Genomic DNA, 57279 nt, shown 5'->3' with positions numbered 1-57279 from the left:
CAGCGCGTCCCGCTCGCCGGTGGTGCCGAGCACGGTGACCGCGTAGACGAAGCCCTGTGCGCTCGCCGTGATCTCGCGCCGCCGGTCCGCGGTGGTGGACGGCGCGGCCAGCGGGATCAGGTCCAGCCCGGCCGCGTTGGCGGCGTCGCGGATCGGGCCGACCTCGTCGAGCGGCGCGTCCGGCACGATCAGGCCGCGGATCCCGGCCTCGGCGAGCCGGTCGCAGAAGCCGGCGCGGACCGCCAGGTTCGCGTAGGTCATCACGATGAGCGGGACTTCCACCGAAATTTTAGATAAATCACGCAAAATGCCGTCGAGCGTGGTGCCGTTCGCCAGCGCGCGGTCCGAGGCCTCCTGGATGGTCGGGCCGTCCAGCATCGGGTCGGAGAACGGCAGCCCGATCTCGATCGCGTCCGCGCCGTTGTCCGCGAACGCGCACACGTAGTCGGCCCAGCCGTCCACGATGCCGCCGGTCACGTACGGCACCAGCTTCTTCGTGCTCTTGTCGGTGAAGATCATTCGAACATCTCCATGTCCTTGTCGCCGCGGCCGGACAGCGTCATCAGCACGGTCTGCCCGGCCAGCTCACCGGCCTCGCGGATGATCCAGGCGAGCGCGTGCGCGGACTCCAGCGCCGGGATGATCCCCTCGGTCCGGGCCAGCCGGTGCACGGCCTCGACCACCTCCGCGTCCCCGACCGTCGCGTAGCCCACGCGGCCGATCGCGCCCAGGTGCGCGTGCTCCGGCCCGATGCCCGGGTAGTCCAGCCCGGCCGCGATCGACTCCGCCTCGGTGATCTGCCCGTTCTCGTCCTGCAGCACCATCGAGTGATAGCCGTGCAGCACGCCCGGCGTCCCGTTCGTCATCGCGGCGCCGCCGGCCGCCTCCACGCCCACCAGGCGCGCGGTCGTGTCCGCGAACCCGGTGAACGTGCCGGCCGCGTTCGACCCGCCGCCCACGCACGCCACCACCAGGTCCGGCACGGTCTCGACCTGCGCGCGGGCCTCCGTGCCGATGACGCTCTGGAACTCCCGGACCATCCACGGGTACGGGTGCGGGCCCATCACCGAGCCGATGCAGTAGTAGGCCTCGGCCGTGTCCGCCACCCAGCCGCGCAGCGCCTCGTTCGTGGCGTCCTTCAGCGTCCGGCTGCCGGTGCCCACCGGGACGATCCGGGCGCCGAGCATCCGCATGCGGCGCACGTTGGGCGCCTGGCGTGCGACGTCGCGCTCGCCCATGTAGACCACGCACTCCAGCCCGAGCAGCGCGGACGCGGTCGCGGCCGCCACGCCGTGCTGGCCGGCGCCGGTCTCGGCCAGCAGCCGTCGCTTGCCCATCCGCCGGGCGAGCAGCGCCTGACCGAGCACATTGTTGATCTTGTGGCTGCCGGTGTGCGCCAGATCCTCGCGCTTGAGCAGCAGCGTCAGCCCGAGCTCCGCGGAGAGCCGCCGGGCCGGCGTGATCGGCGTGGGCCGGCCCGCGTAGACCGTGAGCAGCTCGTGCAGCTCCGCCCGGAAGCCGGCATCCACCCAGGCCTCACGGAACGCGGCCTCGACCTGCTCGCACGCCGGCACCAGGCTCTCCGGGACGAACCGCCCGCCGTACTCGCCGAACCTCCCGAGCCCGGCCGGCTCGCTCATGATGGTCACGGTTGCCTCCAACAGTTCTAGAACTCTTTTGCTAGTGTCGCATATCGCCGCCGAGAGTTCTAGAACAATTCGGGGGCGACTAGAGTAAGGCCATGACCGCACCGTCACTGCGCCGGCGCGTGCGCGCCGAGATGATCGGCGAGATCAAGTCCGTCGCCCGCCGCCACCTCGCCGCCGACGGGGCGAACCTCTCGCTGCGCGCGGTCGCCCGCGACCTGGGCATGGTGTCGTCCGCGCTCTACCGCTACTTCTCCAGCCGCGACGACCTGCTCACCGCGCTGATCATCGACGCCTACGACGCGGTCGGCGAGGCCGTGGAGACCGCCGACGCGGCCGTGCCCCGCGACAACTACCGGGGCCGCCTGCTCGCGATCGCCCGCGCGGCCCGCGAGTGGGCCGTGGCCAGTCCCGCCGAGTACGCGCTGATCTTCGGCAGTCCGGTCCCCGGCTACGTCGCGCCGCAGGCCACGATCGTCCCGGCCAGCCGTCAGCCGCTCGCGCTGGTCGCGGTCATCCGCGACGCGTCCGAGGCCGGCCGCCTCACCCCGCGCATGCCGCTCCGCGAGGTCCCGCCGCCGGTCGACGCCGAGATGGCCGCGCTGGCCACGCTCATGAACGCGGACCTGCCCCCGGCCGTCGTCACGGTCACCATGCTCGGCTGGGTCCAGATCTACGGCCTGATCAGCTTCGACCTCTTCGGCCACCTGCTGAACAGCGTCATCGACCGCCCGGCCTTCTTCGACCACCAGGTGGCCACGGTCGCCGACCTGATCGGCCTGCCCTAGCGCTCGATTCCGGCGGCCGAGATCAAAATCAAGATCCAGTTCATGTTCCCGCTTCCGGCGTGGTCCGGCAGCGTTGCTCCCGCGGGCACCGGTCGTCGCTGGCGCTCCTCCCTGCCGGTGCCGCCGCTGGTCACCGAAAACCTGCCCGGCCGTTCACGGCCTGCGGCAGGTGCTGCGGGTCGCGCTCAGTCGAGGTCGTAGGTGACCGGGGCCGGGGTACGGCGGCGGAAGAGGATCGCGGCAACCGCGCCACCGATCAGGCCGAAGAGGTGACCCTGCCAGGAGATGGAGCTGGTGGTGGGCAGGATGCCGAGCAGGGACCAGCCGTAGAGCAGGCCGATCAGCAGCACCACGCCGAGGTTCCACCAGCTGCGCTCCACGATGCCGCGGGTGAACAGCAGGCCCAGGTAGCCGAAGATCACGCCGCTCGCGCCGACCACCACCGTGTTCGGGCTGCCGGTGAACCACACGCCGACGCCGGAGACCGCCATGATGAACGCGGTCGACCAGATGAACCGCTTACCGCCCGCGGCCAGCACGAACGTGCCGAGCAGGATCAGCGGGATGCTGTTGCCGTAGAGGTGGTCCCAGTCCGCGTGCAGGAAGTGGGCGAAGATGATCCCGTCCAGGCCCTCGACGTGGTACGGCAGGATGCCGAGCGAGTAGTCGAGGCCCAGGTTGAGGAAGACGTCGAGCGCCTCGATGACGAAGAGCAGCGGCACGACCGCGCACATCGCGACGAAGGCACGGCCGATCGAGGCGTAGAACGCGTCGGTGCCGAATCGGCCGGCGGCTTGCTGGTCCGCGTAGTCGCTCACACCTCAACTAGCTACCAGGCGCCCGCCAACTCCGCCACCCGGGCGGCCCAGGTCACAGTCCGCGCAGGTCAGCCGCGGCGGACATGTCACCACATCGGCACCCTCATCGCCCGCGATCAGCGCAGACGGTCCAGCGCGTCGCCCAGGTCGTGCGCGTACGTGGAGAGCTGCGTGTAGACGCCGGGCAGGCCGGGCCGCGCGCACCCGATCCCCCAGCTGACCACGCCGATCTGCCGCCACGCGCCGTAGGTGTCACGCCGGATCAACGGCCCGCCCGAGTCGCCGTAGCAGGCGTCCCGGAGGTCGCCGCTGACGTAGCCGGCGCACAGCATCCGGTCCGGCCGGTACGTGTAGCCCTCCGCGCGGTACGCGGACACGCAGGTGTGGTCCGGGACCAGCGGGACGTCCACGAACCGGAGTTTGCGCTGCTGCGGCTCGTTCTCCGCGGTGGCGCCCCAGCCGACGACGGTGAAGCGGCCGGTGTCGTACCCCGGCGCCTGGTTGACCGGGAGCACCGGCAGGTCGAGTTTCCGGTCCAGCTGGAGCAGCGCCCAGTCGCTGCCGTCCACGACCTGGGTGAAGGCCGGCGCGACGATCGCGCGGGTCACCCGGGTCTCACGCGCGGACCTGGTGTCGTCCAGGTCCACGGTGCCGTAGGTCACGGCCAGGCCGGCGACCGGGATGTTGGCGGTGCAGTGCGCGGCCGTCAGCACCACCCGCGGCGCGACCAGCGTCCCGGCACAACCGGTGGAGATCCGCACGATCCACGGGAACTGGCCGCTCGCCGCCAGGTCGCCGCCGACCACCTCCGGGTCGTGGCGCGTGGCCCGCGCCGGCGCCCCGGCGGACATCAGCAGGACCGTGGCCGCGATCAGCACGGGCACGAGCCGGCGGCCGTACCGTCGCGTGCTGTTTTCCGGGTTTTTCGACATCAGTATCAGCATAAGTCCGCTTATGCGGAGTATGGCGCATTTCGGGAGACGCGGACGAGCGCCCGCTGCGGGATCCGGGCGAGCGCGCGACGTGCGGGAACGCGAAGGGGCGCGCGGGCGAACCGCCCGCGCGCCCCTGTCGGCGTGCTTCTAGTACCAGCCGACGCTCTGCGAGTGCGCCCAGGCCTCACAGGGCGTGCCGTAGCGGCCCTTTATGTAGCCCAGACCCCACTCGATCTGCGTGGCGGGGTTGGTCTCCCAGTCGCTGCCCGCGGAGGCCATCTTGCCGCCGGGGAGTGCCTGCGGGATGCCGAACGCACCGGAGCTGGAGTTCAGCGCCGTGTGCGACCAGTTGGACTCCTTGGTCCACAGCTTGTTCAGGCACGGGAACTGGTCGATCCCGAAGCCCGAGTCCAGCAGGATCGCGCAGCCGGTGGCCCGGTTGCCGCTGAACTCGCTGCACGACGCCGGGATCGGGCCGTCGAACGCCACGGTGCCCGAGTTGGCGGGCTTCTCGGCGGCCGCCTCTTCCGCGGCCTTCTTCGCCTCCGCCTCCGCCTTCGCCCGCTCGGCCTTGCGGCTGGCGGACTCCTCGGCGGCGGCCGCGCGCTTGGCGGCGGCCTGGGCGGCCTCGGTGGCCTTCTCTGCGGCGACCCGCTCGGACTCGGCCTCGCGGGCGTGTGCCTTGGTGTACTCGGCATGCCGGCTCTTGATGTACTGCTCTTCCGCGAGCGTGGCATCGAACTCGGCCTGTGCGGAGACGCTTTGCTGTTGAATCTCACGGTCTTGGCTCAGGTACACGCCGCCGGCGACTCCGGAGAGCAGGAGGGCGACTGACGCCGAGCGGACACCGTAACGGCTCCACAGCGGACTCACGAAGGGGTCCCTTCGTCGGGGGCAAGGACGCGGCCCGGAGATCAGGCGACCGGCGTCCGGCCTAACGAAGGCCGGCGACGGAGCGTGACGAATCCAGACCGCGAGCGCCCCCGACCCCAGGGAGTCAGCCTCGCCGCCACCCGGAACGACGTGGTCCGGGTGGGCCGGAAGACGATCTCCGGCAGCGAGGGTCGCGACGGACGCTCGTCGACCACCCTCACCCAGCGCAAGGCTTAAGCGAAATCCTCGGGGAGATTTGTGAGATGTACCACAGGTTGAAAGCCTTCAGACCTGGACATATCTCAGTTGATCTAGGTACCCCTACCGTGGGATGTCCTCCAGCAGGTCGGTGACCACCTCAGCAATGGGTGACCGCTCGGAACGGGTCAGCGTCACGTGCGCGAAGATCGGGTGACCCTTCAGGGCCTCGATCACCGCGGTGACGCCATCGTGACGCCCGACACGCAGATTGTCACGCTGCGCAACGTCGTGGGTGAGCACCACGCGCGAGTTCTGACCGATGCGGGAGAGCACGGTCAGCAGCACGTTCCGCTCCAGGGACTGCGCCTCGTCGACGATCACGAACGCGTCGTGCAGGCTCCGGCCGCGGATGTGGGTCAGCGGCAGCACCTCGAGCAGGCCGCGCGCCATCACCTCTTCCATGACGTTCTCGTGGACCACCGCGCCCAGCGTGTCGAAGACGGCCTGTGCCCAGGGCGACATCTTCTCCGCCTCGGAGCCGGGCAGGTAGCCCAGCTCCTGTCCGCCGACCGCGTACAGCGGGCGGAAGACCACCACCTTCTTGTGCCTGCCCCGCTCCATCGTGGCCTCCAGGCCGGCGCAGAGCGCCAGCGCGGACTTGCCGGTGCCGGCCCGGCCGCCCATCGACACGATGCCGATCGACTCGTCCAGCAGCAGGTCCAGCGCGATCCGCTGCTCCGCGGACCGGCCGCGCAGGCCGAACGCCTCGCGGTCGCCACGCACCAGCCGCACGGTCTTGTCGTGCATCACCCGCGCCAGCGCGGAGCCGCGCGGCGAGTGCACGACGAGACCGGTGTGCACCGGATGGCCCGACGCCTCGTCCAGATCCAGCGCCTCGCCCGAATAGAGCTGCTGCACCTGCTCCTCGGCCAGCTCCAGCTCGGCCATGCCGGTCCACGTCGCGTCCATCGCCTGGCCGTGGCGGTACTCGTCCGCCACCAGACCCACCGATGCGGCCTTGACCCGCAGCGGCATGTCCTTGCTGACCAGCGTCACCGTGCGGCCCTCGGCCGCGAGGTTGAGCGCGACGGAGAGGATCCGGGCATCGTTCGACTCGTTCCGGAAGCCCTGGGGCAGGATCGTGTCGTCCGAGTGGTTGAGCTCGACCCGCAGCGTGCCGCCGCCGTCACTGGCGGGGATGGGCTGGTCCAGCCGGCCGTGCTTGATCCGCAGGTCGTCCAGGAGGCGCAGGGACTGCCGCGCGAACCAGCCCAGCTCGGGGTGGCTGCGCTTGCCCTCCAGCTCCGTGATCACGACGAGTGGCAGGACCACCTCGTGACCGGCGAAGCGGTGGAACGCCGCGGGATCGGACAGCAGCACCGAGGTGTCCAGGACGAAGACCTGGGAAGGCACTCGGGCTTGAGGAGGCTCCCCGTCCGTGGTGCCCGCCGCTGCCTCGACAGTCTCGGAGGCATCGGCGGCGGACTCGGACACGGGGAGGGCGGTCGGGTCGTGATCGGCCCGAGAAGTGGTTGGACGAATCGTCACAGGCCTGCTCCGAACGGGCGTGCACCCGAACCCCACCCGCAATCCGCCTCCTCCGGCGGCCCTTAAGGCACGGGGTCGGATGCGGGCCCCGTGGCGCACTCCGTCGCAGGTCCGGGCCTACCGGCCGGCTCGGGAAAACCCCGTGCCGTGAGTAAGACGCTAACTGCACAATGCGACTACGGCCAGATGCCGAAGGTTACGTTTTCCCGCCCTGTAGGTGCTGGCCAGCGATGAGTGAAGACATTCACGTACTGTCAAGACTGATTTTCGACGCAGTGAATGAGCCCCCCGTTCACTCGGTCGGGGCGTTCCGGGGCGGGTACGCTGACCGGCGTGTCGTCGAACCGGATAACCCCCCACGAGGCCTGGCAGGCCACCGCGGATCGCGCGGCCGACTGCGCCCTCTTCTTCGACTTCGACGGCGTGCTGTCGCCGATCACGGACGATCCGGGCGCCTCGCAGCCGGTCCCGGAGGTGCTGGACGCGCTGGACGCGCTCTCCCGCCTGGTCCGCCGCGTCGCCATCGTCTCGGCCCGCCCGGTCGACTTCCTGCGCGACCGCTTCGGCACGCTCTCCGAGGTGGACCTCTTCGGGCTGTACGGCCTGGAGCGCAGCCACGGCAAGGGCGAGACCGTCACCGAGCCGGCCGCGCTGCCCTGGGTACCGGTCGTGGAGGAGGTCGCGGCCGCGGCCGGCGAGGCGCTCGGCGACAAGACGTTCGTCGAGTTCAAGCGGCTCTCGGTCGCGCTGCACTGGCGCAAGACGCCGGAGCACGCCGCCGAGATCGAGGCCTGGGCGCACGCCGAGGCCGAGCGCCGCGGGCTGAAGGTCCAGCTCGGCCGCAAGGTCATCGAGCTCAAGCCGCCGGTCGACCGCGACAAGGGCTTCGTGATCAGCGAGGCCGTGCTCTCCGTCGGCTGCGCGTGGTATTTCGGGGACGACGTCTCCGACATCAAGGCGTTCGACGCGCTGCGCGCGCGGACCGCGGTCGAGCCCGGCTTCCTGGGCGTGTGCGTGGCCGTGGCCAGCTCCGACGAGACCGGTCAGGAGGTCTCGGACGCGGCCGACTTCACCATCGACTCGCCGGTGGCGGTGGGTGCGTTCCTGGCGGACGCGGTGAAGATCCTCCAGGCCAGCGCCTGAGCTTTCCCACGGATCCCCGGGCGGCTCAGCCGCTCGGGGTTTTCGCTCTTTGCCGACCATGACGGCACCGGCAGGGAGGAGCGCCAGCGACGACCGGTGCCCGCGGGAGCAACGCTGCCGGACCACGCCGGAAGCGGGAAAATGGGCATTGATCTTCGGCGCTGAGCCAGTTTCAAGGCTTTTGTCAGGCGCCGAAACGGCGTTGGCGGTCGCCGTAGGCCCGCAGCGCGCGCAGGAAGTCGGTCCGGCGGAAATCCGGCCAGTTCGCGTCGCAGAAGTAGAACTCGGACTGCGCGGACTGCCAGAGCAGGAAGCCGGAGAGGCGCTGCTCACCGCTGGTCCGGATGATCAGGTCGGGGTCCGGCTGGCCGCGGGTGTAGAGGTGCTCCGCGATGTGGTCGACGTCGAGCACCTCGACCAGCTCCTCGATCGTGCCGCCTGCCCGCGCGTGCTCGGAGAGCAGCGACCGGACCGCGTCCGCGATCTCGCGCCGGCCGCCGTAGCCGACCGCGAAGTTGACCTCGACGCCGCCGCTGCGCTCGCGGGTCTTCTCCTCCGCGGCCTTGAGGATGGTCGCGGTCTCGACCGGGAGCACGTCCATCGCGCCGACCATGCGCAGGCGCCAGGGGTTGCCCTCCTCGGCCAGCTCCGTGCCGAGGACCTCGATGATCCGCAGCAGCGGGTCCAGCTCCTTGGCCGGGCGGCGCAGGTTGTCCGTGGCCAGCAGGTAGAGCGTGACGTGCTCGATGCCGGCCTGGTCACACCAGTCGAGGAGGTGCTTGATGCGCTCGGCCCCGACGCGGTGGCCGTCGTTGGGGTCGATGAAGCCCATTTCCCTGGCCCACCGGCGGTTGCCGTCGCACATGACGCCCACGTGACGAGGCACCGGCTTGCCGACCAGTTTGCCGGTCAGCCGCCGCTCGTAGAGCCCGTAGACGAGGTCCCGCAGATTCATCACTACGCAGACTAGCCACCATGGCAAGCAGCGCCAGGGCCGGTCGGGCATCAGACAAGCGAGACGCGGCTTTCGTCCGTATTTGTAGGCCCCTTAAAACGTCACAATACGGCCACTGTCCTTCTGGTCGTCGCTTCGCTCCTCCGGGCTCGGCGCCACTCCCGGCGAAGGCACCGCTCTGCCGAACAGAAAAGCACTGTTCGGCAGAGCGCCACCTTCTCTGGTCGCCCGCGCCTCACGACGTGGTCCGGACCGTGGCGAATAACGGGAGACCGCAGACAGGGCGCCTCGACGGACGAAGCGCTCAGCGATCAGCCCAGTCTGGCCTTGAGCGCGTCCAGCTCGGCCCAGAGCACGGCGGGCAGTTTCGCGCCGAAGCGCTCGAACCACGCCGTGATCAGCGGGAGCTCCTCGCGCCACTCGGCCGGGTCGACGGCCAGCGCGGCCGTCAGGTCGGACTCGGGCAGGTCGAGGCCGGTCAGGTCGATCGCGGACGGCGGCGGGACCATGCCGATCGGCGTCTCGACCGCGGCGCCACGGCCCTCCAGGCGCTCGGTGATCCACTTGAGCACGCGGGTGTTCTCGCCGAAGCCGGGCCAGAGGAACCGGCCGTCGTCGCCGCGCCGGAACCAGTTGACGTAGAAGACCGCGGGCAGCTTCGCGTTGCCGACCGCCTTCTCCATCTCCAGCCAGTGGGCGAAGTAGTCGCCGCCGTGGTAGCCGATGAACGGCAGCATCGCCATCGGGTCGCGGCGCACCACGCCGACCTCGCCGACCGCGGCCGCGGTGGTCTCGGACGAGAGCGTGGCGCCGAGGTAGACGCCGTGCGTCCAGTCCCGGGCCTGCGCGACCAGCGGGACCGTGGTCTTGCGGCGGCCGCCGAACAGGATCGCGTCGATCGGGACGCCGCGCGGGTCGTCGTACTCCGCGGCCAGCGTGGGGCACTGGCCGATCGGCACGCAGAACCGGCTGTTCGGGTGCGAGGAGAGGCCCTCCGACGAAGGCGTCCAGTCGGCGCCCTTCCATGACGTGAGGTGCGCGGGCGGCTCACCCATGCCCTCCCACCAGACGTCGCCGTCGTCCGTGCGCGCGACATTCGTGAAGATCGCGTTGCCGCGGGCCAGCGTGCGCATCGCGTTCGCGTTCGTGGTCCAGTCGGTGCCGGGGGCGACGCCGAACAGCCCGAACTCCGGGTTGACCGCGTAGAGCCGGCCGTCGTCACCGAACCGCATCCAGGCGATGTCGTCGCCGATCGTCTCGACCTTCCAGCCGGGCAGCGTGGGGTCGAGCATGGCCAGGTTGGTCTTGCCGCAGGCGGACGGGAACGCACCCGCGATGTGGTAGACCCGGCCCTCGGGCGAGGTCACCTTGATGATCAGCATGTGCTCGGCCAGCCAGCCCTCGTCTCGCGCGATCACGCTGGCGATCCGCAGCGAGTAGCACTTCTTGCCGAGCAGCGAGTTGCCGCCGTAGCCGGAGCCGTAGGACCAGATCTCCCGCGTGTCCGGGAAGTGCGAGATGTACTTCGTCCGGCTGCACGGCCACGGCACGTCCGCGTCACCGGGCTCGATCGGCGCGCCGACCGAGTGCAGCGCCTGGACGTACACCGCGTCCGTCCCCATCGCGTCCAGCACCGTGGAACCCATGCGCGTCATGATGCGCATGGAGGCCACGACGTACGCGCTGTCCGTGATTTCGACCCCGAATTTGGGATCCTCAGCGTCCAAGGGACCCATACAAAAAGGGATCACGTACATGGCACGACCACGCATACAGCCGCGGTACAGCTCCGTCATGGCGCGCTTCATCTCGTCCGGCGCCATCCAGTTGTTGGTGGGACCGGCGTCGGCCTCGTCGGCGGAGCAGATGAACGTGCGCTCCTCGACCCGGGCGACGTCCGACGGGTCGGTCCGCGCCCAGAACGAGCCGGGCCGGCGCTCGGCATCGAGCCTGACCAGGGTGCCGGTGGCGACGAGCTCGTCGGTGAGCTGCCGGTATTCCTCGTCCGATCCGTCGCACCACACCACGCGATCCGGCGTGGTGAGCTCGGCGACCTGCTCCACCCAGGCAAGCAGTGCGGGGTGTCTGGTGACGGTGGGGGCTGACATCACGAATCTCCTTAGGTCGACGCTGACCGTTCACGTGAGGACGATCCGGGCGTAGGAAACGCCGGAGGCCGGTCACGGGAGTTCTCCACACCATAAGGCGAATACGGCTTCACTTCACGGTGAAGAAGTACACAAACGGCGGCGCAGCTGCACGTTCGCGGTTGTTTTTACGGCCCGGCGCGCAGTAATGCGCAGGAAGTTCCGGGGAGAGTTCCGGGTCTGCACAATCCGGACTTTTTGCCATAAGCTCGGTGTCATCCGACATCCCAGGCGTACCTCCCCAACCCCGTCTTCAGGAGGCAAGCAATGGGCACTGATCACTCGTCTGTCTCACCCGCGGCGGCGGAGCCCCCGCTAGACATCGACTCAGCCGTGGAGGACGCGGCCCTGCTGGACGCGGTCCGCGCCGGCGATCCGGACGCCTACGGCACACTCTGGGAACGGCACTCCGACGCGGCGCGCGGGCTGGCCCGCACGCTGGTCCGCGACCCCGCGGACGTCGAGGACCTGGTGGCCGAGACGTTCGCCAAGGTGCTGGCCAAGCTCCGCGCCGGTCAGGGGCCGCAGCTCGCGTTCCGCGCCTACCTCAGCACCACGCTCCGGCACGTCTGCTACCACCGGCACCGCCGCGACCGGCGACTGCAGTTCACGGACGACCTCACGCGATACGACGTCAGCGAGCCCTTCCCCGACCCCACGCTCGCCGCACTGGAGCAGTCCTACGCCGCGCGCGCGTTCCGCAAGCTCCCGGCCCGCTGGCGCGAGGTGCTGTGGCGTACCGAGGTGGAGGGCAACACGCCCAGCCAGGTCGCGCCGCTGCTCGGCCTCACCCCGAACGCGGCCGCGGTCCTCGCCCACCGGGCCCGCGAGGGACTGCGCCAGGGCTACCTGCGCGAGCACCTGGCCGGCGCCACGTCCGCGGACTGCCGATGGACCAGCGACCGGCTCGGCGGCTACCTGCGCGCCCGGCTCTCCGCCCGCGAGCGGACCAAGGTCGGGCACCACCTCGCCCGATGCCGGCAGTGCGCGCTGCGGGTCGGCGAGCTGAGCGAGGTCAACGGCGGTCGATGCCGCGTGCGGATGCGGCACGCACGGGCCTAGCTACGCTGTCCACCATGCGCGCGCTCTGGGACCGGTTCGGCCACCTCGTCGCCGAGATCGGCAGGTTCGGTGTCGTGGGCGGTGCGGCCTTCGTCGTCGACTTCGCCATCTACGCCTTCTGCCTCCAGGGGCTCGGGATGGAGACGCTCACGGCCAAGGCGATCGCCGCGTGCGTGGCGGCGACACTCGCGTTCTTCGGCAACCGCTTCTGGACCTGGCGGCACCGGGAGCGGTCCGGGCTCGCCCGCGAGTACGGCCTCTACTTCTTCTTCAATCTGGTCGGAATTGGTGTGGCGCTCGGCACACTCGCCACGACCCACTACGGGCTGGGGTCGGTGTGGCCGGTGTTCCGTACCGAGGCCGCCGACTACCTTTCCGCCCAGTTCCTGGGCACGGCGCTCGGGACACTGGTGCGGTTCTGGTCATACCGGACGTTCGTTTTCCCGGCCGTAACACCACGGCCCGTACCTGCGGAAAGTACGGAAAGTGACTGACGGCACCGCAATCAATTTGCTACCGCCCGGTCCCCCGCTCATGTCCGACAACCTGTCGTAAGGTGGCCGAATGCGTCTTCTCCGTCTGCTGCCGGAACGGTGGCAGAAGCTGATCCGCGAGGCGGCCAAGTTCGGCATCGTCGGCGGCGTCAACTTCGCGATCAACTTTGCTGTCTTCAACGCTCTCATTCTCACCGTGATGCGCGGCGGAGAGCTGAAGGCGAACGTCATCGCGACGGTCATCGCGACCACGACGTCCTACCTGATGAACCGGCACTGGACCTACCGTGACCGGCCCAAGTCGAGCATGCGCCGCGAGTACGTGCTCTTCTTCTTCTTCAACGGCATCGGGCTCGGCATCGAGCTGGGCGTGCTGGCCGGCTTCAAGTACGGCCTCGGCCTGCACACGCTGCTGGCGCTCAACATCGCCAAGTTCGGCGGGCAGGTGCTCGGCACCATCTTCCGCTTCTGGTCGTACCGGACGTTCGTGTTCCGGAAGGTCCAGCCCGGCAAGGTCGACCACCTGCACATCGACAACGTCGACCCGCACACGATGGCGAACCTGGACCTCACCGCGGAGCTGGCCGAGCACACCACGCACGAGCACCCCGTGGTGGACGAGACCGGCGAGCAGGCCGGGAAAAGCCCAAATGGCGTGACCGCGGTCGCCCCTCAGCAGCGGACCGCGGATAGCTCGACCGCTGTGCCCAACCCGACCCACTGATCAGAACACGTGCCGGGATGACCGGAGGAGAATCGCTCCTCCGGTCCCGCCCGTCTCAGACAGCCGGCTTGTCCTTGAGCGCCTCGCGGAGCTCGTCCTCGCCCAGGCTGTGCTTGTCCCGGTCCGCCTCGACCAGCTCGTACAGCGAGGTCTGGACCTTCTCGATCTGCGGGATGTCGACCAGCACCGACTGGCCACGCTCGCCCGCCGACTCGATCGTCAGCGTGCCGGAGCCGAGCAGACGCTCGAAGAAGTGCTGCGTCATCGAGTGGTCGTTCACCCGGGACAGCGGGATGTCCCGCCGGTCACGGTTCAGCACGCCCTTCTGCAGCAGCACGCGCTCGTTCGTGAAGACGTAGTTCGTGGTCCGCCAGACCAGGAACGGCCACAGCGCCAGCCACCCGGCCAGCGCGATCGCCACCACCACGATCGCCAGCTGACCGATCAGCCAGCCGTCCGGCAGCAGGAAACTCGCCCCGACGGCCGCGACCGCGAGCACGGTGACGAACACCGGCCCGATCAGCGCCTTCCAATGGGGGTGCAGGTGAAGAACGACGTGCTCGTCACTGGTGAGCACATCTTCCGGAAAGGCCACGTGTATCTCCTCGGAAGCTTTTTGCGCAGCACGCTAGCGCGTCCGTGCCAGCTTGCCGACGCAGGGTCATCATTCTTTTCGACAACCTCCGAGGGTACGGATGTCAGCGCAGGTGGACGACGTCTCCCGCGGCCAGCGGGCGGTCGCCGTCCGGCGTTCTGAGCAGCAGCCGCGCATCATCGTCCACACCGGTCACGAAACCGGACACCTCGGCGCCGTCCGGCAGCAGCACCCGCACCCGGCGGCCGATCGTGCCGCAGGCCTCCCGGTAGGCGGCCCGCAGCCCGCTCGCCTCCGGGTCGCCGGTGGTGTCGCGCCAGCGGGCGTACCAGTCGGCCAGGCTCCGCAGGAACGCCTTCAGCAACGGCTCCCGGTCCGCGTCCTCCGCGCCGGCCAGCAGCAGCGACGTGGCCGGCGGGCCGGTCGGGCGGTCCGGCAGCTCGTCCTCGCGCAGGCTCACGTTCAGCCCGGCGCCCATCACGACCGCGCCGGACACACCCTCGGCCAGGATTCCGGCGGTCTTGCCCTCGTCACCGTTCGCCATGGGCACGAGCAGATCGTTCGGCCACTTCAGCGAGGTCTCCAGGCCGGTCACCCGGCGGACGCTCTCGTGGAGCGCGACGCCGGTCAGCAGCGGCAGCCAGCCGTAGGCGGCCGGCGGCACCGCGGCCCAGCCGCGCGCCTCGTCCGGCGCGGCCGGGCGCAGCAGCACGCTCAGCGACAGCCCGGCACGGGCCGGCGACTCCCAGGTGCGGCCGAGTCGTCCGCGGCCGGCGACCTGCCGCTCGGCCACGATGACCAGGCCCTCCGGCTCGCCGTCGCGGGCCGCGGCGGCGACGTCCGCATTCGTGGAGCCGGTCTCGGCCCTGATCTCCAGCCGTCGCCACAGGCCGCCGGGGACGAGCAGGGCGCGGCGCAGGACCCGCTCGTTCAGCGGAGGCCTGCCGAGATCCGAATACGGGCCCCCGGGCCCAGTCAACGCCATCCGCCCACCCTACGACGTGTGCTTCCCGGTTCCCCGCGCCGTCGGGCCGGTCGGGCGGGCCAGGCCAGTCGGGCCCGTCGGGACGGTCGGATCCGTCGGGCCGGTCGCGCCGGTCGGACCAGTCGGGGCGGTCGGACCAGTCGGGACGGTCAGACCTGGTCAGGCCGGTTCCTGGCCGAAAGAAAGAACGCGGCCTGGCCCTGGGGCTCGGACCCGGAGCCAGACCGCGTGTCCGGAGGTGGTGCGCTCAGCCGGCCGCGTGACGACTGGAGTAGATGGTCGAGCGCGGGGTCGGCCGCGGAGGCGGGTCCTGCCGGGCCGCGGCGACGGCGGCAGCGGCCGGGCGGGGCAGGCTCAGTGAGACCGCGGGGCGGACCTGCATGTCGAGCGGGCGCAGGTCCCGGGAGCCGGAACGCTCGGCCAGGGCGGCGATCTTCGCCAGTTCGGCGAGGTCGCCGAGGTTCGCGAAGCCCTTACGGCCGGCACGGCTGGGCTGTACCTCCGCGCCGGCGGTCGCGAGCTGCCCGGCGCGGCGGGCCGCGGACTGCTGCCCACGCATCCCGGGCTGCTGCTCCCCGTCCGCGGACGCGAAGGCGGTCTGCTCCGGGCGCAACCCACCGGTCTGCTCGGCGCGCAACGCGGCGGTCTGCTCCCCGCGCAGCGCGCCGGTCTGGTCGGCACGGAACGCCTGCTCGGCGCGCCTCGGCTGCTCGGCACGCTGCGGAGGGGTCCGCGCGTCGAAGGTCTCGCCGTCGCGGGCTCCGGCCTGCCCCGGAACCTGGCCACGACCGGCGGGTGCCGCGCCGTTCTGGCCACCTGTGCCGCTCTGACCCGTCGTGCGGTTCTGGCCAGCCGTGCGGTTCTGGCCAGCCGCGCCGGTCCAGGCCGTGGAACCGCCCCAGCCGTCGGGACCGTTCCATGCGGCCGGACCGTTCCACTCCGTGCCGCCGTTCCGGGCGGTGACGTTCCCGGCGCTGTCGCGGCGCTCCGGCCGCATGGACAGGTCCCGGTCGTCCGACCGGTCCCGGCCGGGCGCGAGGTCGCGACCGGCCGCCGGGGTCCGGCGCGCCGCCGCATCCTCGCGGCCGTAGGCGTAGTCCGCGGGCGGCGTGGCCCGGTCCTGGCTCACCGTCAGGTGCCGGCTCCCCGGCGCGTCCCGGAACGACAGCGGCTCCCGGACCGGCTCCCGGACCGGCGAGAACCGGCGGTCCTCGGTGGGGTCGGCGTTCATCGCGTCGCGGTCCGCAGCCCCGCTCTGATCCGCGGGATAGGTGCGGTCTGCCGGGTAGGACCGGTTCGCGGCATAGTCCTGACGCGCCGCGATGTTCCGGGCCGCGGCCGGATCCGGCGAGGTGATACCCGGGCTCGGCAGGTCGCGGGCCGCGGTCCAGGCCTGGTCCGCGGGGAGGACGCGACCCGGCTCCGGGTCACCGGCCGTGGCGAAGCGGGGCTCCGCCACGCTCCCATAGCGATCGTCGTGCGAGGTCAGGCTACGACCGGCGGCCGGATCGCCGCTCGGCACGGGGTCCATGACCGCGGCGGCGCTCATCGGACTGGTGTCCGATGCGAACGCGGCCGCGCCGGACAACGGCGACTCCGGCGCGAACGCGCTGGACCTGTGGAACTCCGGCGCGAACGTGGTCGCCGACGGACGCGAGTCCGGCGCGAACGTCGTGGCCGCGCGGAAGCCCTGCTCGCCGCCGCTGCCACGCGGATCGTGCGCCGGGCCGGTCTCGTAGCCGGCGTGGACGTAGGCGGAGCCGTTCAGGCGGCTCGCGTCCGCGAAGTCGTTGCGGTCGTAGGCGGGGTCGAAACCGCCCGCCGCGCGGCGTCCGCCGTCTGTCCGGGTCTCCGGCGAGTCCCAGGCGCCCGGGAGCGAGGGGCCCCGCACCGCGGTGGCCGCGTCCGCGAACTCGCCGTAGGTGCCCCACCGGCCGCCACTGGCATCGCCGTCGCCGCGGCCGTCGTTGCGGTCGCCCCGCGGGCCGGCATCGCCGGTCCCGCCGTTGTCACGCGACGCCTCAACACCACGCGAACCGGCCTCGCCCCGGAATCCCGCATCGCCACGCGGGCCGCCGTCGCCACGGGCACCGCCGGCATCGCCGCGAGCACCGTCGCCGTAGGCGCTCTCGCCGCGAGCACCGTCCCCGTAAGCGCCGGCGCTGTAGCTGTCACCCGAGGCCGCGCGGTACCCGCCTGTCGCATCGCCGCGCCGGTCGGGTGCGCTGCCGCGCATGCCGGGCGCGTTCCCGTCGTACGCGTCCCGCCGCGTCCCGTTGCCCCGCGGGCCGGACTCGTAGCGGCCGGACTCGTAGCCGCCGCGCGCACGGTCCCGCGGCTCGCCGTCGCGGTAGGACTCGCCGGTCCGCCCGTAGCGCGAGTCACGGGTCTCGTCGGCGCCGTCACGGGTGGCGGACCAGCCGGTCCGGTCCGCGTCGTATCCGTAGCCGTCGTCCGCAGAGCGGCTCTCGTCGTTCTCGTAGCCGCGCGGCGCGACGCCGTACCCGTCGACGGACGGTCGATCGGCCTCGTAGACCGCCTCCGGCGTGCCGGCCGGCCAGCCGGGACGGCCGCCCGCGGCGCGGTTCGCGCTCGGCGTCGCGTAGTCGCCCGCCGCGTCGTACCCGCGATATCCGTCCTGGTCCGGGGTGTGTGCGGGCGGCCTGGCCGCCGCGAAGGCGCCGGAGTCGTCGGACCGGCCCGCGTCCGGCCAGTAGGAGAGCGTGGCCGCGTCGGGTGCGGGACGCGGCGTGGGCCGCGGCCTGCGCGCCGGCCGCTCCTCGGACACCGGGGCCGGGGGTGCGGACGGGCCCGGGGACGGCGCGGGCGAGGCCGGATCAGGCTGCGCGGAACGGGCCGCGGGCGCACCGGCCGGCTCGTCGCCGTAACCGGCCGCCGCGTAGGAGCCGGGTCCGTAGCTGTCGGCGTCCGGGTAGGAGCGTGCGCCCCAGCGGGCATCGACGGGACCCGTGGCGGACTCGGCGGGCGAGGTCGAGGGGTGCGAGGGAGTCGTCAGCGGGGGCTCCGGGGTCGCGGGCGGCGACGTCTCGTCGTACCGCTGCTGGTTTCTGGTGGTGGTGCGCGGCCGTGAGGCCGTGTGCCGGCCCTGCGGGCGACGGCCGATGGCCGGGAGGAGCTGGGTGAGCTCGGAGACGACCGGGATGAGCATCGTGGGCGCGGTGATGCGGCGCCGCTGTTCGGCGCGAGGGTGGTTGACGTCGCCGCCCCGGCGGCGCTGCGGGGTGTTCGCGCGGCGGGCGGCCTCGGCGGCGGCGAGGTGCGGCAGCTCGCGGGCCGGGATGTGCGCGGCGCGTCGGGCCAGCTCGATGCGTTCGTCGTCGCTGAGGGATTCGTCGATCTCGGCGCGACGGCGGGCGACGGCACGGGCGCGGAGGGCCAGGCTGAGCGCGATGAGAGCGGCGAGGCCGCCGGCGATGAGGGCGACGCCGTAGTGCGTCACCGCGGGGTCCCTATCGTCACGCCACTTGTAACGAAATGGGCGATGTCGGCGGTACGCCCCCGAACGATGGAGCAGAACTGCACGGCACGACACCGCCACAATAGTTCTACGATCCGTGGTGTGACCGATACCGACGTCAATCCGCACAGCACCGCGGGCCGGCTGGCCGATCTGGATCGGCGCCTCGACGAGACCGTGCACGCGGGCTCGGCGCGCGCGGTCGAGAAGCAGCACGCCCGTGGCAAGAAGACGGCCCGCGAGCGGATCGCACTGCTGCTGGACGAGGGTTCGTTCGTGGAGCTGGACGCGCTCGCCCGGCACCGCTCGACGAACTTCGGCCAGCAGGGCAACCGGCCGTACGGTGACGGTGTCGTCACCGGCTACGGCACGGTCGACGGCCGGCAGGTGTGCGTGTTCGCGCAGGATTTCACGGTCTTCGGCGGCTCGCTGGGCGAGGTCTTCGGCGAAAAAATCGTCAAGGTGATGGATCTGGCGATGAAGACCGGCTGCCCGGTGATCGGCATCAACGACTCCGGCGGCGCGCGCATCCAGGAGGGCGTGGCCAGCCTCGGCCTGTACGGCGAGATCTTCTTCCGCAACGTCCGGGCGTCCGGCGTGATCCCGCAGATCTCGCTGGTGATGGGCCCGTGCGCGGGCGGCGCGGTCTACTCTCCCGCGGTCACCGACTTCACCGTGATGGTCGATCAGACGTCGCACATGTTCATCACCGGGCCGGACGTGATCAAGACGGTGACCGGCGAGGACGTCGGCATGGAGGAGCTGGGCGGCGCGCGGGCGCACAACACCAAGAGCGGCAACGCGCACTATCTGGCCTCCGACGAGGAGGACGCGATCGACTACGTGAAGGCGCTGCTCTCCTATCTGCCGTCCAACAACCTGGACAATCCGCCCGTCCTGGAGGCGGAGGCGGACCTGGCGGACGACGCCGAGCTGGACACGCTGATCCCGGACTCGGCGAACCAGCCCTATGACATGCGCGGCGTCATCGAGCGCCTGGTCGACGACTTCCTGGAGGTGCAGCCGCTCTACGCGCAGAACATCGTGGTCGGCTTCGGCCGCGTCGAGGGCCGCCCGGTCGGCGTGGTGGCGAACCAGCCGACGCACCTGGCCGGCTGCCTGGACATCGCGGCGTCGGAGAAGGCGGCCCGGTTCGTGCGCACCTGCGACGCGTTCAACATCCCGGTGCTGACGCTGGTGGACGTGCCCGGTTTCCTGCCCGGCACCGGCCAGGAGTGGGACGGGATCATCCGGCGCGGCGCGAAGCTGCTGTACGCGTACGCCGAGGCCACCGTGCCGAAGCTGACCGTGATCACGCGCAAGGCGTACGGCGGGGCGTACGACGTGATGGGCTCGAAGCACCTGGGCGCGGACCTGAACCTGGCCTGGCCGACCGCGCAGATCGCGGTGATGGGCGCGCAGGGCGCGGTGAACATCCTCTACCGCGCCGAGCTGGCGGACGCGGCCGATCCGGCGGCGCTGCGCGCGGAGCTGGTCGCCGACTACGAGGACACGCTGGCGAACCCGTACGTGGCGGCCGAGCGCGGCTACGTGGACGCGGTGATCCGGCCGTCGGAGACGCGCGCGCACCTGATCCGCGGGCTGCGCGCGCTCCGCACGAAACGGGAGACGCTGCCGCCGAAGAAGCACGGCAACATCCCGCTGTAGAAGATCCTTCGGGTCCGGCACCGGCCGGGCCCGAAGTTAGTTCAGCGTGATGGCGGGGAGATACCGGTGACGACGGCAGCAGCCCGCGCCGCGCCGCTAGTTCAGCGTGATGGCGGGAAGATATGTGCCGGCCAGCAGCAGCACGCCGCCGGCCAGCGCGGCCAGGTTCACGGCCAGGAACACGCCGACCCAGAAGATCGCCGGCACGCCGCTGATGCCGTGCAGCTGGTCCGCGTCGGACTGCGGCATCCGGCCCCACTTGCGCATCGACTGCAGTTCGAAGACCGGCCGGACGCCGCCGATGAGCAGGAACCAGACGCCGGTGTACGCGAACGCGGCCTGCACCTCCGGCTCCGTGTACCAGGACACGCCGAACACGACCGCGCCGGTGATCAGGATCGAGACGATGCCGTAGACGTTACGGATCATGATCAGCATCGCCAGCAGCAGCGCGACCGTGATCCAGAGCAGCAGCGTGATCCGGTTCCCGCCGAGCAGCCACGCGCCCAGCAGACCCACCAGGGACGGCGCGATATAGCCCGCCAGCAGCGTGAACGTCATGCCCGGCCCGGTCGGGCGGCCGGCGGAGAGCGTCAGCCCGGACGTGTCCGAGTGCAGTTTGATGCCGGTCAGGCGGCGCCCGGTGAGCACGGCCGCGAGCGCGTGGCCGCCCTCGTGCGCGATGGTGATCGCGTTGCGGCCCACCCGCCAGGTGACGCGGACGAGCACCACGGCCAGCGCGACCGCGGCGGTGATGAACACGAGCAGGAACGGCGGGTCCGGTTGCGCCCCGAAGAGCTGGTCCCCGAAATCGGTCAGGCTGTCGATCGGCACAGCTCGCGAGCCTAGCTCAGATGACCCAGGAGTCCCCGAGAAGAAGGTGCGGACTTCTCGCGTACCCACCGAATGTTCTTCGTTCTCCTCAGCGGCGCGGATCGAGACGGCATAGTCGGCCAGGGCGAACATCACGGATTCCTTCGCGGATCGCGCTGGCGCCCACACATTTCGACACCCACGGGGGAACGACACCATGCGTAACACCAAGCTTCGCCGGCTGGCCGTGCTCGGCGCCGGGTCCGTGCTCTTCACCGGTCTCGCCATCGGCGGCTCCACCGCCGCGCTCGCGGGCGGTCACGGGCACGGCCACGGGCACGGGCACGGGCAGGCCCACGGCGGCGCCTACTCGCAGTCGTCGGACGACGAGGCCAAGCTGAAGTGGCTGGTCGCGAAGTGGCTGTGGGCCCACGACTACGAGTGCAGCGACGCCAACGTCGACGCGCTGGCGAACGCGCTGGACGACAACGACAGCAACAACGACTGGGACCACGACGGCCGCGACAACGACAGCGACCTGGACCTGGACCTGGACCTCGACATCGATATCGACCTGGACCTCGACCTCGACCTGGGCATCAGCCTGCTCTGACGCGCCACGCAGCACACACGAACGGCGACAGCCGGACCGGACGGTCCGCTGTCGCCGTTTCGGTGTTGCTAGGCCTGACGGCGTGCGCCGATGGGCACGACGTGGCGTGCCCGCTGCGGCACCGCGCGGTGCAGCAGAAACCATGACCCGACCGCGGCCACGGAAATGATGACGATCGCCGAGAGCGCGATCAGCAGTGCGGTGCTGGCGCTCGCCACCGTCAGAACAGTGGCTGCGACCGCCCACATCGCGATCGCGGTGCGGGTGCAGTGCCGCTTGTAGTAGCTCACGTCGTCCTCCTCTCTCCGTGATATGCGGATACCCGCCAGGTGGCGGATTTACGCATGCAGAGTGCGAGGAGTCAGTCCTTGTCCGGCTTGAAGAGCGCCACGATCAGGTTGAAGTGCTCCAGGTTCTCGGCCCAGACGTTGTCCGGCGTACCCCAGTAGATCTGGTATCCGCGGTCCTTGGTCGTAACGAAGTTCCTGATCAGCACGTGGTTGCGGTAGTTGCCCTCCGGACCGTAGGCGAACTCCCAGTCCGCCCCGCTGTCGAAGTAGTCGACGCTCTCGATCTTGATCAGGCTGTACTGCTGCCACTCGCCGCGCCGCTGCTGCTCCTGCTGCGTGATCGCGGCCTTCGCGTCCTGCCCCGGGTTCGACGTCATGGTGATCAGCATCAGCCGGCCACCGCCGTCGTTCTGCCGGAACTCGACGTGCGTGCCCGAGTCGAACACGGTCCAGTCGTCCGCCACCGGCACCGACCAGCCGTTCGGGCTGGTGTAGGTGTGCCAGCCGGCCGGCATGGTCAGCGCCGGCACACCCGGGCCCGGCGAGCCGCTCGGCCGCGGCAGCGCCGCGCTGCTCGGCGTCGTGGACTCCGACGGCGTCGTCTGCGGCCCCGACCCGGTGCCCTCGCCGTTGCCCCCGGTCAGCCGCGGCACGATCAGGAACAACGCGACCAGGATCGCGATGACCAGCACGGCCGCGGTCCACACCCGCGGGTCCGCCGCGGCCTTGGCGACCGGGTTCGGCCGGGGAGCGTCGTAGTCGTAGTCGTCGAACCCGCCGCTGCGCGCCGGGCCGACCACCTGCGTGCGGTCCTCGTAGTCGTCCTGCGGCGGCGCGGACCGGGCGAACCGGGCCAGCGGCGCGCCCAGCGCCTTCCGGCCGGGCTTCGCGGCGCGGCTCGCCGGGGTCTGCGGGACCACCTCGGTCGCGTCCGAGCCGGGCGACGTGCGGGCCCAGGCGTCGCGCGCCCAGTCGCTGCCGGCCTTCTCGCCGGCACTCTCAGAACCTTCAGACGCCTCGGGGGTACGGATGTCAGCGGCGACCGGGGACACCGGGGCGATCACCGTGGTGCCGTCGATGTCGCCGTCCTGCGCCTCCGCGTCGCCGGCTTCCGCTTCCGCCGGCGTCTCCTCGGCGTCGGGCGCGGGCTCGATGGCGGTGCCGGACGTCACGGCACCCAGGCCGCTGATCACCGGGAACGCGCCGGTCCCACCCGTACCCGGAAGATTGCTCCTGGGGTTGTCCTTGGTGCCCGTGGTCGGGGAGGTGGCCGAGCCGGACGTGGCGACTCCGGCTGCACCCGGGTCAGCCGCGTCCGGCTCGGCGGAGCCCGGCTTGGTGGAGCCCGGCCTCGATGCGTCGGCGCCTTGGACAGCGGGCGGCACGACGGTGGTCTCGTCCGGCGAGGGCGCCTGGGGCGCGTCACCGGATGTATCTGATTGTGAACCGCCGTCCGGCGCGCCGGCGCCCGGGGTGACCGGAATCGGTGTACCCGCAGCTCCGGGTCGCTTCGGAACGTCGATGCGGGCGGTCACGTCCCGGCCGCCGAGCAGATGCCCGCCGGTGATCCGGGTGGTGGTGTCGGCTCCCGCCGGCGTGTGCGGGTCGATCCGGGTGGTGGTGTCCGCGATCGGCGCGCCGTCCAGCCGGGTCGCGTCCAGCGGCTGCTTCTTCTTCTCCGGCTTGTTCTCCGCCGCGGCGGCCCGGCCCTTGGAGAAGATCGGCGGGTGCGAGCCGGTCGCCGGCGCGATCGAGGACCGCTGGCCCGGCGTCAGCGGCGGACGCGGCGCGGGCACGGACGGGTTCGACTGCGTGTCCGACTGGCGGACGCCGCCGGCGCCGGGCGCACGGCGCGGCGTCTGCCACAGGTTCAGCGGCGCGCGCGACTTCCGGCCGGCGGCGCGCATCAGCATCCGCTCGGCCTCCTCGGCCGAGAGACGCTCGGTCGGGTCCTTGCGCAGCAGGCCGGCCAGCACCGGGCGCAGCGGCCCCGCGTTGCGCGCGACCGGCGGCGGCTCGGTGGCGAGCGCGGCCAGCGTGCCGATGGCGGACGGCCGCGCATACGGCGACTGGCCCTCCACGGCGGCGTAGAGCGTGGCGCCGAGCGACCACAGGTCGGCCTGCGGACCCGCCGCGCCGTCCCGGGCGCGCTCCGGCGCGATGTAGGCCGGGGAGCCGAGCACCAGGCCGGTGCGCGTCACATTGGGATCACCGGGCACGGTGGCGAGGCCGAAGTCGGTCAGCACGACCCGGCCGTCCTCGCCGATCAGCACGTTGCCCGGCTTCACGTCCCGGTGCACGACCCCGGCGCGGTGCGCGGCCCGGAGCGCGTTGAGCATGCCCAGCCCTATCTCGATGCCGCGCGCGGGCGGCACCGGACCGGCCGAGGACAGGATGTCCTGGAGCGAACTGGACGCCACGTACTCCATGACGATCCAGGGATCACCGTCCGTCCGCAGCACGTCGAAGACGCGGACGACGTTGATGTTGTTGAGCCGGGCGATCGCGCGCGCCTCGCGCAGTGAGCGCTCCCGCATCTCGCGCCGCTCGTCCGTGGTCAGGCCGGGCGGCGGAACGAGTTCCTTGATCGCGACGTCTCGGTGCAGCACCTCGTCGCGCGCCAGCCAGACCCGGCCCATGCCGCCCTGACCGAGCGGCCGGAGCAGCCGGTATCGGGAGGCGATCAATTCGGGGGCAGACATCCAGAGGAACGTACCCGCACCGGCCCTCATCACACCAATTGACCCGCGTCGAGGAAGACGTACATCAGTTTGTTATCAAGGCATCTGGCCTTAGTCTGGCCTAATGCACTCCGGCGATCTCGCGGTCCTCCGCGGCACCCCCACGCCCGAGGAGCTCGCCGCGCTGGTGGGCGCGCTGCGTGCCGTGACACGGAGACCGCGCTCGCGCCCGGTCACACCACCCTCGGTGTGGGCGCTGTCGGCCCGGCCCGGCTTCACCCCCTCGTGGCGACACTCCGCATTGCCTCGGTAAGCCATCAGTAACGATCCCATGTGAGAAATCGCATCCTCCGGACAAATTGCCTGCGGTCCTTTTTCGCGCCCCCAAGGGCGGGCGGCGATTGGCTAATCTCGATCCCTGGGTCGTGAGGCGCTGGGAGGGGCTGCTCATGGGGATACCCGACGAGGACCTGGGACCGTCCTGGCTGCACGACTACGGCCGCATCGAGGCCGACATCGAGGCCATGTCCCAGTTCGCCCACCACCTCATCGACGAAATCCAGCACAACTACACCCCACACGCCACCCGCGTCATCGCCGACATGGAGTCGGACCATCCGCCGACCGCCGCCGAGTTCGAGGAACACGCCCGATTCCTCGGCGCCCACGAGACCGCGATGCGCGCCTCGACCGACAACGTCTACTGGTACATCGAAGGCGGCACCCGCCTCAGCAACGCCGCCGCCGAGGTCAGCTCCCGCTACGCGGACGCGGACGCCTTCTCCCTCGCCCAGACCAAAGACGTCCTGGAGGCACTGAACACCAGCGGCGCCGGGGTGGTGCTGTAGCCATGGCACTGGACAACGGACAAGACTGGTCAGGCACCGCGTGGCACCTGAAGGACGTGCCGGCGATGTGGTCCACGGTGCAGCACCACACGCCGGACGCCTATGCCGCACACCTCGCCGGATGGCGCCGGACCTCGGAGCTGCTGTCCCAGCACGCCGCCCGCATGATCGCCTATCGCGAGAAGCTGGCCGCCGCCTGGAACCCCGACCACAGCCCCGCCGCCGCGGTCTACCTGGCCCGCTTCGACGCGGACATCACCAACGTGCAGCGCACCCTGGACGCCAGCGTGGCCAATTACGCCGCCTACGCCGCCGCGATGAACGTGATCTCCGAGGCCCAGGCCGCCCTCCGCCCCATCCACTCCGAATACGCAGCGAACGCGGAAGCCGAGGAAGCCCACCGCCAGATGGTGGGCAGCGCCGGATACCGCGCGGGCGCCGCCATGGCGATGAGCGCACCCGAGGTCAGCACACGCCAAGCCGAATTGACGGGACTGGCGAGAGCCGTGATGTACCGAGCCAGCCAGGAACTAATCGAGGCCACAGCCGCCCTCCAAGTTCCACCAGCCTACAAAAAGGTAGACGAATGGCTAATAGAACCACAAAGTGGAATCAGGCCTCCAAACATCCCGTCCGTGAAACCTGCCGAAATCCCTTATTTCGACTCCGCATCTTCGAGATCAACCACCGCCTCGTCTCCAAACCCAATAAATAGCACTCAACCAAGCCCCATCCTATCCGGCACGCCGAGAGAAATCAGCCCGATAGCAGGCGATAGCCAATTTCAGAGCCCAGGCGGATCAAGCAGACAAACAAACCCGCCAGTTATCGGAATTCCGAACGTAGGTGGCGGTCAATTTCGTCAAGTTACCAGTAACGGGAATAAAACGGCCGGCTCTCAGCCTGGCAAAATAATCGGCAATACTCCCGACTCAGCACTATCCTCCGTCGCAGCTTCCAACCCCCGATCACAAGCACCGGCAAATACATTCCTTCCTCCAATTTCAGGGAATCCAAGACAGCTGAGCGTCGAAAGCCATACAGAGCAGCTCGACCCCGATCAACCATGGACGGTCAAGCAAGGAATCGATCCTATTCTAAAACCCGACGATAGCAATCTACAGATTAACCCCGGACCCGCGATCGGGCTCAAATGAACAACGTACCAGCCCGGCTAGCAGCGGCACTTTCGGCCGCAACCGTTAGCCTATACATCTCCCCATTTAGCACTTCTCCCGCAAATATGCCTGCGGACGATTGGTACATTGATTCCCTAGGCATCAGAGCCGCTCACGAGCTTAGTCTAGGCAAGAGCATCACTGTCGCCGTCCTTGATTCCGGGGTCGGGGCTCATCCAGATATAGACAAGAACACCCTACCCGGGATTTCATATACTCCAGGCGAAAATGATGGCAGATCTGATGCCCGCGGACATGGCACGGCGATCGCCGGGATAATAGCGGGCACAGGCGCACCTCCGCAAGGCATATTGGGCATCGCACCTGCAGCGAAAATACTTCCCGTGAAAATATTCAGCAGTGCCGCTGACAGCAATTCCGACAATCTAGCCCGAGGCATCATGTGGGCGGTTGACAATGGCGCCCAAATCATAAACATATCTGCGGGCGGCGGACCGAATCCAGGCGTTAGATCTGCCGTCCAAGTGGCGCTTGATAACGACCTCATAGTGGTGGCAAGCGTAGGCAACAAGCCGGAGGCGAGCATCATCCAGTTCCCGGCCTACATCGACGGCGTCGTCGCGATTGGATCAACTGATCGAGACGGATTAGTGTCGAACTTTTCCATCTCAGGTGACCGTGTCGCTCTCACAGCCCCTGGGTCCGAAATCAGGACTACGAAACCAGGCGCGACATACACAATTGGTACGGGGACCTCTGCATCTGCGGCGATTGTTTCGGGGGTGGCGGCGCTGGTGTGGAGTCGGTATCCGGAGTTGTCGGCGGTGGAGGTGGTGCATCGGATGACGGCTACGGCGGTGGACAAGGGGGCGCCGGGGCGGGATCCGGAGTACGGCTTCGGGATTGTGGATCCGGTGGCGGCGTTGACGGCGGATGTGCCGCCGCTTGCGGCGTCCGCAGAACCGGGGCGCAGTGAGGAAGCGGGGCCGGCTGAGCCGAATACCATGGGGCAGGTCGCGGTTGTTCTGGTGGCGGTGATCGCGAGTCTGCTGGGGGTAGGACTGGTGGTCGCTTTGCTGGTCTTTCGGCTACGTGGGCGCAGGAGTGACGCCGATATCAGCCAAGGCGACGAAACCTGATACGACAGACGTTCGTGGACCCCGGCATCGATAAACACCCCGCTCCGACACATTTAGAGCGATAGAAACGCGGCACCCGCGGCCCCGTTGCCCATTCCTGTTGCGGTCGAGCCGAGTTCGGCCGGATGAAGAGCTGCGAAAACGTGCATACGACCATGATCAGCAACCGTCACAGGCCCGCGCATTGGGCGTCATGAGATGAAATATCGGGCGCTGGTCGAGCGCCTGGACTCCCGCAGGCCGACACCGCAGGGTTTCACAGCCCACCGCACTCACCGCGAGTGGGCAGCAGGCGCGCCAGCAAGAAGAACCCAAATTGACGCCGAACAGACACAAGACCGGCAGCGCGCCACGCAAAACGAAAGAAAGAAAAGCGGCTGCGTCCGGGATCGCGACTCCGCGACCCCGGACGACCACCGCGGCCACGACACGGGACATCAAGCGGCGCTGCTCGACGAGGACCTGAACCAGGCGCCCGGCGGCGGCCGACAGGCAGGGCCGAATCAGCCCTCCCAGGTTCATCACCGTAGGAAGAGAATCTTGCGAGTCTGATTCCGCTCCGTTACAGCCAAGTTTAACTTTTGCCCGATTTATGTAGGGCGCGCCCGGTCTGCACCGCGCGCCGCCGCTACCGGTAGCGTATGCAGGCGTGCTGACCGAGAACCGGCCCCGCCTGGTGCTGGGCTCCGCGAGCCCCGCCCGCCGTACCCTCCTTCGCTCTGCGGGTATCGACCCGGAAGTGATCGTGAGCGGGGTGGACGAGTCGGCGGTGGAAGCGGTCAGCGCGGACACGTTGTGCCTGGTCCTGGCGCGGCTGAAGGCGGCGGCGGTCGCGGACCGGGTGCGTCAGACGGAGGCGGCGACGCTGCCGGGGACCGCGCCCGCGACGCTGGTCCTGGGGTGTGACTCGGTGCTCGCGTTCGACGGCGAGATCCTGGGCAAGCCGGACGACGCGGAGGACGCGGTGCGCCGCTGGCAGGCGATGCGCGGCCGGAGCGGGACGCTCTACACCGGTCACAGCATGGTCGACGTCTTCGGTGAGCGGGAGGCCGAGGGCGTCGCGGCGACCGTCGTGCACTTCGCGGATCTGTCCGATGAGGAGATCAAGGCCTACGTGGGTACGCGCGAGCCGCTTCACGTCGCCGGCTCGTTCACGATCGACGGGCTGGGCGGCGCGTTCGTGGAGCGGATCGAGGGCGATCACGGGACCGTGGTGGGCCTGTCGCTGCCGTTGCTGCGCCGCCTGTTCGCCCAGCTCGGCTACTCGATCACCGATTTCTGGGGCACAACGGGCAGCAACTGACCGCGCGCACCCTTAGCGTGGTCGGCATGGACTTCAAGACGCTGCCGCACTCGCCCGAGTTGTACGAGTACGCGCTGAGCCACAGCCTCCCGCTCGACGACGTGGCCCGTGACCTGGTCCGGGAGACACATGAGACGCTCGGTGAGGCGACCATGCAGGTCTCCCCCGAGCAGGCCAGTCTGCTGACGCTGCTGACCAGGCTGGCCGGCGCGCGCACCGCGATCGAGGTCGGCACGTTCACCGGCCTGTCCTCGCTGGCGATCGCACGCGGTCTCCCTTCGGACGGCCACCTGACCTGCTTCGACATCTCGGAGGAGTACACCTCGGTGGCCCGCCGCTACTGGGAGCGCGCCGGTGTCGACAAGCAGATCGAGTTGCGCATCGGCCCCGCTGCGGACAATCTGCGCACGCTCCCCGCCGAACCGCACATCGACCTGGTCTTCATCGACGCCGACAAGATCGGCTACCCCGCCTACTGGGCCGAGCTGGTCCCGCGCATGCGCCCCGGCGGCCTCCTGATCATCGACAACGTGCTCCGTGGCGGCAATGTGCTCGCCCCTCGCGACGCCGCCGACCGCGCGATCGCCGACTTCAACGACATCGTGGCCGCCGACGACCGCGTCGACGCCGTCCTCCTCCCCCTCGCCGACGGCATCACCCTCGCCCGCCGCCGCTGACCCCCGCTCTGCTTACCTGGACAAACCGCCCCGAAAACCCTTCCGCCATCCAGGTAAGCAGAGCAAAGCGGCCGGCCGAGCACCCGTCCCCTGAGGCCACAAAGATCAAGATCCAATTCATGTTCCCGCTTCCGGCGTGGTCGCGGTCCGCATGCTCCCGCGGGCAAACCTCGCCATACGCCAAGACTCCGCTGGCGCTCCGCTTGCCTCCCGGCATCGGAGCCGGTCCCGCGCGGCGCACGAAAGAGCACGCGACTTCCCTCGCGCCCTCGTTGACCGAGGCGCGTCACGTGCCGCGCGCTGTGGCGAAGGTGCCAGGAGCGCCCAGCAGGAGCGATCGTGAGCAGGCACCAAGCCGTCTCGGCCAGATCCGTTGCGCCCTGATTCTCGTCAGCACCTCGGGGTGCTGTTGAGCTTTCGGCGTCCAGGGTGAGGATGCCGTGGCCCCAGGCCGCTATTTCATAAAATTTCGGGCACGGAGTGGCCGCAGATTGATCGCACCGATCGAGGCGATCCCGGACCTCGACGCCGAAAGCTGACCGGAAATAGGCCCCATCGCGCACCACAGCCGAAGGATTTTCACGCCCGCAAGGCGTCATCCAAAGATGCCAGACGGACTCAGTGAGCGGCCGGGTCCGGCAGGGTACGGCCGAGCCTCAGCACGATCAGCGCCGCGGCCAGGATCAAGGCGGGGAGGAGCAGGAAGGCGGGGTGCGGGCCGATCTGGTCGGCGACCCAGCCGAGCAGCAGCGGGGCGGCGCCGAAGCCGATCGCCACGGAGTAGTTCGCGGTGGCGGCCGCGAGGTCGGCCTGGCCGGGGGCGCCGGCCATGGCGAGCGAGATCGTGAGTGGATAGTGCATGGCGTTGCCGAGGCCGAGCACGATCAGTCCGGCGGCGGCGAGCCAGCCGACCGGCGAGGCCCAGAACAGCACGAAACCGGCCGCGGAGACGCCGAGCGCGGCGAGCAGCAGCGGGACGGGCCGGACGCGCAGCGCGATCCTGGCTCCGGCGAGCCGCCCGGCCAGCATGCCGCCGACGATCGCGGCGACGGTGGCGGAGGCGCCGCCGGGTGACATGCCGGCGTGGTCGCGCAGCACGTCCGCGGCCCAGAGCGACAGGCACACCTCGATCGAGCCGGTCACCCCGAGCAGCGACCAGGCCATCCAGTACGCCCTCGGCAGCCGTCGCCCTCCCTCCACACCGGACCCGCGCGGCTCGGAGGAGACGACCGGTGCGGGAGGCGTGGCCGGGCCGGGGAAGGCCGGGGGGACGAGGGGAGGGCCGGGCTCGGAGCGGGTGGGGGTGCGGGGGCGGCGTACCCATGGGGATGTGGTGAATGCGGCGACAGCCGCGATGAGGAGGACGAGGGTGGCCATGCCGGGGCGCCACGTGTCCCAGAGGCGGGTGCTCAGGCCGATGAGCAGCGGGGACAGCATCCCGAACGCGACGGCGGCCGCGTTGGCCTCGGTGATCGCGGTGGGGGCGAACGGGCCGTGGTGGGAGGTGAGTTCGCTGACTGCGCAGCTGACCGTCATCCAGCCGAACGTGGAGGCCACGGCGGCGGCGAGGAGGGTGGCGGGCAGCGGCGTGGAGGTGACCAGCAGCGCGGTGGCCAGCGCGAGGCCGGCGAGCGAGAGCCACATGGTCCGGGCGCGGCCGAGGCGGCGGGACAGCGGCGGGAAGAGCGCGCCGCCGATCAGGCCGCCGGCCGCGAGCGCGGTGCTGTGCAGGCCCGCGACGGCGGCGGTGGTGCCCTGCTCGTCGCGGAGCAGCGGCACCACCGGGCCGAAGCCGTAGAGGAAGAATCCCCAGAGTCCCAGCTGTACGTAGAGCAGCCAGGTGGTCCGGTCACGCACGAGTCGGGGCACGAGGCCCACGGTAACGAGCGGATCAGCGGATGCTGCGGGCGAACATGCGCGCCGCCCACACCGTGGAGATCACGGCCAGCACCAGCGTGATCACCAGGCCCTGCCAGACCTCGGGCGCGCCGGGGTCGCCGGCGAACAGCGCGCGGGTGCCGTCGACGGCCCAGGAGAACGGGTTCCAGTCGGCGACGCGCTGCAGCCAGAGCGGCGCGAACGTGAGCGGCAGCAGGATGCCGGAGAGCAGCAGCAGCGGCTGGGACAGCGTGTTCATCACCGGGGCCAGCGCGTCCTCGCTCTTGAGCAGCAGCGCCACGCCGTAGGAGAGCGCGGAGGTCATCAGCGCTATCAGACCCAGCATGAGGTACGCCAGGAGCAGGTCGACCAGCTGCACGCGGAGCCCGAACGGCAGCGCCAGCACCGTGATGATCACGGCTTGGACGAGCAGGCTCACCACGTCCTGCAGGGAGCGGCCGAGCAGCAGCGCGTTGCGGCTGACCGGCGTGACCCGGGACCGCTCGATGACGCCGGCCCGCAGCTCCGCGATCAGGCCGAAGCCCTGGAAGAGGCCGCCGAAGATGGCGAGCATGACCAGCAGGCCGGGCACGAACGTGCGGTAGACGTCGGCGTCGCTGACCGCGCCGCCGGCCGACAGCGCGGGCTTGAGCAGCGGCGCGAAGAGCAGCAGGAACATGACCGGCTGGAACAGGCCGACGATGATCCAGACGGGCTGGCGGAGCAGGTTCATGATCTGGCCCTGGAAGACCAGCCAGGTGTCTCGGAGGAATTTCATCGGTCAGCTCTCCCGCAGCGATCGGCCGGTCTTCTCCAGGAACACGTCGTCGAGGCTGGGCCGGTGCAGCTCGATGGTGCCGAGCGTGAGGCCTGCGCCGTCCAGCGCGCGCATGATCTGCGGGATGGCGGTGCCGCCCGCGTCGACGTAGAGGCGCAGGCCGCCCGCGGTCTGCTCGATGCTGCTCACGTAGGCCGCACCGTCCAGCAGCTTCGCCGCCTGCGCGGTCGCGCCGTTGACGCCGAGCGTGATCACGTCGCCGGCGATCTCGCGCTTGAGCTCCGCCGGTGTGCCCTCGGCGACCAGCGTGCCGTGGTCCATGATGGAGATCCGGTCGCAGAGCGCGTCGGCCTCGTCGAGGTAGTGCGTGGTGACGAAGATGGTCATGCCCTCGTCGCGGAGCCGGCGGATCTCGTCCCACATGTGGGCGCGGCTCTGCGGGTCGAGCCCGGTGGTCGGCTCGTCGAGGAAGACGACCGTGGGCCGGTGGATGACGCCGAGCGCGATGTCGACCCGGCGCCGCTGACCGCCCGAGTAGGTCTTGCAGGGCCGGTGGGCGAATTCGGTGAGCTGGAACGCCTCCATCGCGGCGGCGGTGCGGCGCACGGACTCGGCCTTGCTCACGCCGTAGAACCGGGACTGCCGCACCAGCTCCTCACGGGCGATGCTGTCGTCGAGCGTGCTGCCGCCCTGGGCGACGTAGCCGATCCGGCGGCGGACCTCGCCGGGCGCGCGGAGCAGGTCGGCGCCGGCGATCACGGCCTCGCCGCCGTCCGGCCGGATCAGCGTGGCGAGCATGCGGAGCATGGTGGTCTTGCCGGCCCCGTTCGGACCCAGGAAGCCGTAGATCTCGCCGGCCTCGACGTAGAGGTCGACGCCGCGCACGGCGTCCACCGTGCCCTTCCGGCTGCGATACGACTTCCGCAGCCCCTTTGTCTCGATCATGCACTCCCCCACAGCACGCCGGTCTGAGCACACGTCCGTCGGACGCGCGCTCAGGCTAACGCGATATAGCGTGGATAATCAAGCTTGATTATTACTCAATCTGCTCGCCGAACCGGGCCCAGCCCTCCTGCCACACCGCATTGGCCGGCAGGTACGACTCGCCGCTCTCCACCAGCCCGGCGACCCGCTCGCACCAGGCGATCTCACCCTCCGCACGGGCCATCTGCAGCTGCCACATCCAGGTCACATGCGGCGGCTTGCCGGAGGCGCCGCTCATCCAGCCGGAGTCCATCGCGGCCTGCAGGCTCTCGTTGTTCGCGCGCAGCATCCGGGCCCGGTTGCGCAGCGCGGCGGACGCCTCCTCCCGTGGCAGCGCGGGCAGGAACGAGAACGCGGCGAAGAACGGGTCGACCGAGCCCTCCACGTTCCACCAGGCGCCGCGCAGCAGGTTCTGGAACTCGTCCTCGCCCTTCGGCGTGATCTCGTACGTGGTGCGGGCCGGCCGCGCGCCGACCTGCTCCGTCGCCACCTCGCGCAGCAGCCCGTCCTCGGTGAGCTTGCGGAGCGCGTGGTAGATCGAGCCGGGCTGCACGTTCGCCCACCGGTCGGCGCTCCAGCTGAGCAGTTCGCGGCGGACGTCGTAGCCGTGGACGGGCTGGGTCCAGCGGACGAGGCCGAGGATCATGAGGCGGGTGGTAGACACGTACTAAAGCGTAATAGACAAGTTTGACTAGTCTGCGCGGCTGGGGGTGTCCCACTAAACTCCCGATCAGTAACTTCTCGCCGGGGTGAGCAGGAGCGTGCCGTGCGTAAGGTTCTGATCGCCAATCGCGGCGAGATCGCCGTCCGGGTCGTCCGCGCCTGCCGGGACGCGGGCCTGGCCAGCGTCGCCGTCTACGCGGACTCCGACCGGGACGCGCCGCACGCGCGGCTCGCGGACGAGGCGTACGCGCTGGACGGCGACACCCCCGCCGACACCTACCTGCACATCGGCAAGCTGCTGGAACGCGCGGCCCAGGCCGGCGCGGACGCGATCCACCCCGGCTACGGCTTCCTGTCCGAGAACGCGGACTTCGCCCAGGCCGTGCTGGACGCGGGGCTGACCTGGATCGGGCCTGCCCCGCAGGCGATCCGCGACCTCGGCGACAAGGTCACCGCCCGGCACATCGCGCAGCGGGCCGGCGCGCCGCTCGTCCCCGGCACCCCCGACCCGGTCACCGGCCCGGACGAGATCGTCGCGTTCGCCGACCGGCACGGGCTCCCGGTCGCGATCAAGGCGGCGTTCGGCGGCGGCGGTCGCGGCCTCAAGGTCGCCCGCACCCGCGAGGAGATCCCGGCGCTGTTCGAGTCCGCCACCCGTGAGGCCGTCGCCGCGTTCGGCCGCGGCGAGTGCTTCGTGGAGCGCTACCTCGACCAGCCCCGGCACGTCGAGGCGCAGGTGCTCGCGGACACGCACGGCACGGTCGTGGTGGTCGGCACGCGGGACTGCTCGCTGCAGCGCCGCCACCAGAAGCTGGTCGAGGAGGCGCCGGCGCCGTTCCTGACGGAGGCGCAGCGTACCCAGATCCACTCCTCGGCGAAGGCGATCTGCCGCGAGGCCGGCTACCACGGCGCCGGCACCGTCGAATACCTCGTCGGCCGGGACGGCACGGTCTCGTTCCTGGAGGTCAACACGCGTCTCCAGGTCGAGCACCCGGTCACCGAGGAGACGTCCGGCATCGACCTGGTCCGCGAGCAGTTCCGCATCGCGGACGGCGAGAGGCTGCGGTTCGGCACCGACCCGGTGCCCCGCGGCCACGCCATCGAGTTCCGGATCAACGGCGAGGACCCGGGCCGCGGCTTCCTGCCCGCGCCCGGCACCGTCTCCACGCTGGTGCTGCCGGCCGGCCCCGGCGTCCGGGTCGACGCGGGCATCGCGTCCGGCAGCGTGATCGGCGGCAACTTCGACTCGCTGCTCGCCAAGGTGATCATCGTCGGCGAGACCCGGACCGAGGCGCTGGAACGGGCCCGGCGCGCGCTCGACGAGATGACGATCGAGGGCCTGGCGACGGCGCTGCCGTTCCACCGGCTCATCGTCCGCGATCCGGCCTTCACCGGCTCGCCGTTCACCGTCCACACGCGATGGATCGAGACGGAGTGGGCAGGCGGGGTGCCCGCGTTCACCGGGGCCGCCGGTGACTCCCCGGAGTCGCCGCGCGAGACGATCGTGGTCGAGGTCGGCGGCAAGCGCCTGGAGGTCAGCCTGCCCGCGGGTCTCGGCGCTCCCGCGCCACGTGCCGGCCGCGCCCCGTCCCGCCGGACCGGTGGCCGCGCCGGCACGCCGGCAGCCGGGGGTGACGCGCTCGTCTCCCCGATGCAGGGCACGATCGTGAAGATCCTGATCGCGGAGGGCGACACGGTCGCGGAGGGCGACCTGATCGTGGTGCTCGAGGCCATGAAGATGGAACAGCCGCTGCACGCCCACAAGTCCGGCACGGTCACGGACCTGTCCGCCACGGTCGGCGGCACCGTCACCGCCGGCGGCCTGATCTGCACGATCAAGGACTAGATCCTTCTACCGTTCCGCGGACGGCCCGGTCCACGTGCTCCCGCGGTGCCGTTCAGAGGGCCGGGGCGCCGAGGACGGTGCGTGCGGCGGCGATCGGGTCGGGGCCGAGGGACCGGGGCAGGGCGCCGCTGAGCCAGAGCGTGGCGAAGCCGTGGGCGGTGGACCAGCCCGCGAGGCCGGCCGCGGGGCCGGGGCCGTCCGGGAGGTCGCGGGCGCCGGCGGCGAGCGCGTTCCCGGCCTTCGTGGCGGCCAGGCGCAGCTCCGGGTCGTCGGGGCGGTGCAGGTCGGGGCGGAACATCACCTCGAAATGCGCGCGATGCCCGACCGCGAACCCCACATAGGCCACACCCATCTCACGGTACGACCCGGTGCGCACGCGGGCCTCGGCCAGCGCGAGCGCGAGCGCGCGATATCCGTCGATCGCGACCGCGGTGAGCAGGCCGGCCTTGTCGCCGAAGTGGTGGGCGGGAGCCGCGTGGGAGACGCCGGCGCGGCGGGCCAGGTCGCGGAGGCTGAGCGCGGCCGGGCCGGCCTCGCCGAGCGCGTCGACGGCCGCGTCGAGCAGCGCGCGGCGGAGGTCTCCGTGGTGGTAGGCCTTCACCCGCCCACCTTAACTTGACATTGACAAGATGCCCAGGGCGCGTGCATCTTGACAGTGACAAGTCCGAAAATTCATTTGGCACCTAATTATCAGGGAGCTAACGTAATCGCGTGGACACTTCACGACTGCACGAGGCCCCGCTCGGCAGCCTGCTCGTCCTGTCCGGACGGCTCGCCCAGCAGCGATGGGGCAGCTACCTGGCCGACCACCACCTGACGCCGGCCGGCGTCGCCGTGCTCACCACGCTCGGCCTGCACGGCGGCGAGCTCGGGCACCGGCAGCTCGCCGAGATGTGCTTCTTCAAGCCGGCCACGCTCACCGGCATCGTCGACACGCTGGAGAAGTCCGGTCACGTCACCCGGGCGCCGGATCCGGGCGACCGCCGGGCCGTCCGGATCGGCATCACCGGCGAGGGCCGGGCCGTGCTGGCCAAGATCCGCGAGGTGCGCACGCTGCACACGCCGCTCACCTCGGTCGACGCCGATCCGGCGAAGGCCGCGATCATCCGAGAGTTTCTGATGGAGCTGATCTCCAACATGGAGGAAACCGGTGAACCAACCCGCAGTTGAGGTGAAAGAGCTCGTCAAGCGCTACCCGAAGGCGGCGGTCAACGCGGTGGGCGGGCTCAGCTTCGACGTGGCGCCCGGCGAGATCTTCGGGCTGCTCGGGCCGAACGGCGCGGGCAAGTCGACCACGATCGGCGTCCTGACCACCCGGGTCAGGGCGACCAGCGGCACCGCCACCGTGGCCGGCCGCGACGTGATCCGCGACGGCGTCCGGGCGCGCGGCGCGTTCGCGGTGGTGCCGCAGCAGAGCAACCTGGACCGGTCGCTCACCCCCAAGCAGAATCTGCGGTTCCACGCGGCGTACCACGGGTTCTCCCGCGCGGCGCGGAACGCGCGGGCCGACGAGCTGCTGGAGCAGTTCGGGCTGGCCGAGGCCGCGGACAAGAAGCTCGCGTTCTACTCCGGCGGCATGGCGCAGCGGCTCATGATCGCGCGGGCGATGATGCACGAGCCGGCCGTGCTGTTCCTTGACGAGCCGACCACCGGCCTGGACCCGCAGTCCCGGATCTTCCTCTGGGAGCGGGTGCGGGAGATGCGCGACCGCGGCGTGACCATCGTGCTGACCACGCACGACATGGACGAGGCCGCGGAGTTGTCCGACCGGGTCGGCATCGTCGACCACGGCAAGCTGCTCGCGCTGGACACGCCGGACGCGCTCACCCGGCGGCTGTCCGGCCAGGCCGTGCTCGAGCTGACCGTCTCGCCCGCGCCGGGCGACGACGCGGACAAGCTGATCGCGGTGCTGACCGACGTGGACGGTGTGGCCCGCGGCGAGCGGGTCGGGGGCGGCAACAGCGCACCGGCGATCTCGCCCGCGCTGGCCGCCATGATCGTGGCGCGGGGCGGCCCACCGCCGGGCGTGACGCTGCCGAGCGCGGACGAGTCCCTCACGGTCCGGCTCTACCTGGACCGGGCCGCCGCCGCGCTGCTCGGCCCGGTCGCCTCGGTGCTGGACGGGCGCGGCGCCGCGGTCACCAACGTGCACATCGGCGAGCCGAGCCTGGAAGACGTCTTCATCGACCTGACCGGAAGGGGACTGCGATGACCGCCACCCTCGTCGAGACCGCCGCGCCGCCGCGCCCGTCCGCGTTCACCGCGTTCCGCGCGATCCTCTGGCGCGACCTCTTCGTCACCGGCAAGGAGCTCTGGATCTTCCTGGCCCAGACCGCGCTGCAGCCGCTGTTCATGCTCTTCGTCTTCGCGAAGGTGCTGAACGTCGGCGGGTACGTCTCGGAGGAGTACTCGCACCTGCTGCTGCCCGGCATCGTGGCGCTGACCGCGTTCCTGACCGCGCTGCAGACCGTGGCGCTGCCGATGGTGATGGAGTTCTCGTTCACCAAGGAGATCGAGGACCGGCTGCTCGCGCCGCTGCCGACCTGGGCGGTCGCGGTGGAGAAGCTGGTGCTCGCCGTGCTGCGCGCGCTGGTCTCCGTCGTGATCATGTTCCCGATCGGCTTCCTGGTGCTCGGCGCCGTGCCGTGGAACCCGCCGGGCGTACCGCTGATGGTCGTGGCTCTGGTTCTCGGCTCCTGGGTGGGGGCGGCGATCGGGCTGACGCTCGGCACGGTGGTGCAGCCCTCGCGGATCAGCATCATGTTCGCGGTGATCCTGACGCCGCTGACGTTCACCGGCGCCACGCAGTACCCGTGGAAGTCGCTGGACTCGATGGTCTGGTTCCAGGTGGTCACGCTGTTCAATCCGCTGACCTACCTGTCCGAGGCGGTGCGGGCGGCCTCGGTGCCGGCGGTGCCGCACATCGCGCCGTGGATCTCGCTGCTGGCGCTGCTCGGCTTCGGCGCGGTCTTCACCACGACCGGCCTGATCGGCTTCGCCCGCCGCGCGGTGACGTGACGGTTCCGGGTGGGGCCCGCGAGCCCCACCCGGAACACCTCAGTGCGGATCGGCCTCGGACACCAGTCGGCGCAGCACCTCGCCGGACGGCATCGGGGCGAGGCCGGGCGCGTTGCGCGGGCGCAGCGAGACCTGGCCGGAGGACGCCTCGGCCGGGCCGATGATCGCCACGTACGGCACGCGCTGCTGCGCCGAGCGCCGGACCCGCGCGGAGACCGAGCCCTCGTGCACCACCTCCGCGCGCAGCCCGGCCCGGACCGCGGCCTTGGCGAAGTCCGCGGCCGCGCCGTCCTGGCCGGACGAGATCGGCAGCACCTGGAGCTGACGGGGCGCGTACCAGAACGGGAACGCGCCGTCGTGCACCTCGATCAGGTAGGCGAACAGCCGTTCCATGCTCCCCACCAGGCTCCGGTGGATCATCACGGGACGCTGCCGCTCGCCGGCCGAGTCCACATATTCCAGGTCGAACCGAGCCGGCTGGTGGAAGTCGACCTGGATGGTGGAGAGGGTCATCTCGCGCCCGCCCGCGTCCTCCACCTGGATGTCGATCTTCGGTCCGTAGAACGCGGCCTCGCCCGGCACCTCCACGAACGCGCGGCCGGAGCCGGCCAGCACGTCGCGCAGGATCTGCTCGGCCCGGTCCCACATCGCCGCGTCGCCCACGTACTTCGGACCGTCGCCGCGCAGCGACAGCCGGAGGCCGGCCGGTTTCACGCCCAGCTTCGCGTGCGCCGCGTCGATCAGGCGCAGCACCGCGGCGATCTCGTCCGCGACCTGCTCCAGCGCCACGAAGATGTGCGCGTCGTTGAGCCACATGCCACGCACCCGGCTCAGCCCGCCGAGCACGCCGGACCGCTCCGAGCGGTACATGCCGCCCAGCTCCGCGATGCGCAGCGGCAGCTCCCGGTAGGAGCGACCGCGCGACCGGTAGATCAGCGCGTGGTGCGGGCACGCCGACGGTCTCAGCACGAACTCGTCGTCCGGCGAGGAGGAGAGGGCCATCACCGGGAACATGTCGTCCGCGTAGTGCGGCAGGTGCCCGCTGGTCAGGTACATCTCCTTCTTGCCCAGCGGCGGCGAGTTCACGTGCTGGTACCCGGCGCGGCGCTCCTCCTCGCGCAGGTACTCCTCGACGGCGTGCCGCGCGGCCGCGCCGTCCGGCAGCCACATCGGCAGGCCCGCGCCGGCCATCGGGTCGGTGGCGAAGAGCTCCAGCTCACGGCCGAGTTTGCGATGATCCAACATCAAGATCTCCTTGGGGGTACGAAGGGAAGCCGCCCCAGGGAGACACCACAAAGCCCCGGAGCGTGATGCCCCGGGGCTTGCGTGCGTCGGACTGCGTCAGCGCAGAGACGGTAGCCGCCGGGGAGAGCCCGGCGTCGTCGTCATCTGACCGAATCGCATGGTGTGGATCGTACTCCGCGCTGTCGATCAGCGCAGCCGAGTTAGCGTGACCTCGACCTCCTGGCCGGTGTTGGCCGGTCCGGAGAAGACGCCCTTGAGCGGGGGCACGTCGCCGTACTCGCGGCCGCGGCCCACCACCACGTGCCGCTCCCCCACCGGCACGCCGTTGGTCGGGTCGAACGCGGTCCAGCGCCCCACCCACCACTCGACCCAGGCGTGGCTCTGGCCGACGACGCTCTCGCCGATGCCCGCGTTCGGCGCCGGGTGCAGGTAGCCGGAGACGTAGCGCGCGGGCGTACCGGTCGCCCGGAGCAGGCCCACGACCAGGTGGCTGATGTCCTGGCAGACGCCCTTGCGCTGCTGCCAGGCCTGGATCGCGTCGGTCTGCACGCCGGTCGCGCCGGTCTCGTACGTGACGTCCTGCCGGATCCGCTCGCAGATCGCCAGCGCGGCCGCGTGCGGCGTGGCGTGCACGCCCGCGATCTCCTTGGCCAGCGCGGTCAGCTCCTCGTCCAGCGCGGTCCGCGGCGAGGCGACCAGCAGCTCGTGCCAGCGGTCCACGGTGTCCGGCACGGCCAGGTCGTCCCAGGAGACGCCCTCGTGCCGGGCCAGCAGGTCGCCGGCCGGCAGCGTCTCCACCGTGGCGGTCGCGGTCACCTGGAGGTTGTCGTGCGGGGAGTGCACGTCGAACGCGGTGACGGCCGTGCCCCAGTAGTCCTCGTAGCGGTGGGTGCGGGCCGGCGGCCACACCTCCACGCGCGCGTCGAGCACGGCCTGGCGGGCCTCGTTCCGCGGGGACATCCGGGCCTCGTTGTACGAGGATCGGACCTTTCCGGCGTACGTGAAACCGGTCCTGTGCTTGATCTTGAGTCGCCAGGAATCGACCATCAGACGGCCACCTCACTGACCCAGCTGACCGCGCTGGTCTGGCGGAAGTACCGGGTGGAGACCGCGGCGTTGACCTGCGTGCAGGTGCGCTGCAGTCCGGACAGGACGGTGCCGAGGTCGCCGAGCAGCTCGTCCGGGCCGCGGAACTCGAGGTTGGTGCGGGCCCGGCCGACGATGCGCTGCGCCTCCGTGACGACGCCGGCGCGGCCCGGCTCCGGCTCCAGGTCGGCCAGGCACGCCTCCGCCGTGGCCAGCGCCGCGAAGACCGAGCGCGGGAAGAGCCGGTCCAGCAGCAGGAACTCGGCCGCGTGCCGGTCGTCGAGCGAGCCGCGGTAGGTGCGCAGGAACGTCTCCCACGCGCCGCAGGACCGCAGCAGCGTCAGCCAGGACGGAATGCTGCCGCCGGCGCCGATGTGCGTGGAGAGCAGCCGCGAGGTCATGTCGACCCGCTCCACGCTGCGGCCCAGCACCAGGAACAGCCAGCCCTCGTCGCGGCTCATGGTGGCGTCGGTCAGGCCGGTCATCACGGAGCAGCGCTCGCGGACCCAGCGGAAGAACGCGTGCACGCCCTGCTGCTCGACGCGGCGGCGCGCGTCCGGCAGGCCGTGCCAGGTCGCGTTCAGGCACTCCCACATCTCGGCGGAGATCGTCTCGCGGGCGCCGCGCGCGTTCTCCCGGGCGGCCGCGAGCGCGCCGGTGACCGCGCTCGGGTTCCGCTCGTCCAGGCCGAGCAGGCCGACCATCCGGGCGGACGAGTACGGCGGCTCGATCGTCTGCAGGCCCATCACGGTGAGCAGCGACCGGCAGGCGGTCTGTTCGTCGATCCACGGGTCCGCGAGCATGCGGTGCAGGTGGACGTCGAGGATGCGGGCGGTGTCCTCGGCGCGCTCGACGTACCGGCCGATCCAGTAGAGCGACTCGGCGATCCGGCTCAGCATGCGGCACTCCTCCCCTGCTGTTGCTGCTCCTGCTGGGCCTGCACGCTGGTGATGTCCGTGCCGGGACCGGGGTCCGGTGCCTGGCCGTCGACCAGCTCCGCGAGCGCCGGGTCCGGCTGCTCCACGTGCGCCAGCACCGGCGGCTCCTCCTTCGGCCCGGTCTGCTCCGCCGCCAGGATCCAGGTGTCCTTCGAGCCGCCGCCCTGGCTGGAGTTGACCACCAGCGCGCCCTCGGGCAGCGCGACGCGGGTCAGGCCGCCGGGCAGGACCCAGATCTTCTCCCCGTCGTTGACCGCGAACGGGCGCAGGTCGACGTGCCGGCCGCGCAGCCGGTTGCCGACCAGCGTGGGGACCATGGAGAGCTTCACCTCGCGCTGCGCGATCCAGCCCCGCGGGTCGGCCAGGATCTTCTCCCGGACCGCGGCCAGCTCCGCGTCGGACGCCTGCGAGCCGATCACGATGCCCGCGCCGCCCGCGCCGTCGACCGGCTTGAGCACCAGCTCGTCCAGGCGGCCGATCACGTGGGCCAGCGCGTCCGGCTCCTCCAGCCGGTAGGTGTCCACGTTGGGGAGCAGCGGTTCCTCGTTGAGGTAGTAGCGGATCAGCTCCGGGACGTACGTGTAGAGCAGCTTGTCGTCCGCGACGCCGTTGCCGACCGCGTTCGCGATCGTGACCCGGCCGGCGCGCGCCGCGTTGATCAGCCCGGCCACGCCCAGCACGGAGTCGGCCCGGAACTGCACCGGATCCAGGAACTCGTCGTCGACCCGGCGGTAGATCACGTCCACCCGCTGCTCGCCGGCCGTGGTCCGCATCGCGACCTCGTTGCCGACGCAGATCAGGTCGCGTCCCTCGACCAGCTCGACGCCCATCTCGCGGGCCAGCAGCGTGTGCTCGAAGTAGGCGGAGTTGTGCACTCCGGGCGTCAGCACCACCACGGTCGGATCGTTGATGCCGACCGGGGCCGCGGCCCTCAGGGCCTTCAAGAGCTGTCCGGGGTACGAGTCGACCGGGCAGACCCGGGTGGCCGCGAACACCTCCGGCAGCACGTGCGCCATGGCGCGCCGGTTCTCCATCACGTAGCTGACGCCGGACGGGATGCGGACGTTGTCCTCCAGCACCCGGAACACGCCCTGCTCGTCGCGGATCAGGTCGACGCCGGCGACATGGATGCGTACCCCGTTGTGGGGTGTGATCCCGAACGCCGCACGGTGGAAGTTGCCCGAGGTCATCACGACCCGGCGCGGCACCACGCCGTCCTTGAGGACCTGGCCGGGGCCGTAGACGTCGGCGAGGAAGGCCTCCAGCGCGCGGATGCGCTGGGCGACGCCGGCCGAGACCGCGGCCCACTCCGCGTTCGCGATGATCCGGGGCACGATGTCCAGCGGGAACGGCCGCTCCACGCCCTTCAGCGCGAACGTGATGCCCTGGTCGAGGAACGCGCGCGCGAGCACGTCGGCCCGGACACCGAGCTCCGTGCTGGACAGTGGCCGCAGCGTGCCGTGCAGCGCCTCGTAGATCTCCCGGGGCAGGCCGGGCTCGCCGAACATCTCGTCCCACCCGGGGCCGAGACGGTAGTCCTCGAACAGGTCCGCCATGGCGCAGAAATTACGCCGATCTCATTGCGTGCGCATTACGGATCTTGATTCTGGCGCCGGCTTCTCGCAGCGTGCGCCGCATGCGCGGGCCGCCGGCACGGGACCTGCCGGCGGCCCCGGAGCCACGCGCCGCCGGCCTGCATCGCGTCGGCCGGCGGGTGACACCGACGCCCGACATCGAGAACGGGGGACCCGATGTCATGGGCCCCTCTACGGTACGCGCCACACGGCGACCCGAACGCCAAATGTGGACGATTCGCCCCGGTGAGTCACGGCATAGATCAACTGCTACTCCAGGTCGTGCAGCATGAGCTGGCGTGCGGCCTCCGCGACCGAGCCGGACAGCGACGGGTAGATGGTGATCGTCTGCGCGATCTGGTCCACCGTGAGGTTGTTCTCCACCGCGACCGCGATCTGCTGGATCAGCTCGCTGGCCTTCGGCGCCACCACCACGCCGCCGATGATGTGCCCGCTCGGCCGGCAGAACATCTTCACGAAGCCGTCGTGCAGATCGTCCATCTTGGCGCGCGCGTTGCCGTTCAGCGGCAGCATCACCTGCCGGACCGAGACCTTGCCGGAGTCGGCCTCGTCCTGCGAGATGCCGACCGTGGCCAGCTCCGGGTCGGTGAACACGTTCGCCGCGACCGTGCGCAGGCGCAGCGGGCGGACCGCGTCGCCGAGCGCGTGCCACATCGCGATCCGGCCCTGCATGGCGGCCACGCTGGCCAGCGGCAGCACGCCGGTGCAGTCGCCGGCCGCGTAGATGCCGGGGACGTTCGTACGGGAGGTGCGGTCGACCGTGACGTAGCCGCCCTTGCCCACCTCGACGCCGTACTCCTCCAGGCCCAGATCCTGCGTGTTCGGGATCGAGCCGACCGCCATCAGCGCGTGCGAGCCGAAGACCTCGCGGCCGTCCGCCAGCGTGACCTTGACGCCGTCGCCGCCGCGGACCACCGAGTCGGCGCGCGAGTTGTTCAGGATGTTCATGCCGCGGGAGCGGAACACGCGCTCGATCGCCATCGCGGCGTCCGCGTCCTCGTGCGGCATGACCCGGTCCCGGCTGGAGACCAACGTCACGTCAATTCCCATCGCCAGGTAGGCACTGGCGAACTCCGCGCCGGTCACGCCCGAGCCGATGACGACCAGGTGTTCCGGCAGCTCCGGCAGGTCGTAGATCTCGCGCCAGGTCAGGATGCGCTCGCCGTCCGGCATGGCGGACTCGAGCTGGCGCGGCGTCGCGCCGGTCGCGATCAGGACCGTTCTGGCGTCAATCGAGTACTCAGCGTCACCGGTGTCCGGCGTGACCAGCACGCGGTGAGTGTGACCCAGCGTGTCGTCACCGAGACGCGCACGGCCGGACACCATGGTCACGCCCGCTTTGATCAACTTCTCGTGGATGTCCGACGACTGGGCCAGCGCCAGCCGCTTCACCCGGCCGTGCACGGCCGGCGCGTCGACCGTGACCGCCTCCAGGCCGTCCGAGTCGATGCCGAACTCCTCGGTGTCCCGGAACGCCGTCACCACCCCCGAGCTGGCGATGAAGGTCTTCGACGGCACGCAGTCGAACAGCACGCAGGCGCCGCCCGCGCCGTCCTGCTCCACCACCGTCACCTCGGCGCCCAGCTGCGCGGCGACCAACGCCGCCTCATATCCGGCCGGACCGCCACCGATGATGACGATTCGCCCCGCTGCTGCCCCCACGTTCATGCCTTTCCTCCCAGACACGATCTGGTTTTTCCCCGTAAACCAGATACGACACGCTCGGTCATATTCTCCCCCAACGGTCTACCCGGCTATCGTCATCGCCGTGCGTCATTACGCCGCGTATGGCTCAAACCTCGACCCAGCCCGCATGCATGCTTACGCTCCGCACTCGCCCATGATCGGGGTCGGGTGGCTGGAGGGGTGGCGGCTGACCTTTGCCGGGGAGGACGTCCTCGGTTGGGAGGGCGCCGTCACCACGGTAGTGGAGTCGCCTGGCGACCGCGTGTTCGTGGCCCTCTACGACGTCGACGAGTTCGACGCCGCCCAGCTCGACGAGGTCGAGGGGGTGAACTCCGGCACCTACCGGAAGCTGACCGTGCGCATCGCCACACTCGAGGGCGAGGTCACCGCGTGGGTGTACGTCCTCAACGGGTACGAGGGCGGCCTTCCGACGCTGTGGTACCTCACCGAGATCGCCAACGCGGCCCAGGCGGCCGGCGCCCCCGACGACTACGTCGCCGACCTGCGGGCCCGCCCGACCCGCACGGCGAAGCCGGACTAGCCGGTCCGCGCGGCCGGGGCGGTCATTCCTCGGGCCAGACGAGCACGGTGGCGGAGGTCAGCAGGCCGAGCAGCTCGGCCCGCTCCGCCAGCGTGAGCACCTCGTAGGCCTGGCCGGCTATTCGATCGGTCACCGCGTCCGCCCACAGCCGTCGCCTGACCAGCGGCGGCACCTTCGGGTACGGCGGCTGCCACCCGTAGGCCACCGCGCCCGCCTCGCCCTCCGGCCCGGCGATCACCGCTTCCAGCGGGCTCAGGCCGCTGACCCGGGCGGCTATCAGGTGTGCCGCGTTGCGGTGCTCGCGCAGCAGGTGCAGCAGCATCGCGGCCCGCCCGCCCGGCCGGTGCTCCGGCAGCGGCATCGCCCGCCACGCCGCGAACAGCGGCAGGCCCGCCTGGTCCGCCGACAGCACCACGCGCTGGCACAGCTCGGTCAGCCGGTTCAGGCGCGGGAACGTGGACAACCGCTCCGCGCCCCAGCGCGCGCACTCGGCCAGGTGCTCCGCCGCGATCCGGGACGGCGGCATCACCGACGCGGCCGCGTCCCACCCGTCGGAGACCGCGTCCGGCGCTATGAAGCCCAGCGCGGCCGCCACCGTGTCCGCCCGGACGTCGCCGAGCGCGCCGCCGCGCGCGGCCACGTAGTAGGCCCAGCCGGACAGTCCCAGCCGCCTGGCCCGCTGCAGCGTCAGCGGATCCTCCGCGAACGCCCCGCCGAGACGCAGCACATGCGCCTTCGCGGCTGCCGCCGCCTGGTCGGGGGTCACGCGCCCGATTCTGCCTTGGGCGCACCGCCGCGGTCAGTCCCGCCCCGGCGTGCCGCACCTTTCCTCGCCGCGGTGTCGGTGAACGGCGTCGCACGCTCGACGAACGGTCCCTCGGCCGCCTCCCGCACCGCCGCGGCGTCACCGTGACGGCGCCGCGCGGCACCGGCGGCGCGCTCCGCGGACTTCCGCGCCAGCTTCCGGCGGCCGGCCTCGTGCTCGGCCTCGGCGCGCTCGGCCTGGAGCGCGGCGATCCTCGCGGAGAGCTCCGCGACGGCGGCGACGGCGGCGCGTTCGTCCTCCTCGGCGGCGAGGAGATCCCGCTCGGCCTGTTCGCGAGCGTGCAGGGCCTCGTGTTCGGCGCGTTCCAGCACGCGGCGTTCGCGTTCCGCCTCACGGGCGCGCCGGGCGGCGGCGGGGCCGGGCTCAGCGGCCTTCCCGGCGCTCTCCGTTGCGCTGCCGGGACGGGCCCCGGTCCTGCTTCCGGCTCTGCCGCCGCGATCGTCCGCGTCACCACGGCGATCGCCGGTGGCGTCGTCACGGTTCCCGTCACCGCCCGCACGGTTCCCGGCGCTTGCACGATCCCCGGGGCTCGCGTGGTCCCGGGACCCCGCGTGATCACCGGTCTCGTCCGTGTCCGCCGTGACCAGGCGCAGCTTCGGGCGGGGCACTTCACCGAATCCGGTGTACGTCACCGGCCGCAGCAGACGCCCGGACCGCACCGCCTCCGCGGTCTCCTCGTCGGACAGCGCCGCGTTCAGCGTGTCCTCGACCTCGTTCAGCGGCAGCTTCCCGGTCTCCGCGCCGGACGCCGCGGCCAGCGCGCGCACCTCCGCCACCAGCGACGCCACCACCCGGCGGCGCTGCGCGGACAGCTCCCGCAGCTCCGGGCCGCGCAGCTCCCGCTGGGCCGTGCGCATCTCGCCGGCCAGCGCGGCCAGGTCGGCCAGCAGCTCCGGGCGGCGGATCGCCAGCAGGTTGACCAGCCAGGCCGCGATCGTGGGCTTGCGCAGCGCCGCGATCTCCTTCGCCGCGGCCGCGTCGCCCCGGGCGCGCGCCTCGGCCGCGGCCGCGTCCCGGACGGCCGTGAAACCGTCCGGGGACGCGCCGTAGAGCTGCCGGAGCAGCGCCGCGCCGACCGTCACGACACGGTCGTCCCAGGCTGCAGCCGGGTGTACTCGCAGTCGAGCAGCCGCTCCATGTTCCGGCCGACCACGGCGATGCCGATGTCGCTGAGCAGCGCCTCGTGCAGCGCGAACGCCCGCCTCGGGTTGATCTCGCGGGCGAAGTCGACGGCCTCGGCCATCCGCATCCACGGACCGGAGATCGGCAGGAACAGCGTGTCGACGTCGACGCCGTCCGGGATCGCGAACGAGTCGCCGGGGTGGTAGACGTTCGTGTCGTCCGCCGAGACCAGCCAGGCCAGGTTCGGCACGCGCGGGATGTCCGGGTGGATGATCTGGTGCGCGCCGCCGTGCGCGCTCACCGCGAAGCCGGCCGCGTCGATCGTCTCGCCGGGCTGCACCGTGGTGATCAGGCTGGTGATCTCCGGCAGCGCGGCCGCCACGCCGGGGTGCGCGAAGACCGGGATGCCGCGCTCCTTGACGATGTCCGCGATCCGCTCCGGCTCCGCGTGGTCGATGTGTTCGTGCGTGATCAGGATCGCGTCCGCATCGTCCAGCGCGACGCGTTCACTGAACGAGCCCGGGTCGATGACCAGGACGGATCCGTCGCGCTCGAGCCGTACACACGCATGGGTGAATTTGGTGATCCGCATGCGCCCCTCCTGGGGTCTCGTGGCCGAATCGTGACGCTACCGAACGTTCCCCGGCGGAACCGGTTCATCCGTGGCGTGCGTCTGACCGGTCACGACGCGCCGCCGCGGTGCGACTTCACGAGGGGACCGGAAGACCATGGCAACGGTACGACGACAACGCGCGCTGGCCACCCTCGGTGTCACCGGTCTGGCGCTCACGCTGGCGCTCGCCGGGTGCGGCGCGGACGGCGCGGACACCGTGTCCAGCAGCAGCGGCGGCGCGCCCGCGATCGCCCCGGCGATGCCGGACGGCAAGGCCGCGGAGGACACGGCCGGCGCGGGTGGCCCGGTGGCCGCGTCCGGCGCCGGCGGCGGCGCCCCGGTGATCAACCGCGAGGTGATCTACACCGGCTCGCTGACGGTCCGCGTCGCCGACGTGGACGCGCGCGCCGAGGAGGCGATCCGGCTGGCCGAGGCCGCGGGCGGGTTCGTCGGGTCGGACGCCCGGTCCAGCGACGTCAACTACGACGACGTGCCGTACGAGCGGGCCACCATCGCGCTGCGGATCCCGCGCGACGCGTTCGCCGCCACGGTCGACGCGATCGCCGCGCTCGGCGAGCAGGAGAACCGGAAGATCGAGGCGCAGGACGTGACCGAGGAGGTCATCGACCTGGACTCGCGGATCACCGGCCAGCGCGCGCAGGTGGACAGCGCGCGGCGGCTGCTGGAGCAGGCGAAGACGCTGAACGACCTGGTCTCGCTGGAGAACGAGCTGGCCCGCCGCGAGGCGGACCTGGCGTCGCTGACGGCCAAGCGGGATCGGCTGAAGGATCTGGCCGCGCTCTCCACGCTCACGGTCGAGCTGGTCCAGGACAGCGCGCCTGCATCGGTGAAGGACGACGGCACCGGCTTCCTGGCCGGCCTGCGGAACGGCTGGGACGCGTTCCTCACGTTCGGCGTGGTGGTGCTGACCGTGATCGGCGTGCTGCTGCCCTGGCTCGTGGTGCTGGGCATCCCGGTGGCCGCCCTGGTGATCTTCCGGCGCCGCCTGCGCCGCCGTCGCGCGGCCGTCCCGGTCACCACCACGGCCGCGGCTCCCCCGGCGGCGGCGCCGTAGGGACGGCACGGCGGCCGCGTGCCGCCCGTGCCGGCTACCGCTGGGACCGGCACGTCCTGCGGCGGCTGGTCAGGCTTTCGGCATCAGGGCGACGCCGCCGTGGCCACCAGAGCCACTATTTCCCGAAATTTCGGGTACGGAGTGCCCGTTTTGGCCGACACAGCTCCGGCCTCGCGCCGAAGCACCGGTAAATGCTGAAATTTCGGGCGCGGGGCGCCCGGAGACCGGCTGCCGGGCACGAGCCTCCCGCCGCTGCGGTGGCCGGCCGGAGAAGGACACACGAAGCCGGCGGCCCTCCGCCCGTGGGGTGGAAGGCCGCCGGCGTACCGCTGACTGATCTTGAATTTAGAAAGCTGCGGTGGAAAGAGCTGCCAGGGCCGTGTGGGCCATGACGCGGATGCCGTAACCGATGGCGCGTTCGTCGACGTCGAAGCCGGCCTGGTGGATGTCGCGGCGGACCTCGGAGCCGGGGGTGCCGGTGCCGAGGCGGATCATGGTGCCGGGGACCTGTTCGACGTAGAACGCGAAGTCCTCGCCGCCCATGCTGATCTCGGCCTCGACGACCCGGTCCGGGCCGAGCGCGGCGCCGGCCGCGGCCGCGATCACGGCGGACGTCATCCGATCGTTGATCACCGGTGGCACGCCGCGCGTGTAGATCACGTCGGCCTCCGCGCCGGTCGCCGCCACCACGCTCTGGATCAGGCTGGTGACCAGCTCGGGCGCCTCGCGCCACGCCTCGCGGCTGAGGATGCGGATGGTGCCCTTGGCATAGCCCTCGGCCGGGATCGCGTTGTAGGCGTGCCCGGCGTTCACCGTGCCCCAGACCATGGAGACGCCGGCCCGCGCGTCCATCCTGCGGTCCAGCAGCGCGGGCACGTCCACGATCACCCGGCCCAGCGCGTGCACCAGGTCCGTGGTCAGGTGCGGGCGGGCGGTGTGGCCGCCGGCACCGCGCAGCCGGACCTCGACCGTGTCGGCCGCGGCCGTGAACGGGCCGGAGCGCACGCCGACCAGGCCGGCCGGCAGCTGCGGGTAGCAGTGCAGCGCGAAGATCGCGGCCACGTCCTTGAGCCCGCCGGCCGCGATCACGTGCGGCGCGCCGGACGGGATCGCCTCCTCCGCGGGCTGGAACAGCAGCCGGACACGGCCGGGCAGCTGGCCCTCCTCGTCCAGTTTGGCCAGCGCCAGACCGAGGCCGAGCAGGATCGTGGTGTGCACGTCGTGCCCGCAGGCGTGGGCCACACCGTCGACCGTGGACCGGTAGGCCGTGTCCTTCGTGTCCTGGATCGGCAGCGCGTCAAGGTCGGCACGGAACGCGATCACGCGGTCACCGGTGCCGATGTCACAGATCACGCCGTTGCCCTTGGGCAGGAACCGCGGCTTCAACCCGGCCACCGCGAGCTCGCGGGCGACGAGCGCCGCGGTCTCGAACTCGTGGTTGGACAGCTCCGGGTGCGCGTGGATGTGCCGGCGTACGGCTACCAGCTCGGCCCCTCGCGACGCAAGCCATCGGTCGAGTTGACCGGGCAGGGGGTCGGCCCCGGGTGGAGTATCGGGCCAGGACGACGTCAGCTCGCCGCTGGGCAGCGTCAACGCACTCGTCACGTCGGATTCTCGATCACTGTTGATGGGGATGGATGTTGACTCGGACAGCCTAGACCTCAAATGGTGACGCTGCGCAACCTCGTTACGGTAGTAGTCGAGTCGCGGTGCGTCACGAAAGCGCTGGTAATGACGCTCAAGGGTCGGTGGGGCGCCGTCTGTCTCATGGTCATGAGCAGGCACTCGCCACCTCCCTTTCTACAACGCGTAACGACGTCGCGGGACACGAGCGCACTTCGGGCGAGTCCCGTACACACCGGACTGCCTGCGGTTACCCGTATCAAAATTACCCCTGGTCAGGGCGTGGTTACCGGGGTTTCGCCAGGGTCGGTCACCCGTTCCTTGGTACCCCATGGGGTCGAGTCCACACCGCGCCGGACGATCGGCGGACGCCACTCGATCGAGTGATCGAATTTTGTTCAGAATGTCTCGGACGGGCGATACGTCCCCCAGACGTCGCGCAGCGCATGGCAGACCTCACCCACTGTCGCGCGGGCGCGCAACGCCTCCCGCATCGGGTAGAGCACGTTGTCCGTGCCCGCGGCGGCGTCACGCAGCGTGGCCAGCGCGGCCGTGACCGCGGCGCCGTCCCGCTCCGCCTTGAGCCGCGCCAGCCGGGCGACCTGACCGGCCTCGATCGCGGGGTCCACCCGCAGCGGCTCGTACGGCTCCTCGACGTCGACGGCGAACCGGTTCACGCCGACCACCACGCGCTCACCCGAGTCGATCTCCTGGGCGTTGCGGTACGCGGACGCCTCGATCTCCCGCTTCTGGAACCCGGCCTCGATCGCGCGCACGGAGGAGCCGAACGAGAAGACCCGGTCGATCAGCTCGCGGGCGCCGCGCTCCACCTCGTCCGTCATCGCCTCCACCACGTACGACCCGGCGAACGGGTCCACGGTCGCGGTCAGGTCCGTCTCGTAGGCGATCACCTGCTGGGTGCGCAGCGCGAGCCGGGCCGCCTTCTCCGTGGGCAGCGCGATCGCCTCGTCGTACGAGTTGGTGTGCAGCGACTGGGTGCCGCCCATCACCGCGCCGAGCGCCTGCACGGCCACCCGCACCAGGTTCACCTCCGGCTGCTGCGCGGTGAGCTGCACGCCGGCGGTCTGGGTGTGGAAGCGCAGCATCAGCGACTTCGGGTCGGTGGCGCCGAACTCGTCCCGCATCAGGCTCGCCCAGATCCTGCGGGCCGCGCGGAACTTCGCCACCTCCTCCAGCAGCGTGGTGCGCGCGACGAAGAAGAACGACAGCCGGGGCGCGAAGTCGTCGACGGCCAGGCCGGCCGCGATCGCGGCCCGGACGTACTCCACGCCGTTGGCCAGCGTGAACGCGACCTCCTGCACGGGCGTCGCGCCCGCCTCCGCCATGTGGTAGCCCGAGATGGAGATGGTGTTCCATTTCGGCGTCTCCTTGCGGCAGTACGCGAACGTGTCCGCGACCAGCCGCAACGACGGCTCCGGCGGGAAGATGTAGGTGCCGCGGGCGATGTACTCCTTGAGGATGTCGTTCTGGATGGTGCCGCCGAGCGCCGAGGCGGGAATCCCGTTCTCCTCCGCCACCAGCTGATACAGCAGTAGCAGGACGGAGCCCGGCGCGTTGATCGTCATGGACGTGGAGACCTTGTCCAGCGGGATGCCGTCGAAGAGGAGCCGCATGTCATCGATCGAGTCGATCGCCACGCCGACCTTGCCGACCTCGCCGTGCGCGATCGGCTCGTCGGAGTCGTACCCCATCTGGGTGGGCAGGTCGAACGCCACGGAGAGCCCCATGGTCCCGGCCGCGAGCAGCTGGTGGTAGCGGGCGTTGGACTCGGTCGCGGTGCCGAAACCGGCGTACTGGCGCATGGTCCACGGCCGGGTCGTATACATGGTCGGATACACGCCGCGGGTGTACGGGTACGCCCCCGGGGCGCCGAGCCGGGCCGCCAGGTCCGGGGGGAGATCGCCCTCGTCGTACACCGGCCTGATCGGGAATCCGGATTCTCCTGAACGATCCCTCATCGTCGGATCCTATGACCCGGGACGCCATCGACGGTTGAGGAATTTCGCACAGAATGTTTCAGCATCGTTGCCCGAGCGCGACAAAATATAGACCGAAAGCCACCCGGCGGATACGCACTGTCGAGTTGGCGCAGAGTTGGTACCCCGCACCTTTCCTCACGGCGAGCCACCCCGCAAGATAGGGGGGTTGGTTCCAGCCCTCGACTCCCCCGGGCGGCATTTCCAGTGACACAGATTCCGACGTGGAACAGCCCTTCTGTCGGCCCGACCGGAGGCCGCGCCGTGCCCGGCGCGACCATCGGCGGCAGGTACAGCCTGCGCACCGCGGTGGGCCACGGCGGCATGGGCACAGTGTGGCGCGCGGCCGACACGCTGCTGCGCCGCGACGTCGCGGTCAAGGAGGTCATCCTGCCGCCGGGGCTCGCCCCGAGCGACCGGGACCAGATGTACGAGCGGACGCTGCGCGAGGCACGCGCGGCCGCCGCTCTGCAGCACCCCGCGGTCGTCCAGGTCTACGACGTCGTCCACGAGGGCGGACGGCCGTGGATCGTGATGGAGCTGCTGGACGCGCGCAGCCTCGCCGACATGATCATCGAGGACGGCCCGCTGGCGCCGCGCGCGGTCGCCAAGATCGGCATCGCGCTGCTCGGCGCGCTCGAGGTCGCGCACGCGGCCGGCGTGCTGCACCGCGACGTGAAGCCGGCGAACGTGCTGATCGCCGCGGACGGCCGCTGCGTGCTCACCGACTTCGGCGTCGCCCGCATGCCCACGGACGTGCAGCTCACCACGCCCGGCATGGTGCTCGGCTCGCCGCACTTCATCTCGCCGGAGCGGGCGATGGGCCAGGAGTTCGGCCCGCCCAGCGACCTGTTCTCGCTCGGTGTGACGCTCTTCACGGCGGTCGAGGGCCGGCCGCCGTTCGACAAGGGCGACCCGATCGAGACCATGCACTCCGTGGTCGAGGACCCGCCGCTGCAGCCGGTCCGCGCCGGCTCCCTGGCGAACGTGCTGCTCGGCCTGCTGGAGAAGGACCCGGCCCGGCGGATGGACGTCAACACCGCCCGCCGCCTGCTGCGCGAGCTGCTGTCCGGCCCGCTGGCCAGCAACGTGCCCCCGCACATGGCCACGGATCCGTACGCGGTGGTCCCCGCCCAGCGCCCCCGGCAGAACCCGAACGCACCCCAGTCCCCCGCCGCGCCCCCGCAGCCGCCGAAGCCGATGCCGAGCGGCGCGATCGGCGGGCCGGCCATGCTCGCGCCCGGCGAGTCGCTGACCGACCGGCTCCGGCAGGTCCAGAACGGCGAGGCGCCGGTCTCCCCCGCGGGCTACGGGCCGCCGCCGATGGGCGCGCCCTGGCAGCCGCACGGTGACACCACCGCGCCCATCCCGCCGCACGGCGGGCACCCCGGCATGGCACCGACCGGACCGATGCCGGCGATGCCCGGCGGGCGGCCCTACGGCGGCCCGCAGTCCGGCACGTACGGCGCGCAGTCCGGCGGCTACGGCGGCGGCTCCTACGGGACCCCGCAGTCCGGCTCCTACGGCGGCGCGCCCGCCGGTGGCGCCTCCGGCGCGCTGAACTCGGCCAAGCGATACGGCAACCAGGCCGTGGACACGGTCAAGTCGTGGTCACGCCGCACCCAGGCGCTGGCCGCGGCCGGCACCGCAGCCGTGCTGATCCTGGTCGTCGTGCTGGTCAACATGGGTGGCGGCGAGGAGCCGGCGAACACGCCGGTCGCGCAGCAGCCCCCGGCCTCCAGCGCACCACCGGCGCCGGTCGTCGAGTCGGTGGAGTACGCGAAGCGTGGCATCACCGTGCAGGTCCCGGCGGAGTGGGACACGGCCGACGGCGCGAAGACCTACGTCGACTTCACCGACCCGGAGGACAAGGGCCGCCGGCTGCGCATCAACATCGAGAACGCGAAGGATCTCGAGCAGTACGTCGACGTCTCCGAGAACTACCTGCAGAACAACACGGGCGCCTGCGCCGCGCCGTACACCCAGATCAACCGTGGCCCGGCCGAGCTCTCCGGCCAGACCGCGATCGAGGTCGAGTACACCTGCGGCACCGGCGACACGGCCCGGCACGGCATACGGCGTTTCGTGCTCTCCGGCGGCAAGGCCTACTCGTTCAACCTGACCACGCTCGACACCCGGTTCGCGGAGAGCCGGCCGATCTTCGACCAGCTGGTGACCACCTTCACCGTCGCCTCGTCGTAGACCGAGCATCGTCGAGGCCGGGACCGGATCATCCGGTCCCGGCCTCGTGCTATCAAGACTCCATGAGCACGCACGCGCAGTCACTGATCGCACAGGCCGAGGCATGGATCGCGGACGACCCGGACCCGGTCGCCCAGGACGAGCTGCGCGGCGTGCTCGACGACCCCGCCGAGCTGGCCGCGCGCTTCGCCGGGCCACTCGAGTTCGGCACCGCGGGCCTGCGCGGGCCGCTGCGCGCCGGGCCGAACGGGATGAACCTCGCGGTCGTCACCGGCGCGGCCACCGGCCTGGTCCGCTGGCTCGCCGCGCAGAGCGCGACCGGACCGATCATCATCGGGTACGACGCACGCCACGGTTCCCGGGCCTTCGCCGAGCGCACCGCCGAGGTCGCCACCGGCGCGGGCTTCGACGCGCTGCTGCTGCCCCGCCCGCTGCCCACGCCGGTGCTCGCGTTCGCGGTCCGGCGGCTCGGCGCCTGCGCCGGCGTGATGGTCACCGCCAGCCACAACCCGCCGCAGGACAACGGCTACAAGGTCTACCTCGGCAACGGGCTGGGCGGGCCGCGCGGCGACGGCGCGCAGATCGTGCCGCCGGCGGACGCGGGCATCTCCGCGGCGATCCGGGCGGTCGGCCCGCTCGTCGACGTCCCGCTGGGCGCGGCCGGGACCGTGCTCGGCGAGGACCTCGTCGACGCCTACGTGACGGCCGCGTCCGCGCTGGTCTCGGGCTCGCCCGAGCTGACGATCGCGTACACCCCGATGCACGGTGTCGGCGGCGCGGTGCTGACCGCCGCGTTCGAGGCCGCCGGCTTCGCCGCCCCCGCCGTCGTGGCCGCACAGGCCGCGCCGGACCCGGACTTCCCGACCGTGGCGTTCCCGAACCCGGAGGAACCGGGCGCCACCGACCTGCTGCTGGCACTGGCCGCGTCCACCGGGGCGGACCTGGCGATCGCGAACGACCCGGACGCCGACCGGTGCGCGGTCGCGGTGCCGGTGGACGGCCGATGGCGCATGCTGCGCGGCGACGAGCTGGGCGTACTGCTCGCGGACGCGCTGATCCGCCGCGGCGCCGAGGGCCTGTTCGCCACCACCGTCGTCTCGTCGTCGCTGCTGCGGGCGCTGTGCACGGCCCGCGGACGCGCCTACGACGAGACACTGACCGGCTTCAAGTGGATCGTGCGGGCCACCGGCGGCGAGCTGACGTTCGGGTACGAGGAGGCGCTCGGCTACTGCGTCGCACCGGACCTGGTCCGCGACAAGGACGGCATCACGGCCGCGCTGCTCGCCGCCGAGCTGGCGCTGGTGCTCAAGCGCGAGGGCCGCACGCTGGTCGACCGGCTGGACGAGCTGGCCGCGGAGTTCGGCGTCCACGCCACGGATCAGCACTCGGTGCGCGTCGACGATCTGTCCGAGATCACCGCCATGATGGCGAAACTGCGCGCCTCGACGCCGTCGACGCTGCTCGGCGAGCCGGTGACCGCGGTCGAGGACCTGCTCCCGGCGTCGGACGTGCTGATCCTGCGTACCGCGTCGGCCCGCGTGGTGGTCCGCCCGTCCGGGACCGAGCCGAAGCTGAAGGCGTACCTGGAGGTGGTCGAGCCGGTCGGGGACGCGCCGGTCCCGGCGCCGCCGAACTCCTGGGTCCAGTAGATGGTGCCCTTGGCGTCGCGGGCGACGCCGACGCCGATCTTGACGGCCTTGCAGTTGAGGATGTTCTTGCGGTGTCCCGGGCTGTTCATCCAGCCGATCATGACGCCGGTGGTGTCGGCGTAGCCCCAGGCGATGTTCTCGCCGACGGCCGGGGCGTAGCCGGCGGCCTTGACTCGCGCGGTGAAGGTGCTGCCGTTGCGGCCGGTGTGGGAGAAGTAGTTGTACTTGGCCATGTCACTGGAGTGGCCGCGGGCGGCCTTCGTCAGCGCCGGCGACACGATGAGGGCCTTGCAGCCGTTCTTGACCCGCTCGATGTTGGTCTGTGCGACGACCTGGGTCTCCAGCGTCGTG

General features: G+C 71.1%; 49 protein-coding genes and 3 pseudogenes (1 of these 52 only partly in view). 21 read left to right on the top strand and 31 right to left on the bottom strand.

The genetic code is table 11. The annotated features are described in order from the left end of the window. Both trpA and trpB read right to left on the bottom strand, forming a co-directional pair. Nucleotides 1-519 carry the 5' portion of a tryptophan synthase subunit alpha gene (gene trpA, locus OP04_RS17470; RefSeq protein ID WP_033340776.1) on the bottom strand. The gene continues 216 nt to the left of window position 1, outside the view, so the window shows 519 of its 735 coding nt (coding positions 1-519); its start codon is at nucleotides 517-519; the stop codon falls past the left edge of the window. Further along, complete coding sequence (gene trpB, locus OP04_RS17465; protein ID WP_033340866.1) at nucleotides 516-1640, bottom strand: tryptophan synthase subunit beta; 1125 nt, start codon at nucleotides 1638-1640, stop codon at nucleotides 516-518. The genes trpA and trpB overlap by 4 nt, the downstream gene beginning before the upstream one ends. Before the next feature lie 101 nt (nucleotides 1641-1741). Between trpB and OP04_RS17460 the strand changes: the two genes are divergently transcribed. Further along, entirely contained in the window at nucleotides 1742-2434 is a 693-nt protein-coding gene (locus OP04_RS17460; RefSeq protein ID WP_033340775.1) for a TetR/AcrR family transcriptional regulator, read from the top strand. A 185-nt stretch (nucleotides 2435-2619) separates the two neighbouring features. Here OP04_RS17460 and OP04_RS17455 read toward each other — a convergent pair whose 3' ends face one another. The 4 genes from OP04_RS17455 to OP04_RS17440 all read right to left on the bottom strand — a co-directional run bounded on the left by OP04_RS17455 (nucleotide 2620) and on the right by OP04_RS17440 (nucleotide 6674). Then, nucleotides 2620-3252, bottom strand: a complete 633-nt coding sequence (locus OP04_RS17455) for a rhomboid family intramembrane serine protease (RefSeq protein WP_033340774.1) — start codon at nucleotides 3250-3252, stop codon at nucleotides 2620-2622. A 116-nt stretch (nucleotides 3253-3368) separates the two neighbouring features. Then, nucleotides 3369-4184 carry a serine protease gene (locus tag OP04_RS17450; RefSeq protein ID WP_063746627.1) on the bottom strand — a complete coding sequence of 272 codons (816 nt, stop codon included), beginning with the start codon at nucleotides 4182-4184 and terminating at the stop codon, nucleotides 3369-3371. Nucleotides 4185-4334: 150 nt separating this feature from the next. Further along, nucleotides 4335-5060, bottom strand: coding sequence for an aggregation-promoting factor C-terminal-like domain-containing protein (locus tag OP04_RS17445; protein ID WP_033340773.1), 726 nt, complete (start codon nucleotides 5058-5060; stop codon nucleotides 4335-4337). Nucleotides 5061-5381: 321 nt separating this feature from the next. Then, a complete protein-coding gene (locus tag OP04_RS17440) occupies nucleotides 5382-6674 on the bottom strand; it encodes a PhoH family protein (RefSeq protein WP_232323627.1) in 1293 nt (430 codons plus the stop codon). Nucleotides 6675-7142: 468 nt separating this feature from the next. On the opposite strand from OP04_RS17440, the gene otsB reads away from it, so the two are divergent. Continuing rightward, a complete protein-coding gene (otsB, locus tag OP04_RS17435) occupies nucleotides 7143-7952 on the top strand; it encodes a trehalose-phosphatase (protein WP_033340772.1) in 810 nt (269 codons plus the stop codon). A 184-nt stretch (nucleotides 7953-8136) separates the two neighbouring features. On the opposite strand, the gene OP04_RS17430 is transcribed toward otsB, so the two are convergent. The 3 genes from OP04_RS17430 to OP04_RS53395 form a co-directional block, all read right to left on the bottom strand. Beyond that, nucleotides 8137-8907, bottom strand: a complete 771-nt coding sequence (locus OP04_RS17430) for an isoprenyl transferase (RefSeq protein ID WP_033340771.1) — start codon at nucleotides 8905-8907, stop codon at nucleotides 8137-8139. Nucleotides 8908-9218: 311 nt separating this feature from the next. Further along, nucleotides 9219-11015 carry a phosphoenolpyruvate carboxykinase (GTP) gene (locus OP04_RS17425; protein WP_033340770.1) on the bottom strand — a complete coding sequence of 599 codons (1797 nt, stop codon included), beginning with the start codon at nucleotides 11013-11015 and terminating at the stop codon, nucleotides 9219-9221. A gap of 109 nt (nucleotides 11016-11124) precedes the next feature. Next, nucleotides 11125-11280 (bottom strand): hypothetical protein, encoded by a 156-nt coding sequence (locus tag OP04_RS53395; protein WP_157239945.1) that lies wholly within the window; start codon nucleotides 11278-11280, stop codon nucleotides 11125-11127. 107 nt (nucleotides 11281-11387) lie between these two features. On the opposite strand from OP04_RS53395, the gene OP04_RS17420 reads away from it, so the two are divergent. The 3 genes from OP04_RS17420 to OP04_RS17410 all read left to right on the top strand — a co-directional run bounded on the left by OP04_RS17420 (nucleotide 11388) and on the right by OP04_RS17410 (nucleotide 13334). Beyond that, the gene (locus OP04_RS17420) at nucleotides 11388-12116 is read left to right on the top strand and encodes a sigma-70 family RNA polymerase sigma factor (RefSeq protein WP_232323626.1); all 729 of its coding nucleotides are present in this window, start codon (nucleotides 11388-11390) and stop codon (nucleotides 12114-12116) included. Then, nucleotides 12029-12610 carry a GtrA family protein gene (locus OP04_RS17415; protein WP_408606762.1) on the top strand — a complete coding sequence of 194 codons (582 nt, stop codon included), beginning with the start codon at nucleotides 12029-12031 and terminating at the stop codon, nucleotides 12608-12610. Before OP04_RS17420 ends, OP04_RS17415 begins: the two co-directional genes overlap by 88 nt. A 70-nt stretch (nucleotides 12611-12680) precedes the next feature. Further along, complete coding sequence (locus OP04_RS17410; protein ID WP_051798171.1) at nucleotides 12681-13334, top strand: GtrA family protein; 654 nt, start codon at nucleotides 12681-12683, stop codon at nucleotides 13332-13334. 55 nt (nucleotides 13335-13389) lie between these two features. On the opposite strand, the gene OP04_RS17405 is transcribed toward OP04_RS17410, so the two are convergent. The 3 genes from OP04_RS17405 to OP04_RS17395 form a co-directional block, all read right to left on the bottom strand. After that, nucleotides 13390-13929 carry a PH domain-containing protein gene (locus OP04_RS17405; RefSeq protein ID WP_033340769.1) on the bottom strand — a complete coding sequence of 180 codons (540 nt, stop codon included), beginning with the start codon at nucleotides 13927-13929 and terminating at the stop codon, nucleotides 13390-13392. Between the two features lie 103 nt (nucleotides 13930-14032). Further along, nucleotides 14033-14914 carry a biotin--[acetyl-CoA-carboxylase] ligase gene (locus tag OP04_RS17400; protein WP_033340768.1) on the bottom strand — a complete coding sequence of 294 codons (882 nt, stop codon included), beginning with the start codon at nucleotides 14912-14914 and terminating at the stop codon, nucleotides 14033-14035. Between the two features lie 247 nt (nucleotides 14915-15161). Next, a complete protein-coding gene (locus OP04_RS17395; protein WP_033340767.1) occupies nucleotides 15162-18374 on the bottom strand; it encodes a hypothetical protein in 3213 nt (1070 codons plus the stop codon). Nucleotides 18375-18440: 66 nt separating this feature from the next. Between OP04_RS17395 and OP04_RS17390 the strand changes: the two genes are divergently transcribed. Continuing rightward, complete coding sequence (locus OP04_RS17390) at nucleotides 18441-20060, top strand: acyl-CoA carboxylase subunit beta (protein WP_051798169.1); 1620 nt, start codon at nucleotides 18441-18443, stop codon at nucleotides 20058-20060. 96 nt (nucleotides 20061-20156) lie between these two features. On the opposite strand, the gene OP04_RS17385 is transcribed toward OP04_RS17390, so the two are convergent. After that, nucleotides 20157-20894 carry a M50 family metallopeptidase gene (locus OP04_RS17385; RefSeq protein ID WP_033340765.1) on the bottom strand — a complete coding sequence of 246 codons (738 nt, stop codon included), beginning with the start codon at nucleotides 20892-20894 and terminating at the stop codon, nucleotides 20157-20159. A gap of 196 nt (nucleotides 20895-21090) precedes the next feature. Between OP04_RS17385 and OP04_RS17380 the strand changes: the two genes are divergently transcribed. Further along, nucleotides 21091-21486: a hypothetical protein gene (locus OP04_RS17380; RefSeq protein ID WP_033340764.1), complete on the top strand. Its 396-nt coding sequence runs from the start codon at nucleotides 21091-21093 to the stop codon at nucleotides 21484-21486. 68 nt (nucleotides 21487-21554) lie between these two features. Here OP04_RS17380 and OP04_RS17375 read toward each other — a convergent pair whose 3' ends face one another. Next, entirely contained in the window at nucleotides 21555-21776 is a 222-nt protein-coding gene (locus tag OP04_RS17375) for a hypothetical protein (protein WP_033340763.1), read from the bottom strand. A 1457-nt stretch (nucleotides 21777-23233) separates the two neighbouring features. Continuing rightward, nucleotides 23234-24415: pseudogene (locus tag OP04_RS56800) on the bottom strand (protein kinase domain-containing protein); the annotation flags it as partial. Between the two features lie 166 nt (nucleotides 24416-24581). Between OP04_RS56800 and OP04_RS51820 the strand changes: the two are divergent. From OP04_RS51820 to OP04_RS17345, 6 genes are all read left to right on the top strand, one after another. Then, nucleotides 24582-24770 (top strand): acyl-CoA carboxylase subunit epsilon, encoded by a 189-nt coding sequence (locus OP04_RS51820; RefSeq protein ID WP_085066536.1) that lies wholly within the window; start codon nucleotides 24582-24584, stop codon nucleotides 24768-24770. A 136-nt stretch (nucleotides 24771-24906) separates the two neighbouring features. Continuing rightward, complete coding sequence (locus tag OP04_RS17365; RefSeq protein WP_051798166.1) at nucleotides 24907-25305, top strand: hypothetical protein; 399 nt, start codon at nucleotides 24907-24909, stop codon at nucleotides 25303-25305. 2 nt (nucleotides 25306-25307) lie between these two features. After that, a complete protein-coding gene (locus OP04_RS53385; protein WP_157239943.1) occupies nucleotides 25308-26462 on the top strand; it encodes a hypothetical protein in 1155 nt (384 codons plus the stop codon). Beyond that, nucleotides 26459-27583: a type VII secretion-associated serine protease mycosin gene (mycP, locus tag OP04_RS51105; protein ID WP_033340761.1), complete on the top strand. Its 1125-nt coding sequence runs from the start codon at nucleotides 26459-26461 to the stop codon at nucleotides 27581-27583. Before OP04_RS53385 ends, mycP begins: the two co-directional genes overlap by 4 nt. A gap of 652 nt (nucleotides 27584-28235) precedes the next feature. After that, nucleotides 28236-28886 carry a Maf family protein gene (locus OP04_RS17350; protein ID WP_033340858.1) on the top strand — a complete coding sequence of 217 codons (651 nt, stop codon included), beginning with the start codon at nucleotides 28236-28238 and terminating at the stop codon, nucleotides 28884-28886. 26 nt (nucleotides 28887-28912) lie between these two features. After that, on the top strand, nucleotides 28913-29563 hold the full coding sequence (locus OP04_RS17345) for an O-methyltransferase (protein ID WP_033340857.1): 651 nt from the start codon (nucleotides 28913-28915) through the stop codon (nucleotides 29561-29563). A gap of 618 nt (nucleotides 29564-30181) precedes the next feature. Here the strand turns inward: OP04_RS17345 and OP04_RS17340 are convergent. From OP04_RS17340 to OP04_RS17325, 4 genes are all read right to left on the bottom strand, one after another. Next, nucleotides 30182-31432: an MFS transporter gene (locus OP04_RS17340; protein WP_033340856.1), complete on the bottom strand. Its 1251-nt coding sequence runs from the start codon at nucleotides 31430-31432 to the stop codon at nucleotides 30182-30184. Nucleotides 31433-31454: 22 nt separating this feature from the next. Next, nucleotides 31455-32219, bottom strand: coding sequence for an ABC transporter permease (locus OP04_RS17335; RefSeq protein WP_033340760.1), 765 nt, complete (start codon nucleotides 32217-32219; stop codon nucleotides 31455-31457). A gap of 3 nt (nucleotides 32220-32222) precedes the next feature. Then, the gene (locus OP04_RS17330) at nucleotides 32223-33164 is read right to left on the bottom strand and encodes a daunorubicin resistance protein DrrA family ABC transporter ATP-binding protein (protein ID WP_033340759.1); all 942 of its coding nucleotides are present in this window, start codon (nucleotides 33162-33164) and stop codon (nucleotides 32223-32225) included. A 91-nt stretch (nucleotides 33165-33255) separates the two neighbouring features. Next, complete coding sequence (locus tag OP04_RS17325; protein ID WP_232323625.1) at nucleotides 33256-33867, bottom strand: PadR family transcriptional regulator; 612 nt, start codon at nucleotides 33865-33867, stop codon at nucleotides 33256-33258. A gap of 102 nt (nucleotides 33868-33969) precedes the next feature. Here OP04_RS17325 and OP04_RS17320 point away from each other — a divergent pair, with 102 nt between their 5' ends. After that, nucleotides 33970-35712 (top strand): acetyl/propionyl/methylcrotonyl-CoA carboxylase subunit alpha, encoded by a 1743-nt coding sequence (locus OP04_RS17320; RefSeq protein ID WP_033340757.1) that lies wholly within the window; start codon nucleotides 33970-33972, stop codon nucleotides 35710-35712. 52 nt (nucleotides 35713-35764) lie between these two features. Here OP04_RS17320 and OP04_RS17315 read toward each other — a convergent pair whose 3' ends face one another. Next, nucleotides 35765-36313, bottom strand: coding sequence for a TetR/AcrR family transcriptional regulator (locus OP04_RS17315; RefSeq protein ID WP_033340756.1), 549 nt, complete (start codon nucleotides 36311-36313; stop codon nucleotides 35765-35767). A 110-nt stretch (nucleotides 36314-36423) separates the two neighbouring features. On the opposite strand from OP04_RS17315, the gene OP04_RS17310 reads away from it, so the two are divergent. From OP04_RS17310 to OP04_RS17300, 3 genes are read left to right on the top strand one after another with little or no spacing between them, the layout of a single operon-like run. Next, on the top strand, nucleotides 36424-36882 hold the full coding sequence (locus OP04_RS17310) for a MarR family winged helix-turn-helix transcriptional regulator (protein WP_033340755.1): 459 nt from the start codon (nucleotides 36424-36426) through the stop codon (nucleotides 36880-36882). Next, nucleotides 36863-37924 (top strand): ABC transporter ATP-binding protein, encoded by a 1062-nt coding sequence (locus OP04_RS17305; protein ID WP_033340754.1) that lies wholly within the window; start codon nucleotides 36863-36865, stop codon nucleotides 37922-37924. The genes OP04_RS17310 and OP04_RS17305 overlap by 20 nt, the downstream gene beginning before the upstream one ends. Beyond that, entirely contained in the window at nucleotides 37921-38730 is an 810-nt protein-coding gene (locus OP04_RS17300) for an ABC transporter permease (RefSeq protein WP_051798162.1), read from the top strand. The genes OP04_RS17305 and OP04_RS17300 overlap by 4 nt, the downstream gene beginning before the upstream one ends. A 39-nt stretch (nucleotides 38731-38769) precedes the next feature. On the opposite strand, the gene thrS is transcribed toward OP04_RS17300, so the two are convergent. The 5 genes from thrS to OP04_RS17275 all read right to left on the bottom strand — a co-directional run bounded on the left by thrS (nucleotide 38770) and on the right by OP04_RS17275 (nucleotide 45262). Continuing rightward, nucleotides 38770-39981 (bottom strand): threonine--tRNA ligase, encoded by a 1212-nt coding sequence (gene thrS, locus OP04_RS17295; protein ID WP_269746682.1) that lies wholly within the window; start codon nucleotides 39979-39981, stop codon nucleotides 38770-38772. 180 nt (nucleotides 39982-40161) lie between these two features. Continuing rightward, on the bottom strand, nucleotides 40162-41022 hold the full coding sequence (locus OP04_RS17290; protein WP_033340752.1) for a transglutaminase family protein: 861 nt from the start codon (nucleotides 41020-41022) through the stop codon (nucleotides 40162-40164). After that, complete coding sequence (locus OP04_RS17285; protein WP_033340751.1) at nucleotides 41022-41960, bottom strand: alpha-E domain-containing protein; 939 nt, start codon at nucleotides 41958-41960, stop codon at nucleotides 41022-41024. The genes OP04_RS17290 and OP04_RS17285 overlap by 1 nt, the downstream gene beginning before the upstream one ends. After that, on the bottom strand, nucleotides 41954-43555 hold the full coding sequence (locus OP04_RS17280; protein WP_033340750.1) for a circularly permuted type 2 ATP-grasp protein: 1602 nt from the start codon (nucleotides 43553-43555) through the stop codon (nucleotides 41954-41956). Before OP04_RS17280 ends, OP04_RS17285 begins: the two co-directional genes overlap by 7 nt. A 288-nt stretch (nucleotides 43556-43843) precedes the next feature. Beyond that, nucleotides 43844-45262, bottom strand: a complete 1419-nt coding sequence (locus tag OP04_RS17275; protein ID WP_033340749.1) for an NAD(P)H-quinone dehydrogenase — start codon at nucleotides 45260-45262, stop codon at nucleotides 43844-43846. A 100-nt stretch (nucleotides 45263-45362) separates the two neighbouring features. On the opposite strand from OP04_RS17275, the gene OP04_RS17270 reads away from it, so the two are divergent. Next, nucleotides 45363-45821: a gamma-glutamylcyclotransferase family protein gene (locus tag OP04_RS17270; protein ID WP_033340854.1), complete on the top strand. Its 459-nt coding sequence runs from the start codon at nucleotides 45363-45365 to the stop codon at nucleotides 45819-45821. A 22-nt stretch (nucleotides 45822-45843) separates the two neighbouring features. On the opposite strand, the gene OP04_RS17265 is transcribed toward OP04_RS17270, so the two are convergent. The 3 genes and pseudogenes from OP04_RS17265 to OP04_RS17255 all read right to left on the bottom strand — a co-directional run bounded on the left by OP04_RS17265 (nucleotide 45844) and on the right by OP04_RS17255 (nucleotide 48361). Beyond that, complete coding sequence (locus tag OP04_RS17265) at nucleotides 45844-46587, bottom strand: SCO6745 family protein (RefSeq protein ID WP_033340748.1); 744 nt, start codon at nucleotides 46585-46587, stop codon at nucleotides 45844-45846. Nucleotides 46588-47222: 635 nt separating this feature from the next. After that, a pseudogene (locus OP04_RS56795) lies at nucleotides 47223-47729 on the bottom strand (hypothetical protein); the annotation flags it as partial. Then, entirely contained in the window at nucleotides 47726-48361 is a 636-nt protein-coding gene (locus OP04_RS17255; protein WP_033340747.1) for an MBL fold metallo-hydrolase, read from the bottom strand. The gene OP04_RS17255 and the pseudogene OP04_RS56795, both read right to left, overlap by 4 nt. 136 nt (nucleotides 48362-48497) lie before the next feature. Here OP04_RS17255 and OP04_RS17250 point away from each other — a divergent pair, with 136 nt between their 5' ends. Beyond that, nucleotides 48498-49457, top strand: a complete 960-nt coding sequence (locus tag OP04_RS17250) for a DUF4349 domain-containing protein (protein WP_033340746.1) — start codon at nucleotides 48498-48500, stop codon at nucleotides 49455-49457. Between the two features lie 345 nt (nucleotides 49458-49802). On the opposite strand, the gene OP04_RS17245 is transcribed toward OP04_RS17250, so the two are convergent. Continuing rightward, nucleotides 49803-51062 carry an amidohydrolase gene (locus OP04_RS17245; protein WP_033340745.1) on the bottom strand — a complete coding sequence of 420 codons (1260 nt, stop codon included), beginning with the start codon at nucleotides 51060-51062 and terminating at the stop codon, nucleotides 49803-49805. A 416-nt stretch (nucleotides 51063-51478) separates the two neighbouring features. Then, nucleotides 51479-53059: an acyl-CoA mutase large subunit family protein gene (locus OP04_RS17240; RefSeq protein ID WP_033340744.1), complete on the bottom strand. Its 1581-nt coding sequence runs from the start codon at nucleotides 53057-53059 to the stop codon at nucleotides 51479-51481. Nucleotides 53060-53284: 225 nt separating this feature from the next. Between OP04_RS17240 and OP04_RS17235 the strand changes: the two genes are divergently transcribed. Together OP04_RS17235 and OP04_RS17230 are read left to right on the top strand one after the other, a co-directional pair. After that, nucleotides 53285-55279 (top strand): serine/threonine-protein kinase, encoded by a 1995-nt coding sequence (locus OP04_RS17235; protein WP_033340743.1) that lies wholly within the window; start codon nucleotides 53285-53287, stop codon nucleotides 55277-55279. 62 nt (nucleotides 55280-55341) lie between these two features. Continuing rightward, nucleotides 55342-56928, top strand: a complete 1587-nt coding sequence (locus tag OP04_RS17230) for a phospho-sugar mutase (RefSeq protein ID WP_051798158.1) — start codon at nucleotides 55342-55344, stop codon at nucleotides 56926-56928. A gap of 41 nt (nucleotides 56929-56969) precedes the next feature. Here the strand turns inward: OP04_RS17230 and OP04_RS55665 are convergent. Next, nucleotides 56970-57206, bottom strand: a pseudogene (locus tag OP04_RS55665) (CAP domain-containing protein); the annotation flags it as partial. Nucleotides 57207-57279 lie beyond the last annotated feature (73 nt).

The sequence above is a fragment of the Catenuloplanes japonicus genome (assembly GCF_000717135.1).
In the GTDB taxonomy this organism is placed as follows: Bacteria; Actinomycetota; Actinomycetes; order Mycobacteriales; family Micromonosporaceae; genus Catenuloplanes; species Catenuloplanes japonicus.
This window is presented reverse-complemented; position numbering and strand designations above follow the sequence as displayed.

What these genes read in the sequence shown, in the direction of transcription:
- OP04_RS51820 (WP_085066536.1), top strand. Translation starts at nt 24,582, where the DNA reads ATGCACTCCGGCGATCTCGCGGTCCTCCGCGGCACCCCCACGCCCGAG.
- OP04_RS17345 (WP_033340857.1), top strand. Translation starts at nt 28,913, where the DNA reads ATGGACTTCAAGACGCTGCCGCACTCGCCCGAGTTGTACGAGTACGCG.
- trpB (WP_033340866.1), bottom strand. Translation starts at nt 1,640, where the DNA reads ATGAGCGAGCCGGCCGGGCTCGGGAGGTTCGGCGAGTACGGCGGGCGG.
- OP04_RS17240 (WP_033340744.1), bottom strand. Translation starts at nt 53,059, where the DNA reads ATGAGGGATCGTTCAGGAGAATCCGGATTCCCGATCAGGCCGGTGTAC.
- mycP (WP_033340761.1), top strand. Translation starts at nt 26,459, where the DNA reads ATGAACAACGTACCAGCCCGGCTAGCAGCGGCACTTTCGGCCGCAACC.
- OP04_RS17460 (WP_033340775.1), top strand. Translation starts at nt 1,742, where the DNA reads ATGACCGCACCGTCACTGCGCCGGCGCGTGCGCGCCGAGATGATCGGC.
- OP04_RS17285 (WP_033340751.1), bottom strand. Translation starts at nt 41,960, where the DNA reads ATGCTGAGCCGGATCGCCGAGTCGCTCTACTGGATCGGCCGGTACGTC.
- OP04_RS53395 (WP_157239945.1), bottom strand. Translation starts at nt 11,280, where the DNA reads ATGTCGGATGACACCGAGCTTATGGCAAAAAGTCCGGATTGTGCAGAC.
- OP04_RS17415 (WP_408606762.1), top strand. Translation starts at nt 12,029, where the DNA reads ATGCCGGCAGTGCGCGCTGCGGGTCGGCGAGCTGAGCGAGGTCAACGG.
- OP04_RS17335 (WP_033340760.1), bottom strand. Translation starts at nt 32,219, where the DNA reads ATGAAATTCCTCCGAGACACCTGGCTGGTCTTCCAGGGCCAGATCATG.
- OP04_RS17330 (WP_033340759.1), bottom strand. Translation starts at nt 33,164, where the DNA reads ATGATCGAGACAAAGGGGCTGCGGAAGTCGTATCGCAGCCGGAAGGGC.
- OP04_RS17390 (WP_051798169.1), top strand. Translation starts at nt 18,441, where the DNA reads ATGGAGCAGAACTGCACGGCACGACACCGCCACAATAGTTCTACGATC.
- OP04_RS17290 (WP_033340752.1), bottom strand. Translation starts at nt 41,022, where the DNA reads ATGGTCGATTCCTGGCGACTCAAGATCAAGCACAGGACCGGTTTCACG.
- OP04_RS17425 (WP_033340770.1), bottom strand. Translation starts at nt 11,015, where the DNA reads ATGTCAGCCCCCACCGTCACCAGACACCCCGCACTGCTTGCCTGGGTG.
- OP04_RS17380 (WP_033340764.1), top strand. Translation starts at nt 21,091, where the DNA reads ATGCGTAACACCAAGCTTCGCCGGCTGGCCGTGCTCGGCGCCGGGTCC.
- OP04_RS17410 (WP_051798171.1), top strand. Translation starts at nt 12,681, where the DNA reads ATGCGTCTTCTCCGTCTGCTGCCGGAACGGTGGCAGAAGCTGATCCGC.
- OP04_RS17400 (WP_033340768.1), bottom strand. Translation starts at nt 14,914, where the DNA reads ATGGCGTTGACTGGGCCCGGGGGCCCGTATTCGGATCTCGGCAGGCCT.
- OP04_RS17255 (WP_033340747.1), bottom strand. Translation starts at nt 48,361, where the DNA reads ATGCGGATCACCAAATTCACCCATGCGTGTGTACGGCTCGAGCGCGAC.
- OP04_RS17250 (WP_033340746.1), top strand. Translation starts at nt 48,498, where the DNA reads ATGGCAACGGTACGACGACAACGCGCGCTGGCCACCCTCGGTGTCACC.
- OP04_RS17275 (WP_033340749.1), bottom strand. Translation starts at nt 45,262, where the DNA reads ATGAACGTGGGGGCAGCAGCGGGGCGAATCGTCATCATCGGTGGCGGT.
- OP04_RS53385 (WP_157239943.1), top strand. Translation starts at nt 25,308, where the DNA reads ATGGCACTGGACAACGGACAAGACTGGTCAGGCACCGCGTGGCACCTG.
- OP04_RS17430 (WP_033340771.1), bottom strand. Translation starts at nt 8,907, where the DNA reads ATGAATCTGCGGGACCTCGTCTACGGGCTCTACGAGCGGCGGCTGACC.
- OP04_RS17280 (WP_033340750.1), bottom strand. Translation starts at nt 43,555, where the DNA reads ATGGCGGACCTGTTCGAGGACTACCGTCTCGGCCCCGGGTGGGACGAG.
- OP04_RS17300 (WP_051798162.1), top strand. Translation starts at nt 37,921, where the DNA reads ATGACCGCCACCCTCGTCGAGACCGCCGCGCCGCCGCGCCCGTCCGCG.
- OP04_RS17450 (WP_063746627.1), bottom strand. Translation starts at nt 4,184, where the DNA reads ATGTCGAAAAACCCGGAAAACAGCACGCGACGGTACGGCCGCCGGCTC.
- OP04_RS17230 (WP_051798158.1), top strand. Translation starts at nt 55,342, where the DNA reads ATGAGCACGCACGCGCAGTCACTGATCGCACAGGCCGAGGCATGGATC.
- OP04_RS17365 (WP_051798166.1), top strand. Translation starts at nt 24,907, where the DNA reads ATGGGGATACCCGACGAGGACCTGGGACCGTCCTGGCTGCACGACTAC.